Below are 56,519 nucleotides of genomic sequence, written 5' to 3' on the forward strand. Positions count from 1 at the left end.
GTATACTGATGGAAAACATGATTCGAGTGAGGAGTTCTTTCCGGAACTTTTATACCGGGAATCTTCGATAATTCGCTATCATAGTATTTCGCTACTTTATTCCGAGCAGCAATGTATTCATCAAGTTTTTTCAACTTAACAACCAAAACAGCTGCTTGAATTGAATCCAACCGGGAATTACATCCAACAACATCATGATAGTATCTTTCACTCTGGCCATGATTAGCAATCATTCTCATCTTAGCTGCCAACTCATCGTCATTGGTAAAAATAGCTCCCCCGTCTCCATAACACCCTAAGTTCTTTGATGGAAAAAATGAGGTTGCTCCAATATGTCCAATCGCACCTGTTTTTTTTACTGAACCGTCTGAGAATTTGTAATCACATCCGATTGCCTGCGCGTTATCTTCAATGACTTTGACCCCCCTCTCTTCAGCTATCTGCATAATCTCTTCCATATTTGCTGCCTGCCCATACAAATGAACCGGAACAATTGCCTTTGTTTTGGAAGTGATCACCTTTTTTAGATGTTCAACATCCATACAGAAATCATCTTCATTCACATCTACAAAAACCGGCTTCAAGCGTAACAAAGCAATCACCTCTGTAGTAGCTATATAGGTAAATGAAGGTGTAATAACTTCATCCCCCGGCTGAAGATCCAAAGACATGAGAGCAATTTGAAGTGCATCTGTTCCGTTAGCACATGGAATCACGTGCTTCACCCCAAGATACTCCTCCATATCTGACTGGAATTGCTTGACATAAGGTCCATTAATAAATTGTGCTTTTGATAAAATTTCCTGAATAGCAGCATCAACATCCGACTTAATATTCTCGTACTGAGTAATCAAGTCTACCATTTGAATTTTTTTCATACTTTATAACGATTGCAATCGTGCTCTTTTTTTCAAGTTGTAAATATAAGTAAAAACAATCAACCCGACTCCTGACAGACAATCCAATAGTTAAAATCAGGGCTTTTATTTCCTCCCTATGCAGACAATAGTTCTGAGCATTTTTAACCTATGCACCCAATTTATCTACTTTTATGAAAAAGTAGATTTCTAATACAACGACTTTGTTTTTACAACTGTTTCACTTAAAAAAGAACTTTTCAGTAAGTACCACCCTTAAATGAGAGCCGGTATTCAGGTCAATCCATAATACCTCACAGCAAACAATGAAGAATTAGTTGCCTACAGGGTCATTTTAGACAATATTACCATGGCTGATTACACGTTAAACAACACCGTTATAGCTATTATTGAAGACTCGGCATTATTATTAGGAAAAGGCATTCTGGACAAATTCAGTAAATGGGAGATTGACGCCAACAAAAAAGAGTTGATCTTATACCGTTGATACCCCGTATATCATTTCATGAACTCCTAACATAAACGCTATACTTTATTTGCTTTTTCCTGTATATTTGCAGTTAAAAATTAAGTATATTATGATAAAAGTAACTCTGCCTGACGGCTCGGTTCGGGAATACGAATCAGGAGTCTCAGCGTTAGATGTAGCCAAAAGCATCAGCGAAGGTCTTGCCAGAAATGTACTGGCAGCGAAAGTAAACAATGAGGTAATTGACGCAACACGCCCTTTAACGACGGATGTCACACTTCAATTGTTGACCTGGAATGATACGGAAGGTAAGTCTACGATGTGGCACTCATCCGCTCACCTGATGGCAGAAGCTCTTGAATTCTTTTATCCGGGAATAAAATTAGCAATCGGACCACCCATTGCGAATGGTTTTTACTACGACATTGATTTTGAAAACCATCACATCGTAGAGGCAGATCTCGAAAAAATCGAGAAAAAGATGATAGAACTGGCAAAACAAAAGAATCCTTATGTTCGCCAGGAAATCTCAAAGAATGACGCGATTGCCTTTTACAAGGAGAAGCAGGATCCTTACAAACTGGAACTTCTTGAAGATCTTGAGGACGGTAACATAACCTTCTATACACAGGGGAACTTTACCGACCTGTGCCGTGGACCTCATATTCCCAACACAGGGTTTATCAAAGCTGTAAAACTTACTTCCATAGCAGGAGCATACTGGCGGGGAGATGAAAATAACAAACAGTTGACTCGTATTTATGGAATTACATTCCCTAAAAACGCTGAATTAACTGAGTACCTTGAAAAACTAGAGGAAGCGAAAAAGCGAGACCACAGGAAACTAGGGAAGGAATTAGGTTTATTTACCTTTTCTCAACGTGTAGGTCAGGGGCTTCCATTATGGCTACCAAAAGGAGCTGCCTTACGCGAAAGACTGGAACAGTTCCTTCGTGTAGCTCAAAGAAAGGCGGGATATGACCCTGTGGTAACTCCACATATTGGAAATAAGGAGTTATATGTAACGTCAGGACATTATGCGAAATATGGGGAAGACTCGTTCCGTCCAATTCATACACCTGACGTTAATGAGGAATTCCTGTTAAAACCGATGAACTGTCCTCACCACTGTGAGATATTCAAAGCACTGCCGCGTTCTTACAAAGATCTTCCAATTCGATTTGCTGAGTTCGGAACCGTTTACAGATATGAACAAAGTGGAGAGCTTCACGGACTTACACGTGTTCGAGGGTTCACTCAGGATGACGCGCACATTTTCTGCACACAGGAACAGGTGAAAGACGAATTCAAAAAGGTTATTGATCTTGTTCTATACATCTTCAAAACATTGGATTTCCAAAATTTCAAGGCTCAAATTTCCTTGCGTGATCCGGAGAAACCGGAAAAATATATCGGAGAAGAATCAAACTGGGAAAAAGCAGAGCAAGCTATTATTGAGGCTGCCGCGGAGAAAAACCTTGATACCATCGTTGAATACGGTGAAGCTGCTTTCTACGGACCTAAGCTTGACTTTATGGTACAGGATGCCCTCGGACGTGAATGGCAGCTGGGAACAATTCAGGTCGACTACAACCTTCCTGAACGCTTTGAACTTGAATACACAGGAAGTGATAACGAGAAACACCGTCCTGTTATGATTCACCGGGCACCTTTCGGTTCTATGGAACGCTTTATTGCTGTACTACTGGAACATTGTGCCGGAGATTTCCCTTTGTGGCTTACAACGGAACAATTTGCCATACTTCCTATTAGTGAAAAATTCAATGAATATGCGGAAAAAGTTTCGGAAGTCCTTAAAAATTCCGATATTCGCGGTTTCGTTGACAGCCGTAACGAGAAGATAGGCAAGAAAATACGTGAAGCGGAATTGAACAAAATCCCTTTCATGCTGATTGTAGGAGAACAGGAAATGCTTGGAAGCAAAGTTTCTGTACGACGACGAGGCGAAGGTGATTTAGGTTCTATGACCGTGGAGGAATTTACTGCTCTTCTTAATGAAGCTGTAAAGAAAGAATTAGAGAAAAATTAAATTAAACGTTAGAGACTTTTAATGAGAAAAGGATCAAAGAAACGCTTCCAACCCAGACAACAGGAAGAACAACATCGTATTAATGAACGCATCTCAGCTAGAGAAGTACGTTTAGTAGGTGACGGAATGGAACCAGCTGTTATGTCTACTCCTCAGGCGCTGAAACTGGCTCAGGAACAAGAATTGGATTTGGTAGAAATATCTTCAAATGCCAATCCTCCGGTATGTAAAATACTGGATTACAAGAAATTTCTTTACGATCAGAAAAAGAAACAAAAGGAATTAAAAGCCAAGCAATCTAAAGTTACGGTGAAGGAAGTCCGGTTCGGACCTAACACTGACGATCATGATTTTAACTTTAAGTTGAATCATGCCCGTAAGTTCTTAGAGGAAGGTCATAAAGTTAAGGCTTTTGTTTTTTTCCGGGGGAGAACGATTGTGTTCAAGGAGCGTGGAGAAATCCTTCTGCTTAAATTTGCTCAGGAACTTGAAGATGTAGGTTTATTGGAGCAAATGCCTAAGCTAGAAGGAAAGCGAATGACCATTATGATCAATTCCAAGAAGAAATAATAAGAGAATCTGATATAGAGGTAACTTCAAAACAAAGAGAAAATGCCAAAAATGAAAACTAAATCCAGTGCGAAGAAGAGATTCACCGTTACTGGTAGTGGAAAAATTAAAAGAAAACATGCTTTCAAAAGCCACATTCTTACAAAAAAATCCACTAAGCAAAAAAGAAGATTAACACACGCAGGGCTTGTTCACAAGTCAGATGAGTCGAACATCAAAGTTCAGTTGTTAATGTAATAATCCTCTCCGGAGGAGGTTAAATGTTAAACCCGGAGGTGAGTAGCTAAGTTTGTTGAAATAGCACAACACTTTCTTCCAAAAAACAAAAGATTATGCCAAGATCAGTAAATCATGTAGCTTCAAGAGCTCGCCGCAAAAAGGTGATGAAGCTTTCCAAAGGATACTTTGGACGTAGAAAAAATGTTTGGACTGTAGCGAAAAATGCTGTTGAAAAAGGTCTTCAGTACGCTTACGTAGGTCGTAAACAAAAGAAAAGAAATTTCCGTTCTCTTTGGATTATGCGTATTAACGCTGCTGCCAGAATGCACGGAATGTCTTACTCAGAATTTATGGGTAAAGTAAAAGCTAATAATATCGACTTGAACCGTAAGGCGCTAGCTGATTTAGCAATGAACCACCCTGATGCATTCGCGGCAGTTGTAAACGCTGTTAAGAAGTAATACAAACAAAATTTTCTCTCTATATCAGAAAAATCCCGGCAATTGCATTGCCGGGATTTTTTTGTTTAGTTAAAACCAATCCCCTAACCTAAGTTCTCCAGTCCGGGATACAACCAAATTAAACTAAACCAGGCATCCTTCTATTCGTTAATTCTGTCCGGGTATCTCCGCACACCCAATTCGTTTCAGTAACAACACCTCCACCAGTCTGATCAAGCGATTGATCATATTTTCATCCTTAGGTACAAAACCTCTCACTCTGTTACCGAAAAACACAGAAACACGCTCAATATTTACTTCTCCCGAAACAACGATAATATCACATTGCCTCTTTCTCGCCTCTATCTCTCTCAAAATATCAAGCCCTTGAATATTTTTCCCCTTGCCTGTCGGGGGTAAAACCAGATCAATCACCAAAATATCAACGGAAACTGCCACCTCTTCCAACGCCTCATGTCCGGTAGAAAAGCTTTTTATTTCAAATGTGTACCCTTCAAAAACTGGACTATCAATCAGTTTCCGGATACTTTGGTTCATGATTCTGAGAAAGTAAGGATCATCTTCTACAGTTATTATTTTTATGGTTTTCATTCGTCTCTCGCCAATTTCCTTTATAACTGGCAAGTTGTATACCAGAAAACATAAAAAACTCATATACAGAACAATACATAAAAAAGAAGTATTCAACCTGTTTCAAAATGAAACAATCTGTTTCTATTTTGAAGTATTCATTCCGATTCTTTCAACATTCTGTAAATGGTAGTTCTTCCAACATCCAAAAGCCGGGAAACCTTACTGATATCATTATCATGTTTTTCAAGAAAATGTTTTACGATTTCAATTGAATACTCCCGTAATGTTTTATTTGTTCCTAACAAATCTTTTGTCTCGATTGAAGAACGCAGACTCAAATGTTCCGGTTCAATTGTATCACTATCGGTTAAAATACAGGCAAGATCTACTACGGATTTTAACTCCCTGATATTTCCAGGCCATGAATAATCCAACAACTTCTCTCTTGAAGATGCACTTAAACGTTTTATCTCTAACCCGTTCTCCTCTGCAAATGTTTTACAAAAATACTCGGCCAGTAGTATTACATCCTGATCACGTTCCCGAAGTGGAGGTAAAATAACATTTAGACCAAAAAGTCTGTAATACAAATCTTCTCTGAAATTCCCTTTTTTCACTTCTTCATACAAATCCCGATGAGTAGCAGCTATAATCCTGCAATCCACTTTTATCTCCACATTGCTACCTAGCCGTGCAATTTCTTTTTCCTGCAGAACTCTCAACAACTTTGCCTGTACTCCCAGAGGCATTTCACCTATCTCATCCAAAAACAAAGTCCCTCCGTCTGCCTCTTCAAACTTTCCGATTCTCTTATTGGTTGCGTGTGTAAAAGCCCCTTTCTCAAAACCAAAAAGCTCACTTTCGATCAGTTCCGATGGAATTGCAGCCACGTTTACAGCAACAAACCTTCCCTCTTTTCTGGAGGAACCATAATGAATTGCTTTTGCAAGAACTTCTTTACCTGTTCCTGTTTCTCCGTTGATAACAACCGAAATATTTGATGACAAGGCTTTTTCAACCAACTTTAGGGATCTTTGTAAAGCCGAAGAATTTCCAATAATAGAACGAGAGAAATCATGTCTCTTCACTACCTCCGAACGCAAACCTCTGATTTCAGATTTAAGCTGACGGTTTTCAGAAATATGCCGGAGTGAATTCAATAAATTCACCTTCATCTCTCGTGTCTTTACCAGATATTCAGATGCTCCGCTTTTCATCAATTCAATAGCGGTCTGTACATCTTCCTGCTCTGACACAATAAGAATATCTATAGAGGGATCTACCGCCTTTACTTTTTTCATCAACTCTTTTCCGGTCATATCCGGAAGACGATAATCCAGAGACACAATGTCCGGTTTGAAATTATCCAAATCCTTCAAAAAGTCATTTCCCGAAAAATAACTTCGCACTTCATATTCCTGAATCAAGCTGACTATGTGACACAAAAATTTGTTAAACCATTCATTATCCTCAACAACTGCAACTTTTAAGCTCGGGTTCATATTTTACTTTTCAATTCTGTTAATTTCTTCTCAACCATATACCGTACTGCTTTATACTCTTCATCGACTTCAATCATCACTGCACGAAGATCCTTCCAACTTTCTCCCGAGAAAGCCATCCGCTCCAATTCTTTCAAATGATTGTACAAGGTCATTGCCCCAATGTGTTTATTGGGAGAAGCAATCTTATGAGCCGCCTCACGGATTGCTTGTATATCCTGGTTTTTAAATGCCCGATCAAGATTTTCAACTCCCTCTTCTGTTGATGATATGTAAATCTCCAGTAATTCGATCAGAAAACCATTTCCTCCTTCATCCAGCGATTCCAACTCTGTAAAATCCAATCGTTCACCAACCGGTACTCTGAACTTTGACGGAACAAATTTTTGTAAGACATGTATTAATCGTGTTTCTGTAAAAGGCTTTGTAACCATCGCTACCATTCCCGAATCCAGTGCTTCTTTCTTTTCCTCCGGAGAAACAGTAGCAGATACACCTATCACAGGGATTGCTGCAATGCGTTCATCCTGACCAGCTTTTAAATCTCTTGTTGTCTGACTCCCGTCTTTTCCAGGCATACGTAAATCCATCAAAATAATATCGATCGGATTACTCTCCAGATAACTCATTACTTCCGTTCCATCAGAAAGTTCGTGTGTCTCTGTTCCATTACGCTTCAACAAGGTTCGGAGTAGCTTCCGGTTAAACTCATTATCATCAACGATTAGCACTTTCAAACCATTTAGATTTAATTTCTCCTCTACCTCTTCTTTCAGATTATCTGTTGCTGAAATATCATCTACTAAATCAACAGGTATTGTAACTGTAAACACGGTTCCTTTATCCAACTCACTTTCGAGGTGAATTGTCCCTCCAAATAAATCAACCAGGCGTTTTGTAATAGACAGACCTAAACCAGAACCTCCATACTTTCTAAATGTATCTGAACTGGCCTGCGTAAATGTATCAAAAATTCCTTCCAGTTTTTCTTCGGGAATACCGATCCCTGTATCAGCAATCGTAAATACCAACTCACAGTAAGCCGATTGTCTCTCCTGAACATTCACTTCAATTGTTATCAGTCCGTTTTCTGTAAATTTCGTCGCATTTCCAACAAGATTCAACAGTATCTGTCTGAGGCGGGACGGGTCTCCAACTACCCATTCCGGAACATCCTCCGAAAATGTCACTTCAATTTTATTTCCCTTTTCCAGACTTCCCGTTTTCACAATCGTTAAGACATCCTCTACAATTAATGCCGGATCGAACTTTACCGCTTCCAATTTCATTGACCCTTTTTCAAGTGTAGAAAAATCAAGTATTTCATTAATGATTTGTAACAGATGATCCGAACTCTTCTTTATAACCAGTAACGATTCGAAAGTATCCGGCTGTAAATCCGACTTCAGTAATTCATCAGTAAATCCAGCAATAGCATTCATAGGAGTCCGAATCTCATGACTCATATTTGCAAGAAAGTCTTCCCGGGTTTTCGCCAGTTCTTCAGCGTTTCTCTTTGCTCTTTCCGATTGCTCCCTCGATTCCCTTACACTTCTTTGATAACGAATAATAAACCAGATAAGAACAAGCATCAATATGGCAATAATCAATGAAAAAACAAGAATTATAATTTTTGTTTGTTCTGCTTTCTTTTCAGCAATGCTTCCTTTACTCATCGTGATACCGGTCTTCTTCTCCGTGATCATCCTGCTGACCTTTGCTATCCGATTCGTCACATTAATCAGTTCAGCATGAATCCATGCATAATCCTGTTCTCTTATACGAATCGCTTTCTTTAGCTCATTCCTCAAATTAGCAAAAACATTACCTGCCTGAGCTTCGTAACGCTCCCGCATTTTCTTTTGTGCAAGCAATAATCTTTTTTCATTCTGTACTACCGGAATATTAATCAGATCACTCTCCAAACCATCCAGCACCCCTTGAAAATCGGGAAGAAAATCATACCTGAATAACGAATCAAGCACCACCTCCTTCTCTTCCGAAAGCTCAGCCAGTTGCTTCATCAAGTCGGCTATTTCACGATTACTTTCTCCTTTTCGTAATTCATTTCGCAAGGAATCCTGTGCTTCAAGCGCCCTTCTGTAACCAAAATAATAAACAGAGTCATTATACATTTTAAAGGATAGCAGTGCAAGTTCTGCTTCGGCAAACCGCTTTTGCACTTCGCCTACTAGTCGCACCTCCCGATCAGATTTTGCTTCGTGCAAAACCTCTCTCAAAAGTCCGGACAAATAACGATTCGAGATAATTGCCGTTACCAAAACACAAATTACCCCTACTATAACCAGTAAAATTATACGTTTAGTTGTATTCTTTTCTGATAATTCCATAATCCCATTTTTGTCACTTCGTGTTTCAATTTGAATACCAAAAGGTAATTACATCTTTTCCAGCTAAGAGCAGGCATAGCATAAAGCACTACTAAACAACTCCTTATCTAAAAAAGAAAAGCATCCATTCTTCACAACCAAAGATAGCACTAATAGAAACTTGTTCCAAATTCGGAAACTTGTTTCATTTTGAAACAAAAAGATATTACCCTGCGACAACTTAACACACTGCTAATCTTTAATTTACAAAAAACAAGATGAAATGGAACAGTAGTTGAAATTATTCTGGCAAACAAAAACGCATCGTTATGAAAAATTCAAAATCACTCAAAAGAATACTATTAGCTGCGTCATTACTTTTTACAGTATACGCAGAAGCACAAATCGGACGATTTCAGGTAGGACCGCGTTTTGGAATGGGAGCATCAGACATTAGCATAAGTGATGTCAACGGAGAACGTTTAGGCTTTCATACGACAGCCGGGATTTCATCCCGTTTCAATTTCACTAATTTTTTCGCACTTAGTGCGGACTTCTTACTCGATTACAGATCCATGTACCGCGACAGAACCGGGGTTATTGTGGATTGGAATGAATTTGGACCTGCCGATTACGTAACACGAACCAATCTCTTGTATGCATCCGTTCCTTTATTGGCTCACCTCAGTGTTGGTGGAGACAAATTTCGCATAGGTATTATGGCAGGGCCCAGTCTTAATTTCTTCTTATATGGTGATCAACATGACATATACAGAGAAGAAAATCTAAGAGATTACGATGAACGAACCCGTCTCGAAGACATGAACACCTTTAATCCGGGTTTTTTGTACGGAATTGGGTTTTACTCTATGACAAAATCAAATCAGACAGTTTACCTCGACATACGCCACAGTTTTGGATTAGAACGTATTGGTAAGGTAAATGGAAACAATATGTATAACCAGAATTTATCTCTGAGTTTAGGACTTTTATTTTGATCAACTAGTTTAGTGTGTGTAGTAGTAGTTCACAATCGTGCCTGTCAGGTCTTCTGGCGGGCATGATTATTTTTAGACAAAATGAACCTATTCTATTTTCAAGTGTACCGCATTGAAAATAGAACATCATGAAATATTGTTTCACATTCATTCTCACTGCATTTCTGGTCACCAATAAAGTTGGGGCAACTCAGGAAAAACCATTACAATCAACTTTGACAGACGTAAGAGTCTATACACGCGGAGCCATGTTGTACCATAAAACCAACTACTCTGTTTCATCCGGAGTAAACAAGGTAATTATTGAAGGGATATCTCCTAATATCTCTCCCCAAACATTACAATTAACCGTTTCCGGTGATGTTGTTATTCTGGATTCCAAATATGAATTGTATTATCCCGAGCCCGCACCTATAGATAAAAGCGGATTTCCGGCTCACATCACTAAAAGTATTACACTGCTTACCGACTCTATTTCGAATACTAATTATGCCATCACGGATATTAATAATCAGATTTCCGTAATAAAGTCCTCCAAACTCATACTCACAAATAACGGTGCCATTAAAGGACAGGGAAAGGTGAACGATTCCATCCCTATGCTGAAAGAAGCGTTGGAGTACTATTTCAAAAAAATGAATGAATTGAATACTATTCAAATGAAACTGGAACGACAGGAAGTTGAAACTACAAAGAAGTTAAATCGTATGCGGGAACGACTAGAAGCTTTAAAAAATTACGGCAACAGTAATGGGCTACCTACCCCTGTAACGAATCAACCTGTCCCCCGAGTTATAGTAACATTGCAGGCAGGTCAGTATGTATCCGGGAAAATAAATCTTTCTTACCTTATCAACAACGCAGGTTGGTCTCCTCAATATGATTTGAGAAGCTCAGGTGCTCAAAATACAATTGACCTGACCTATAAAGCAAATATTCACCAAAATTCGGGAATCAACTGGAAAAATGTCAAACTAAGTCTTTCCACAAATGACCCGCATCAAAATAGAAACAAGCCGGAACTACATCCCTGGTATATTGATTATCAAATGTACAACCAACAACCTCGAAGCGGCGCCATCCAACAGGATGCCTACAAACGACTTAGCAGACAAGAAGAAATGGCGGAATATAAAACCACCAAAGATAAAGTTGCATCCGAGAGTATGAGTAGCGCTGACTTTACAACAATAGTTCAACATATGATTTCCGCAGAGTTTGTTATTGACCTTAGCTATACGATTCCTTCTGATAATAAATCGCACATGATATTGGTTAATAACGAAAAACTACCGGCAACCTTCAGACATTATGCAGCCCCTAAGCTCAATGAATCTGTATATCTGGTAGCCGAACTTACAAATCTGGAAGATCTTCAGCTTCTTCCAGCACGCGCCAATGTATTTTTTGATGGTGCCTATATGGGCGAAACCTATCTTGACCCCGGATCTATGAATGATACTTTACGCCTGGGGCTTGGTATTGATCAGAATGTGTTAATTAAAAGACGAATGGATAAAAAATCTTTTAAAGAGAAATTATTGGGATCGCAAAAGATGTCTACTTACTACTATGAAATTGAAATTAAAAATCAGAAGTCGTCAACTATTCATCTGGTAATCGAAGATCAGGTTCCTGTCACAAATAATGAGGAAATTGAGATTGAGATTCTCGACAAAGGAAAAGCCCGGTTAAACGAAACAACCGGAATACTGGAGTGGAATATGACACTAAAAGGCAAAGAAAGTAAAACTCTTCGTTTTGGTTATTCCGTAAAATCAGACAAACACAAACAACTTTTTCTCTAATCCAACCATCACAAAAAAAGCAGGTTAATTGATAACCTGCTTTTTTATTATTGTATTTTCGTATCGTTAAACGTGCAAAGGACGACCTTCTGACGCATCCAAAGCAGCTTCCTTAATCGCTTCTGAGAAAGTAGGGTGCGGATGACAGATACGTGCAATATCTTCAGCCGAAGCCCGGTATTCCATTGCTGTTACAGCCTCCATAATAAGATCTGCTGCACGCGGTGCAATCATGTGTACGCCAAGAACCTCATCAGTCGTCTTATCAGCAAGTATTTTAATCAGTCCCATTATATCCATACTTGCACGAGCTCGCCCAAGTGCTTTCATCGGGAAAGACCCTACCTTATATTCAACTCCTGCAGCTTTTAATTCCTCTTCAGTCTTACCAACTGCAGCAACTTCCGGCCAGGTATATACAACTCCCGGAATCAGATTATAATTAAGGTGTGGCTTTTGTCCCGCTAACAATTCAGCAACAAAAACACCTTCTTCCTCTGCTTTATGTGCAAGCATTGCACCTCTTACAACGTCTCCGATTGCGTAGATTCCCGGTACATTTGTCTGAAGGTGCTCATTTACTTCAACCTGACCGCGATCATTCAGTTTTACACCTGCATTCTCAAGGCCCAGCCCTTGCGTGTAAGGTTTTCTTCCCACAGCAACAAGGCAGTAATCTCCTTCAAATGTTACTTCATTATCTTTTTTGTCCAAAGCAACAACCTTAACTCCTTTACCAGTATTTTCTACCTTCTGCACACGGTGTTGAAGATTAAACTTAAAGCCTTCTTTCTTCAAAACCTTCGTCAACTCTTTTCCTAACGTACGATCCATCGTAGGAATAATTGAATCGGCAAACTCGACCACTTCAATCTCCGCTCCCAAACGGGCATAGACAGATCCTAGCTCCAACCCGATAACACCTCCTCCAATGACAATCATTTTCTTAGGTATCTCATCTAATTTCAATGCTTCTGTCGAAGTAATGATTCGCTTTTTATCTGGTTCCATTCCCGGAAAGAAATTTGGTTTCGAACCGGTAGCAATAATCGCATATTTTGTTTCAACAGTAGTTTCTTTTCCTTCAGAATCTGTTACTTTCACATGATTTTTATCTACGAAAGACCCGACTCCCTGAAGAACATCAACTTTATTTTTGTCCATCAAAAACTTGATTCCGCCACTTGTCTGATCAACCACTTCTGATTTACGCTTGATCATTTGTGTCAGGTCAGCTTTAGGTTCTTCAATCACAATTCCGTGTTTTGCAAAATTGTGCTTCGCATTATGAAAATGCTCCGAAGAATCTAATAATGCTTTAGATGGAATACATCCTACATTCAGACATGTACCTCCCAGATTAGCATATTTTTCAATTATCGCCGTTTTCATTCCCAGCTGTGCACAACGGATAGCTGCGACATATCCTCCGGGTCCTGAACCTATTATGGTCACATCATATTTACTCATGTCTCAGTTTATTTGAATACTTACAAAGTTAATTTTTCTTTCGTATCTCAAAGAGATAACTATCACAAGTTAGCACTTTCCAGTAGTTTGTCATCAACCAATTCGGGAAGTGTTACTTTTAGTCGTGGTTCAACTTCCATCGCACGCTTAATAGCAAACATTGCATTTTCGTTTCGGGCCCAGTTACGACGGGCAATTCCGTTGTTCACATCCCAGTGGAGCATCATTTTAAGTCTTCTATCCGCTTCTTTTGAACCATCCAGAAGCATTCCGAAACCTCCGTTAATTACTTCTCCCCAACCTACTCCTCCACCGTTATGGATAGAAACCCATGTTGCACCACGGAAAGAGTCTCCGATAACATTCTGAATCGCCATATCTGCAGTAAATCGTGATCCATCATAGATATTTGATGTTTCGCGATAAGGAGAATCTGTCCCGGAAACATCGTGGTGATCTCTTCCGAGAACAACCGGCCCGATTTCTCCAGCAGCAATCGCATTATTAAACGCTTCTGCAATTTTCATTCTTCCTTCCGCATCAGCATATAAAATACGAGCCTGACTTCCTACAACCAGTTTATTCTCTTGCGCACCTACGATCCATTGGATATTATCGGACATTTGCTGTTGGATTTCTTCCGGTGATTTGGCTTTAATTTCTTCCATTACACGGAGTGCAATCTTATCGGTATTTGCCAGATCTTCCGGTTTCCCTGAAGCACAGACCCAACGGAAAGGTCCAAACCCAAAATCAAAACACATGGGACCTAATATATCCTGTACATAAGAAGGATATTTGAAATCTATTCCATTCTCAGCCATCACATCGCCACCTGCACGAGAGGCCTCCAAAAGAAACGCATTTCCATAGTCAAAGAAATAGGTTCCTTTTGCCGCATGTGCATTTACTGCCTCAGCATGTCTTCTCAGGGACTCCTGTACTTTTTCTTTGAACTTTTCAGGCTCAACTGCCATCATTTCATTTGACTGCTCATAGGTCATTCCAGCAGGATAATACCCACCTGCCCATGGATTATGCAATGAAGTCTGATCCGAACCTAAGTCCACATATATGTTTTCTTTCAGGAACTTTTCCCAAACATCAACGACATTTCCTTTAAAAGCAATAGAAACAATTTCCTTATTCTCTTTCGCTTTTCTCACCCGATCACATAATTCATCCAGGTCACCTATTACTTCATCGACCCAACCTTGCGAGTGTCTGGTAATAGTTGCTTTATCATTGACTTCTGCTGTAACAGAAATACAACCTGCTATATTTCCGGCTTTTGGTTGTGCCCCCGACATCCCGCCCAGACCAGCAGTAAGAAAAAGTTTTCCGGCAAGTCCTTCTCCGTTTTTCGCAATTTTTCTTCCGGCATTTAATACGGTAATCGTCGTCCCATGTACAATTCCCTGTGGACCGATATACATATATGATCCCGCAGTCATTTGTCCATACTGGGTTACTCCTAGTGCATTAAAACGCTCCCAATCATCCGGTTTTGAATAATTCGGGATCATCATTCCATTCGTCACCACAACGCGGGGAGCATCTTTATGTGATGGAAACAATCCCATCGGATGCCCTGAATACATTACCAAAGTTTGCTCATCCGTCATCTCGGACAAGTATTTCATGGTCAACCTGTACTGCGCCCAATTCTGGAAAACAGCTCCATTACCTCCGTAAGTAATCAATTCATCCGGATGTTGTGCGACCGCGTGATCCAGATTATTTTGGATCATTAACATGATCGCTTTTGCCTGCTCAGAATTACCGGGATACTCACTAATGCTTCTCGCATACATTTTGTATTGAGGCCGATAGCGATACATATAGATACGACCATACGTATTCAACTCATCAAGAAAATCATTAATCAACTCTGTATGCTGGTCTTTCGGAAAATAGCGTAATGCGTTACGAACTGCCAGTTTCTTTTCTTCCGGAGTAAGTATGTCTTTTCGTTTCGGAGCATGGTTAACCGTAGGGTCTACAGGTTGTTTTTCCGGGATTATCGTAGGTATTCCCTGTTGTATGTCCTGATGAAATTCTTCTAATGTCATTCTATTCGATTTTGTATCGGTTACAAAGTTAATAATCAAAAAAAGGTTCCCCTAACAGGAACCTTTTTATTTTCATCTATTCAGAAGATTTTAGCGAAGAACATTTAGGTGTCCACTATATTCATATTTCTTATCTGTAGTACGATCCACCGCTTTGATTTTCCAGATATAATTTCCTTCCGGAACCGGTTTTCCTCCATAAGTTCCATCCCATTCCGCCTCCGGGTGATGTGATTCCCACATGATCTCACCCCAGCGGTTATATACAACCAATTCAAATCCCTGATCATCAATCCCGTCGACATGAACTCTCCACTTCTCATTAAACTTATCACCATCCGGCGTGAATGTATTAGGCACATACAGTAATATATCCGGAACAATAGCAATCAAGTTGGCTGTCGAATCGGTACAACCGTCCTCCGAAGTGATTTTCAAGGTTACAAGGTATTCTCCCGGTTTCTCCTCCGGAAATTTCACTTCCGGATTTTCTTCCATTGAAACAGCCGGCTCTCCGTCTTCAAATGTCCACTCATATTCATTGCCTAAATAAGACTGATTCGTAAAAACAGCTTCGGGTAATGTTACCTTTGGATTGAAAGGAGACCATGCAAATTTTGCTATCGGGTCTTCAAAAACAGTAAAGAATTTTTCTTTTTTCAATGTGTCTCGGCATCCTTCAGGTGAAACGACAATCAACCTTACATTATATGATCCCGGTCTGTCTTCTTCCATGTGAATTACCGACTCATTCTCATAATATGGTCCGTTTCCAAATTGCCAAAATAATTGATCAGATAGACTTGGATCTGTTTCATTCTTAAACACAAAAGTTGCAGGAGGACATTGTTCCGTATTATCTACAGAAAAATCTACACCCGGTACTTCCGCTGCTGCAATACGTCCCGTTAATTCAACCTCAGGTGTAGTGCAACCGTCTGAAATGGTTACTGTGTAATCCGAAGTCTCTCTAATCTCAATTGATAATACTTGTGATGTTCCAACTACCATTCCGTCAGAATCTTTCCACTCATACGAATACGGTCCTCCATTTCCCCCTGAAACATTTAGTACCCTTAGTGTTCCTATCTGTGTAGGGCAAACCGTATCGTTAGGCGAAATTGTAGCAGAAAGCAGAGGATAAAGATCAATCAATACCGTATCCCGTTCCGAAATACAATTAAATTCATTTTCTGCATAAACGGTATATTCTCCCGGTGTTATTGGTGAAATAGATTGATTACTTCCTAAATCAGAGGTGTGCCCCCAATGAAATTCAAAAACCGATCCTCCAGTTGCTGATGCAGAAATAGTAGTTGTTCCATCAATACATATAATTTCGTCTGGACTTAACGAAACAACAGGAGTAGGAGATATATTAACTGTAACTGTCTCTGTAACCGAGCATCCATCACTGTTCGTTGCCGTAACGGTATATACTGTTGTAGACATTGGGGATACCGTATGTGAACTTCCTGCTCCCAATCCATTGTCCCAAACATACGTTGATGCTCCGGAAGCAGAGATAATAGCTGTTTCTCCCTGGCAAATAGTTGTTTCACCTCCCTGTCCATCTACATCAACTGCAACAATAGCTTCCGGAAGCACTGTTATGGTTGTCTGATCAGAATCTGTACAGGGAACTACACCAATTGTATAATTTATTGTATGCGTCCCTGGTCCTGCCGCTGCCGGATTAAACGTACCATCTGAAGAAACTCCCGGTCCACTCCAATTTCCTCCCATATTATTAGCAACAAGCTGAAAAGGAGAATCACTTGTACATATAGGCCCTGAAACCGGACTTATTGTTGCATCAGGTATTCCTGACTGCGCCCCGGGCAAAGGACCTAACTCCAACGTAAAAGAGTTACTACCCGGAGTTGAAAAATTTTGTACAATGATCATGATTTCCTGTCCGGCGGTAACATTCGGAGCAGGAACACTGGATCCACAAGGAAATGCTGTACCGAACTGTACACATCCTCCTGAGTTAGAAGCGTAATTACAACCAATGGCATTCGCCGGATTCAGAATTGCATCACATGGTGACACTCCTGGGGGTATATTAAAAATTGCAACATCCACAAAGCCGGAATTAGAACTCCCGTCTACCAAAAGGTTTAGTGGCCCTCCGGAAGTAATGTTCAATGTTATAAATCCGTAATCATGATTTCCGGCCATTCCTGTTGCGCATCCTGCATCAGCAAAACTCCCCCCGGCATACGGACCTGTCGTCGGCAAGAAATCAAATGGTTGAGACTGCCCCTGCTGACAAACCGACGTTTCAACATTACACTGAGCATTCAGTAGTGTTGAGCAAAATAAAAGCGATAACGCGACACTTATTTTCTTCATCATAACTATTCCTCCAAATCATATCTTTTGAAACTCATCCCATTGACTAGAAAAAGAAACGTCTCTTCCTTTTCTTCCTGTGTCACATCCTCACCGAATGAAAAAATGCAAACACCCCCTGCGATTGATAAGTCTGTAATTAGTAAGCGATCACGGTTAGAATAGTCGATTAATCGTTGTTCCAACTCTGGAACATATTCTATAGTATGTTCAAACTGATAGGTTTGTTCTGAAACCTTTGTAATAACAGCCTTTGCCTCATGACTAAAAGAATCCTGAGAAAAAGAATGAGATGACATTAGCACAAAACAGGCTGTAATAATAAAGTAGTTTTTCATAGTTCATTTGAAATAGATATTTCATAAACGTTATGAAACAGTAAAGGTTGCTTTATTATTTTATATTTCCGTATATCTTGTTAATTATTAAACACTACTCGTCTTTTTTCGGGCAGGAATAACTTTTTTAAAGATAAATACCGGCAAAAGAGCAGCCAGCAAACCGACTAATGTGCCAACAAACACATCTGAAGGATAATGAACTCCCAGATACATTCTGCTATAAATAACAAGAACATGAGCTACCAGCAGTCCGATAATGAGTGGTTTATTTTTCTTCAAAACCAGAAGAGCGAATGTCACCATCATCCCAAAATTAGCTGCATGTGATGATACAAAACCAAATTGTCCTCCTTTGTAGAAACTTCCGTCTGGAAATTTATGTAAGTGTAAGTAGTGTTGCAAGTCAAGATTATGTGAAGGTCTGTATCGTTCAAACACGTTTTTAAAAAGGTGCACACTGGTTTGGTCAGCAATTGCCACTCCCAGTATTGCGCAGACTAAAAACAGCGCAGCTCCCTTCCCTCCATATTGTCTATACGCAAGATAAATAAGAAACAGATACAATGGAATCCATGTAAACTTCCCACTAATCACCCACATACATGTATCCAAAAATGGTGTATGCCCGCTATTAATAAGTAATAGTAGTTGTTGGTCAATATGTTCCAACCACTCCATCACTATTTATGAAGTTCCTGCCAGATACAATCTTTTAACTCTTCCAATCCCTGTTGAGCTACTGACGAGATAAAGACATAAGGTATATTTTCGGGGATATCTGACTTCATTTGTTCCTTCATGATATCATCCAGCATATCAGCTTTTGAAATTGCAAGGATTCTTTGCTTATCCAATAACTCCGGATTATACATCCGTAGCTCATTTTCAAGAACCTCATACTCCTTTCGAATACTGTCCGCATCAACCGGAACAAGGAAAAGTAACAGTGAGTTACGTTCTATATGACGCAAGAACCGATGCCCCAATCCTTTTCCTTCATGAGCTCCCTCTATAATCCCCGGAATATCAGCCATAATAAACGACTGGTGTCCTCTGTATGCCACAATACCCAGATTAGGTGTCAACGTGGTAAACGGATAGTCGGCAATTTCCGGCTTTGCAGCCGATAACACAGACAACAAAGTACTTTTCCCTGCATTTGGAAAACCGACAAGGCCAACATCGGCAAGTACTTTTAGCTCAAGAATGACCCACCCCTCTCTGTGATCCTCTCCCGGCTGAGCGTACTCAGGAGTACGATTCGTAGATGTTTTGAAGTGGTTATTTCCTAATCCACCTCGTCCTCCACTCATTACGATCTTTTCCTCTCCTTCTTCGGTAATCTCAAATAAGACTTCTCCTGTCTCACCGTCTTTTACGACAGTACCCAGAGGAACATCCAAATACACATCTTCTCCTTGTGCTCCGGTTTTCAGATTTCCTGATCCGGCATCACCATGACCTGCCTTGATGTGTTTACGGTACTTAAGATGCAACAAGGTCCACATTTGCTTGTTTCCTTTCAGAATAACGTGTCCCCCACGCCCCCCATCTCCTCCATCAGGACCTCCTTTTGGAATATATTTCTCCCGTCTCATGTGACGAGAGCCTGCTCCTCCTTTACCGGATTTACAGTGAATCCTGACGTAATCTACGAAATTGGTTGCCATCTCTACTATTCTCTATTTTGCAGCCTTATCTATTGCTGTATACAAACGCTCTGAAATCTCATCAATAGAACCAACTCCGTCAATACTAACAAACTTATCCTGAGCGGCATAAAAATCAGCAACAACAGCAGTTTGATCATTGTACACTTTGATTCGGTTTCTAATGATCGTTTCATCCTGATCATCCGCACGCCCACTATCTTTTCCTCGTAAAAGCAGTCGCTTAACCAATTCATCTTCCGGAACAGCAAGTGCTACCATCAAATGAACTTCTGTTGATTTCTCTTTCAAAAAAGCTGACAAAGCTTCGGCCTGTGCTGTAGTTCTTGGAAAACCATCAAAAATAAACCCTTTTGCTTCCGGGTATTTTTCTACTTCACTTTCCAACATTCCAATCGTTACCTCATCCGGAACCAACTGCCCCTTATCGATGTAGCTTTTGGCCAGGGTACCCAATTCTGTTCCCCCTTTAATATTTGCTCTGAAAATATCTCCGGTCGACAAGTGAACCAATTCATATTTGTTTACCAGTCTTTCTGATTGTGTTCCTTTCCCTGCTCCCGGAGGGCCAAATAATACTATATTCAACATATATTTGCTATTTTCTCAAAGTTAATCATTTATAACGTACAACTCAGGGAGCTCTCGCCCCAGGTTGTTGTAATCCAATCCATATCCGACCACAAAATCATTAGGGATTTCCAATCCTGTATAATCCGGTTTTTGACTTCCCCGGAAAGCGTCCGGTTTGAATAATAAAGTGGCAACCGCTACAGAAGCTGGCTCCATTGCCGCCAATTCCTTCCGCAGTACATCCACTGTCAAACCTGTGTCTACAATATCCTCTACAAGAATAACATGTCTGTCTTTAAGCTCTGCTGAAATTCCTATCAGACGTGATAAATTTCCCGAAGAGGCAGTTCCTTCATAAGAGGATACTTTCACAAAGTGAATCTCCGGTCCGCAAGTTAGTGTTTTGACCAAATCAGAACAGAACATAAAAGCTCCATTCAACACGCCAAGTACAATCGGTTGTTTTCCATTATACTTTTCATTCAAAACTTCAGAAACATGTGAGACAGCCCGAGCAATCTCTTCTGTAGAAAGATAAGGTCTGAATTTTTTATCACCTATTTGAATAATCAAAACCTGCAATTTTAGCCACAAATGTACGATTTTCAATGGTAAGAAAGTACGCTTCTGTCAATTTAGAAGGATTTTCGAACGATCTGCTCTCCGGAAAGGAAGGTATTCATTTTTATTCTTCTCTTCCTCCGTATGGGGTTTTTGTCCCGAATTTTCTAAGATAACGAACGACAGTAAGAATCATGACCAACATCGTAACAAACCAGGAAACGCGTCCCAGAATATCACCATACGTTGCGTAAATGGTTTGTTCAGCATTCAGGTTCAATGTTTGTCTCAATGCAATTTGTTCGTCCCAACCAGATTGTTGGATCACATCTCCGCGCTGATTAATAAAACCGGAAATCCCTGTATTGGCGCTTCTGGCAATAGATCTTCTTGTTTCTATCGCTCGTAAACGCGAAAAATCAAAATGTTGTTTATAGCCCGGAGTATCTTTCCACCACCCATCATTTGTTATTACAAACAAGATCTCTGCTCCTTCATTTACAAACTGTGATACAAAATCTCCGTAAACTGATTCATAGCACACCAAAGAAGCAAATTCAACGCCTTTTCCTTCTAATGTTACCGCTTTTTCTTCCACGCCCAGACTTCCACTGGCACCACCTAAATCCAGAGCAAAATTTTCAAGAAACGGAAACATGGATGCAAAAGGAATTTTCTCAACTCCCAATACCAGTTTAGATTTATGTACAAACCGCAGCGGATGATTTCTCCCCATGTGGACAGAAGTATTATAGGACTCATAAAATCTACCGTCTTTCATTAAGCGGGAAACATATGAATTTTTAGCATCAAAGATCCTTACAGTTGAGGCACCTATTAACAGATCAGGACCATTCCAGGATTGTAGTACACTATCCAAATATTCGTATATAATGGTTCTCGAAAAAGTAGCCTCATCCAGTTCAAAAGGTATCGCTGTCTCAGGGGCCAAAACAAAATCAACTGAACTGTCTATTACTTTGTTTGCACTGATTGTTATTCGATCCAATTGTTCCTGCCAACTTAGCATTTGCGGACCAAATTTCTCTACATAGGGATCTATATTCGGCTGAGTCACCACTATGTCCACTGGATTCTTTTTCTCATCATACGTAACATATCTGATGATGGAACCAACAATCGGAAGTAAAATAACCAGCGAAATTAATCCTACCAGCTTTTTTAAAGCACTCCATTCCTGCCTGTGTACGTACTTGTTACGAAGCAATTTATAGATCAGAAGATTAACAAGCAGCACCCACAACGTTCCACCGGTGACACCTGTCCACTCATACCACTGTACCAGAATCGGTGCATTAGCAAAAACATTTCCAAAACTCAACCAGGGCCAGGATAACTCCCAGTTAAAATGCTGGTATTCAAAAGCCATCCAAATAAATACAAAAGCAATATACCCCTGATTTCTTCCTATATTTTTTTTTGCAAAATGAAATACCCAAAATGCCAGTGCCATCAGCAAAGAGTTTGCTAAAACAGCCATTATAGCTCCAATCGGATCTGCGAAATAAATCCACCAGGTTGTCAACAGATTGTATACGAAAAATGACACATAACCTACTCCCAGCATCTTCCAACCACTGTGTTTCTTTTCTGATAATCGATCTTCAGCAAGAAAAAGAGGAATCAATGCCACCAAAGCTACCAGATTCATTCCCCCGATGTGTGGAAACGAAAGAGCCAGAAGCAGTCCGCTAAGAATTGCCAACCGAAAGTTTGAAGAAATTATTTTCGTTATCATGTAGCAAATGTAAGGAAAGCCACACAATAAAACCTCACTTTAACAACAAGTGATTATAAAGCCTTTTACAGCCTGTTTGTGATAATCGCTGTTTTTCAGAAGTTATAATTCCTGAACAAGAGGAAGTAATCGTTCAGTCGTTACATGCTCCATAATCACAATCTTATACCAATTCGGATTGTGATGATTATCCGGAACCAACCCAAACCGATGTGCCGTCTCAGGCTTTACATACTCTGCACGAATTGTAACAATATTACTATATGGATTTCTGTAATATGCAATCCCCAGATCATCCAATCTTTTGCACAACCAGTCCGTACGGTTCTGTAAGATTAAAATCTTTTCATTATATCCAAACGGACCGTACGTCATCAGGATCATCCAGATGGCTACAGCATTAGCTCCTGACCGGCTTCCGATCAGTGTATAATCCTCACCTTCCACATAACTGGCTTCTTTTGTATTTGTAAACTGAATCAAGCCTTTGCGACAAATGAATATTCCTGTACCATAAGGAGCCTGTAGCATCTTATGAGCATCCAATGTAACGGATGATACTTTAGGGTTTGAAAATGACAGTTTCGTACCCTTGTTTGTAAACGGATAATAAAATCCACCATAGGCTCCATCTACATGCAACTTATAGGAAACCTTCATCTCATCTAACACCTCTGTATAAGTATCTACCGAATCGACACTTCCAAACATGGTTGTCATCATATTCGCAACGACAATGAAGTGTGTTACTCCTTTTGTTTTAAGACACTCAATAGCTGATCTAACAGATACTGCAGAAATACTCCTGTCATCCTCCTGTACTTCTACTTTTTCGATATGAATAGAGAACACGTTTGCGGCTTTGTCCATCGAGTAATGGCTATCCGTACTGCAAATTATCCCGATATTCTCGTTGGCTACTCCCGCTTCTTGTTTAAAATAATTCCGGTAAATCCAGATTGCCTGCATATTTGCTTCTGTCCCACCCGAAGCTACGTAACCATCCGAAGTATTTGGTTCTGCTTTCAGAATATCAACAGCACAAACCTCGATTAATTCTTTTTCAATTTCCTGAGTTCCCTTAAAAAAACTCTCTGATTTACCCAATGTATGACACCCGATATGATTTGGATTTCGCACCAGAGTTGAAATAAAGGGAGCCTCTTTCAGGAAGGAAGCTCCCTGATAAAAAACCTGACTATCAAGATGAGATGCCGGAACTCCTAAAACAGATTGTTCATAATAGTTTACTGTGTTTTCCAGCGCTCCAAATACTCTGTTCTTTATTTCATCTGATGTCAATTTTTTCCACATAATTTAATTTTTCAGGCAAAGTTGGCGTTTTTACCGGGAGAAAAAATGTGTTTTATCAGTTTTCTCGCTAAACACATATTAGTTGTTGTCAACCTAAGTTTTTACCTCTGATACCCGAAGCGCATCCAAAGAAGTACTCAACATATTCAACTTCCAGTCCGCTTTCTTTAAAAATACGAAGTACCTGCTCTGCATTTCCGAATTTCTCCGTATAAATCCCCAACATCTTATATTCATCGGAATTGTTCAGCAGCCATTTTCCGATAAAAGGAATGACTCGTTTCAGATATAACATATAAAAGAATCGTAGGACCTCTGACCCGGGTACGGATACATCAATAAAAGAAAACTCCCCTTCTTCCTTAAGTATACGTTTCACCTCACTTGCTAAATCACACAGTTGTTGTTCGGAGAATGTTTTCAAACCAAATCCGGAAATTACATGTGAAGCAGAATTGTCAGGAATACTGTTCTCAAAAAGATTCTCTCTTAGTAAGCAAATATTCTTCTCACTAAATTGCTTTTTATTTCTTTCGGCTAACCTTATCATTCCCTCAGAGAAATCGAGTCCGACAATTTTTGTCTCATGAGGTGCTGTTTTATAAATATACTTCCAACACTCACCCATCCCACACATTAAATCAACTACAACGTCTGCATTCGATAAATCAATCTCTTTTAAAAATTGTCTTCTCCAGCGATTACTAAAACCAAACGACGTTACCGTATTCATTCCTGAATACGTCTTACTCATCTTATCAAACAGATTTTGTACAAAAACCGTCTCGTATATATCATCCGGAACAATCATATTTGTTTTTTCTTTACAAGAGTAGAAAAATTCCTTTCTAAAAACTAAAAAATAGTTTTTAATCAATCTTTACATATTGGCAAAGATTTTGCGCGAGAATAAAAAAGCAACTTATGAATCATACACTCCTCCTCTTACTATTTCTTCTGTTCCTTATTACTTCTTGTCTACCCGAAAAAGAACCCATAAATTGCTCCTTACCACAGCAGAAAGTAAGCTTAGAGCAGCAATTAACCGGTGTTGGAAAGATCGGGCTTCATCCCGATTCTTTAGGAGACATATTTTACTACTTCCCTATTCCTGAAAGCGAAAAAAATTCTAACTCATTTTTTGCAAAAAGAATACACCCTCTTCTTTCTGGTGATACATTACTGTTTTCTTCACTGTTTTTATTCAACCTCATACCTGATAGTTCCCAAACCATCCAACAAGATACAGTAGCCTACAGAATAAAACGGTTGTCCTCTCATCTTTTTCAACTAGAAAAAGTTTCGACATCAGCTATATTTCCTACCCGATTATACTTTCAACACTACCCTACTCAACTTCCTGAATCCTTTCGCTACTTTCGATTAGACATTACTTTCAGAAGGAAAAAGATAGATATTGAACTTACCGATACTAATTTTATCAAAATCCTTACCTCTTCTAATAGGGACTCTTCGCTACTCATAACAATAAGTTTACGTGATAAACTATTTATTCATCAATATATCAATGCGTTGATTGATGTGCGAAACAGTGCTACTAAATCTGTGTTCACCTCTATACATGGGCATCGAGAGAGCCAAACTCTCGTATATCAAGATACAATTTTCGAATATAATCACTTACAATTCCTGAAATTATCCAGTTCTGTCCTACGTGATTATTTCTTCTACTCTATACCTGATCATAAGTCAGTACCGTTTCGTTCAAAATATCCGTCGTATTCTACCCGATTTACTCCTTACCGGAATCTTCCTCAGGGGAATGCATTATCCATTGAATTTCCTCCTCCTGATTAAAAAACCACACCTTATTCATCACTTTTTCCTATTTTAGATGTTTGTTAGATAGACTGTTATTTTTATGGTACTACACTATTTTTTTATTTGTCTTTTCTTCATGCTGGGTACTTCTATTTCAGGAAGTAGTCAGGAAAGTTGGTCACAGGAAAAAACGATTGATAATATCCGTGCTTATTCCCGCATGAAAAGTGGAAAAGATTATTATGAATACAGAACTGTGTTTACCGTTAAGTCTTCTTTCCGGGAAGCAGTCGATCTCGTCTTTGACATTGCAAACTTTAAAAACTGGCTTCCCAACTGTGTTGAATCAAAAGTAGTTCGCAAAGTCAGCGGCACTGTATTACTCGGCTATACAGTAACCGAAGCTCCCTGGCCGGCTTCTGACAGAGATGCTGCATTCACTGTAACAAAACGCAAAGAAAAAGAGAATTGTTATTCGATTACAATGGAAGGGAAAGCTAACGACTACCCTTTACAAAAGGGAAAGGTACGTGTTCATGATTACCATGCTGTTTGGAAGATCACGGAATTAGCTCCGGGTAATCTGGAAATAGAATATATCGCTTCTTTCAACCCGGGAAAAGGTGCTCCCAATTGGATAATCAAAAATTCGGTTATCGAAGCCCGGATTAAATCTTCTCAAAATTTGATAAAGGAGCTAAAAAAGAGAGAAGATTCGTAAATAAATCTCACCTATCCATCAAAAACAAACAATGTTACAACTTCAAACAAAACGGCTTCTACTCAGACCTGTGCAGTTGAAAGACAAAGATGCTATTTTCGCTTATCGCTCCGATAAAGTTATTAACCAATACCAGGGGTGGATTCCCAAAACACCGGATGAAGTAGAAACCTTTATCCTTAAAAGTCAAAAAGAGATTAATCAACCTGAAACCTGGTATCAGCTGGTGATCATCAACATTGACACACTTAAGTTGATTGGTGATTTAGGACTTCATTTTTTCGGAAAAGAAAATAAACAGGTCGAAATAGGCTGCACATTACACAACGACTTTCAGCATAATGGTTTTGCAACAGAGGCTTTACAAACAATACTTAATTACCTTTTTATAACACTTGACAAACACAGAGTGATTGCTTCAATAGATCCGGAAAATAAAAAAGCAGAACAGTTAGTAAAGCGCTTCGGATTTCGAAAGGAAGCACACTTCAGACAAAGTTTATTGTTACACGGAAAATGGGTGGATGACGCTATATACGCCCTACTTCATCAGGACTGGAAAGTAACTCATCAAAGTAATCTTTGAGGCACCAATCAGCACTATACTAACACCTTATTATCAAGATACAAACCTGTTTTTCAAATAAAAAAAGTATATTGGCACTCGAAAATTTAACTGAAAAACAAACACAACAATAAGTTTTAATTATCAACTCTGTTTATTACTATTGTTCTAATACTAATTACAAAATGAAAAAGAATCTGGCACTGATTTTCGCAATAGCAATAGGACCTATTTTTACTTCTTGTATTAATGGAGATTCCGGTAATCCAACAAGTGAAAACGTAAAAGAAGCTCAAGAGGAAATATCGTTTAATCCGGTATCCATCAATAATGAATACGAAGTCAGCGTTCCTGATTACATGACCCCCGCCAAAGATCTGAACGCAGAAGCATCTTTACAGTATCAGAATATCTATAAAGAAACCTATGTCATTATCATTGATGAATCGAAAGAAGACTTTGTGAACGCTTTTCAGGAATTGGGTGAATATGATAATTCAATGTCAACAATAGAAAATTATCGCAAAACTCAGCTTTTATTTCTCATGGAAGGAATTAACCTGAAGAAACAGACAAAACCCAAAAGTTTAACGATTAACGGATTGGATGCTGAATATGTTGAGTTAGACGGCATACCTGAAGGTTTGGATCTGGATATTGCCTATTTCTTCACCTTTATTGAAGGACAGGATAAGTTATATATGGTGATGGCCTGGACACTTGGCGACAGAAAAATGAAATACAAATCGATGTTTGAACAACTATCTCAATCCTTCAAACTGTTGGATTAAAGAACGATTGTTTTCTTCTGTTATACAGAGAATATCTTGATTTATAAAATTATCTGTTTCATTATTTTTCTTTCCAGTAAGGATTATCCATGAGAGATAAAAAAATCAACTGAACCTGTATATGAAGCTATTCCGCTCTTAAGGTAATTTTATACAGTTATTCAACAACTTATTATAGAAACAATCTATATATTTGTAGCCACTTTTATACATTTACCTTTAACTAACATTAAATGATTATTATGAAGTTATTAACTACTACCAGTAGAGCACTTTTTTTACTGTTTTTTTTAATTCCCGGTATTTCGCTGCATGCCCAGTTGAGCGGGTTTCACATCGCAAATTTTGAAGAAGAGCAATTTCCTCCTGCCGGATGGACAAGTCAAAGTATTATTGGAGACGCTGTTTGGGAGAGGTCAACTGATGAAAGTTACGACGGAACAGCAAGTGCCTATATATCGTATGATGATCCTGACGGAGAAGATTGGTTAATTTCACCACAGTTCAGCGTGAACACGAACGACTCTCTTATTTTCTATTTAGCTACTGATTTTTCGGGATATGCTCCTGATTCGTTAGTGATTCGTGTCTCTAATACAGACGCACTAATTCCTTCATTTACGCAGAGTATCTTGAAATATGAAGAAGGTGTTAATTATCCTGCTTCCTCTGGAGAATGGCAAAGATGTGCGGTTTCGTTAACCCCGTTTGCAGGACAGGATATATACATTGCATTCAGTCATTATAACGAAGATGGTGATGGGATCTATATTGACCAGATAACTATTGGTCAACTTCCTCTATTGGATGCACGAGCCAATGCACTTACCTCGCCATCCAGGTTTGTTATCGGAACAAACTATAATCCTTCAGCAACTGTAACCAATATGAGTCAGACCTCTCAAGACTTTAATGTAACGATGGAAATTGAAGGTGGATATATTTCTACTATTCCTAGTGGAAGTCTTACTTCTCTTGAAATTGCGGATATTACGTTTACGGCATTTACTCCAACAACATCAGGTATCACTCAGGGTAAAGTCTACACTCAATTAGCTGGAGATGAAAACAACCTTAATGACACACTCTATTTTACGATTAACGTTTTAGATACTTTCCCCAATTATGGTTGGCAGACACAAACATCACTTCCTACTTCAATTTGGGGTGGAGCCTCTGCTTTTCTGAAGTCTTGCGAAGGAGATACTGACACAGGATATCTATATTCTATTGCCGGTAATGATGGTGCAGGAACAACTATTTCAACCGTATACAGATACAACACTATAACTGATACCTGGACATCTGTAAGTAACCTACCAACAGTAAAACAGCAATTGAGTGCTGCCGTTATACAGAATAAAATATACGTTCCAGGTGGGTATATTTCATCATTTTCACCAAGTGCAAGTAGTTATGTATACGACCCTGCGACTGATACATGGAGTCCAATTGCAGACTTACTTCAGGCAACCGGAGACTATGCCATTGGCACTTATGCAGACAGCTTACTCTACGTAGTAGGAGGTTACAACGGTTCTGTAGATATTGCAGATGTACAAATTTATAATGTAAATACAGATAGCTGGGCTACTGGAACACCTTTCCCTGGTACATTAACCGCTGGTTTACGCATGGGTATTGCAGATGGAACAATAGTTTTGGTCGGTGGTTACAATCAAAATTTGGGGCAGCAAGATCAGGTATGGATTGGAGAGATTGACAATAATGATCCTTATTCCATTACATGGACTCAACTTTCAGATGGTTACCCAGCAGGAACTACAGGGCGTTTTGCCGCCGGTACATCTACAATGAATGACGGAAAAGTATACTTTACCTCAGGAGACCCTGATGGAAACGGATCAACCCCCCTTTCTTCTACTTATGCTTACAATGTAAGAACTCAGCAATGGGAAGGTGGTCCTGCAAAATTAACCGGAGCAAGTAACGTTTCCAACTTCACTCCTTACATACAAAATGATAGTTTATATATGGCTGTGTTGGGTGGATATGACGGCGTAAACTTTGCCTCCGCATTCGAAAGCATCAGTCTTGGTCAATATACAACGGCGACCGATGAAGCCCTGATTGTTACAAGTGAAACAACAATATGCGAAGGTGAAAGTATTAATTTATCCATTTCAACTCAAAACATGGATGGTTTAGACTGGTCTCCATCTTTCCTATTTACAGATCCTACAGTAGGTAACCCTACAATTACACCAAGTGAAGATGTAAGAATCAAATTAAATCAGGTTCCTTATTATGGATGTCCACTTCTAGATAGTATTGACATAACTGTACTTCCAATTCCGGACGTTACCTTAACCGCATTTGAAACAATCTGCGACTATAATGCTCCGATTACACTTACAGAGGGAACACCTTCAGGAGGAGTCTATAGCGGTCCTGGAATTAGCGGTGACAGTTTTGATCCATCTTCATCTGGAGTAGGAACCCATACAATCGTCTACACGTATACAGATGGAAATGGATGTTCCAATTCTACTGATGCTCCTATTACCGTTTCAGAATGTCTAGGTATCAATGATCCGGAATTAGCAGGTATCAACGTATATCCGAATCCGGCTTCTGATTTTATTATGATAAATGCTGATATGACAATAGAAAAGATAGAAATCTATCAGATGAATGGAAGCATTGTTATGCGTACAGACTCTGATTCGCTTTCTACGAAAGTAAATCTTGACACGTTGTCTCCGGGACTTTACATGTTACACATTTATGTTGAGGGAGAAATATACCCTTACAAAATCAGTAAACAATAACGAGTACAAATACAACAAAAAAGCAGTGGTTTTTAAATCACTGCTTTTTTGTTTTCTATCAATTATTTGATGTACTAATAATATCCAACCCCAGTTTCGTAATCCATTTAACGTTGGCTTGCTTCTTCTTACGAACACCCTCCACAACCAGCACAAACGCTACAACTATTGCATCCGCTATCAGCTTCGGTATCACTACTACACAGTGAATCAAAAATTGTATTGAACAGTATTTCATAAGATTCAAAAGCAAACCAGGGCATAAAATCGTAATTCCCTACCGATCGCTGAAGATCTTCTTTCAATTGGTAACTGATCTTTTGTAAAACTTTTGATCTCGCCTTCTTTAAAAGGAAAATATTTCCCCCAATTGTTGACACATCTGACCTTCCTTTTCCTGTGACATTCAAAATACTATCTACCAAAGAAACATCAACTCTGCCTAAAGCTTGTAATAACCTCTCTTTTTCGGCTTTTCCTCTATCTGATAGGTTTAGTCGGGTGAAAAATATAGCAAACCTACTGCTTACAAAGAAATGCTTCATTTCCTCCCTCTTAAGGAAATTGTTCTGAATATACTTTTTTTCAGCGCCAGCATTTTGAATCCCCATTGAAATCAAATGTTGGAATAAAATTCTTATTGACTTACTTTTATAATAGGGGCTTAAATAGATCATTTCATGAGGCAAGGGTTTGTAATGAGAAAACTCTCTACCAACACGAACATAGTTATATACTTTCGCTTTTTTTCCCTTACTCTCGTTTTTATGTTCGGTATTCATTTCTAATACACGTTTAAATAGTAAATCCATTAAAGTGTATTTCATTAATTCCCGGAGTTCTACATCTGCTTCTTTCAGAATAAAGTATGTTTCTGCCGGTGTATATTTTGAGAGCGTTTCTATCATAGTCTTTTACGCTTCAGCTTTGGTATTATCCAATTGCGATGGAGATTAATTCGAGCAAACCTAATTTCACTAAACCTAATTTCCTCCGGAGGCCAAATATCTTCCGGAGGAGGCTCAGCAAACACTTCTTGATACTTCTTTTTAGTTTGAGTATAATAATCTCTGTACTTCTCTTTCTCTTCTTTTCCTCCTTTTGTAGGTCCGTGATGAATATCTTTACCAAGGGTTTCTTTACAAAAGCGAATCCAATACGATTGGGTATACAACAGATGTAAATGCCATGCCTGATCAACCTGATCTGAAGGTGTCATGGGTTGATCTGAAATACAAATAAGGTAAATGAATCGTTTATACTCAAATAGTACCCGCAGGGTAAACTCCAGAGTCCAGTTATTTTCCCTTGCCAATCTCTGACTAAAAGTAAACTCCGAATCAAGATCATCAAACTCAAACTGGCTGATTCTTTCCCAAAGCTCCTTTTCTGATTCTATGTGTTTTGAAAGAGTCATTTAAAAGTCATCAGGGAACTTTCCTCCACTCTTATTCCAGGCATAATAAAAATGACTTCAGAGTAGTGATTTTTTATCCAGGTAGAATTCAAATCAATTCGTATGCTTTCTTTCTCAACAACTTCAAAATCATCCACATTTATCTCAAGACTCTCCGATTCCTCGTTTATTTTATCTGCAAGAAACTCTTTATCATACAGTAACTCTGTATAAATAAGCATATCATCTCCTTTTTCTTCTGAACTTATCACCATCACTGCGGGGAAATCAGTATCTCCAAAACTCCCCATTGCATTGAGATCATTGACCATCATATCCTGCCTGTACTCGCCCTCAATCGGAAAGGAATACGAATATGCCTGTAGTAAATAGTTTACTCCATTCAATGCTGTTTGAATCATAGCAGAAGTCTGTTCTTTCATAAAAGGCTCCATCATTTCTTTCATCATTGAAAAATCCTCTTCACTCTTTCCCATTTGCTCCCCAATCAAACGAAGTGTTTGCAGCATAGTCTCCTCAATAAACTCCAGAAACGCTTTTTCATTCTGTACTTCATATGCCTCACCTGTCTCTTTATCAACAGAAACAACATATTCATAATTCTCAATACTGCTCTGAATTTCTTCCAGAATTGTCATTACTATATTCTCAACTGTTGAATTATCTTCTGACAAGTCCACATCGAAATCACTAAATAATTGTGAATACTTCAATGAAAAATAATCTTCTGTCCCTATTACTTCCATTTTATACTTTACTTCCGTATTTGTTCGAGAAAAGACAGTATCCCCTACATATACTACAGACTCTGATTTCACATGGACAATTCGACTATCCCCAACCGACCAATCCGGCAGAATCTGATACAATTCGGCTTCCTGACCAAAGGATAAAAATGAAATCAGCAAAGAAATCTGAAAGATGAAATTAATTTTCATGGGTATAATAAAAGATAATGGTATCCGGTTTTGTTTTATATCAATTCGAATTTGCCTGCAAAAATAGCAATTAGTTATTCCCTAAATCAAAAAATTAATGAGTAACCAATTTCAACCCGACAATAGAAGCTATTAGCGTTACAATAAAAAAGACTCTCCAGAAGTCAGCCGGCTCATTGAAAAAGAAAATTCCGGCTAGGACTGTTCCTACGGCACCTATCCCTGTCCAAACAGCATATGCTGTACCTATCGGAAGTGTTTGTGTTGCTTTTATAAGCAAAAGCATACTTGCGATCAGAAATATAAAGAACCCCATATACCACTTCCAGTGATCAGCAGAATCCGAAACTTTAATTTTCCCCAGACAAAAAGCAAACGCAACTTCAAAAAATCCTGCCAGTACTAATAGTATCCAATTCATATTTTCTTTTTTTGTTATGGAACTACTTCAATGGTTTGATTAGTTTAAGACGATCAAAATGACGAATAATTAACAACATGATGACAATTAATGCAGATGTTTCTATCTGCGAAAACATAGTAGCTACATCTGAAAAGCTATTAACGCGTCCGATAAGCATCTTCGTTTCTTCCAATTGAATTTCACTCATTTCCCGAATGAGTATTGATGCCTCGTCCAGAGAAACGAGAATCGCTTTTTCATCTCCCGACTGACAAGCATTTAACAATCTTACCTGAACAAAGGTTAGTTCTTCTAAAAATTCACGCTCTTCAACAGTCATTTCTGTTGTCGAATAGCGTTTACTAATCATTTTCATTTCATTTACAGCTTCCGATATTAGAAGCTGTTTCTCTGATTCAGAAACCGAAGGAATTAAAATTACTTTTGAGACATCCAGTAATAATAGGCTATAATAAGTCAGGTCAACACCTACATTCAAACGATCTTTATATATTTCTGAGGAAATTTCTGAGATCTGTTCATTCCGGTATTGCTCGTACAGATTGCTTAATAAAGTTTGTGAAATCAGTACGACAATCAGCACGTAGTATACTTTTACCGGAATCTTATTCAGAATATTCATGACCAGTCTTTATTAACCCGCTCTGCCTGTTTTACCTCCAAAATAGTAATTTGTTTCTCTCCTCCCGGAAAAACCCAATTAATTTCGGATCCGACCCGATAACCAATAACAGCTACTCCCAATGGAGAAAGAATCGATATCTTCTTTGCTTTAAGATCCGCCTCCTTAGGCAAAACCAATTGATAGCTTACCTGAAGAGATGAAGATTTCTCTTTCATCATGAAAGTGGATTGCAGCTGAATAACCGAGTCATCTATCACTTCGTCATCGACTATATCTGCTTTACCCAGTTCCGCTTTCAATTTCTGAATATGAATTGTATTCGACTCGGGAGTCAATCGTTCCAGAATATCCGTTATTATTTCTAAATCAGCTTTTTTTATTACAAGTATTTTTTCCATGATTACCTTTTTAGTAGAACTACTGTTGTCCCATTTTTTCCACCCGGCTTCGTAATTTATGATCCGGATAGTAGATGTCTTTAAAACTACGGTTCGAGTTGTGCGACAGTCTGCGGAAGAAAGAACGAGCGTCGATATCAGACAGACTTCGATACCCACATGCACCAACAAATTCTGCCAATGCTTTCATTGTATTCGTATGGAAATTAGCTACTCTGACACTTTTATCTGTAATATCCAAGCCCTTATAGAACGATTTATCCTGAGTTGCCACACCAACAGGACATTTTCCGCTATCACACTGTAATGCCTGAATACATCCCAGAGCAAACATCATTCCTCTGGCACTGTACACAGCATCTGCACCGAGTGCAATATTTCTTGCAATATCAAATGCCGTAATAACCTTCCCCGAAGCAATGATCTTCACTTTTCTTCGTAAACCATGATCTATCAGAACCTGGTTTACAAATACAAGTGCGTCGGAAAGAGCCATTCCCATATAGTCGATAAACTCAAGTGGTGCTGCTCCGGTTCCACCTTCTGCTCCGTCAATAACAATAAAATCCGGTATAATTCCAGTTACATTCATTGCTGCAACAATCTCTTCAAACTCTTCTTTTCTTCCTATACAGATTTTAAATCCGACAGGTTTACCCTCAGAAAGCTGACGTAGCTTATTAATAAACCGCATCATTTCTGTTGCGTTGGAAAACGCTGAGTGACCAGCAGGAGAATGTACCGTGGTATACGGTTCTATATTTCTTATTTTAGCAATTTCCTCCGTATTCTTATGCGCCGGCAGAAGTCCTCCGTGACCTGGTTTTGCTCCTTGCGAAAGCTTGATCTCGATCATCTTCACACTCTCAAGTAGTGCTTTCTCTCGGAATAGATCTTCGTCAAAATGTCCATTTTTATCCCGACATCCGAAGTATCCGGTTCCGATCTGCCAGATAAGATCACCTCCCAACAAATGAAATTCACTAATTCCACCTTCACCTGTGTTATGCGCAAAGCCAGCGAGAGCCGCACCTTTATTCAGGGCACTGACAGCTGATTTGCTGAGAGCTCCGTAACTCATTGCACTAATATTCATAATACTTGCACTATAGGGATACTTACACTGATCGTTTCCTATAGTAATTCGAAAAGAGGAAAAATCAGCCTGTTTGGGATAAACACTGTGTGCTGCCCATTCGTACCCTATTCGCTGCGGGTCATCCTGCATTCCAAATGAAATTGTCTGCTTTTCATTCTTGGCCCGCTGATAGACAATAGACCGTTGGCGTCTGTTAAATGGCTTACCATCTAACTCTCCTTCGAAAAAGTACTGTCTGAATTCCGGACGAAAAGCTTCAAACATATATCTGGCATGTCCAATCAGCGGAAAGTTTTTCAAAAGCGTATGCCTTGACTGTACTGAGTCATATACTGCAAGCATAGCTGGCAAAGCCGTCAGTAATACCCACCAATAACTTATCATGCCTAATACTGCAAGACTTAGCAGAAGCGTGTTTACAGACAAAATGATAGCCCATATCAATACAAACGGTTTTACCGCTACAATCAACTTTTTACGTTTCATTTTATACTAAAAAAAGATTAATACCCCAATCAGAAATAACCGGGTAGTTTATGGTTACCCTCCTAACTCTTCAATAAAGTCAGGAGGACAGGTTTACAAAAGCTTTGTTGTGGGTAATCAATAACATAGCAGAAACAAAACCCGCTCGGTTTCGTCCTGAAAATACTGTGCTATTTTGGTCTAACCCCATTTTAAAATTACCAATTGAATACAAAGATAGGTCTTATTTTAATACGTCACCTTTTTCCAAGGAATAATGCTCTTTTTTTTGCGAAGTTTAACATGTTCTTAAAAGAAGAATAATGAAATCGGAGTTAAAACTTCAACCTATAAAAAGAGCCGGAAAATTCCGGCTCTTTTCTATCATTTCTTACTCTATTTTATTTAAGATATCTAAAATCCATTCCCGGATAGACAGCTGTATCTCCCAGTTCTGCCTCGATACGAAGTAACTGATTGTATTTTGCGATACGATCACTTCTGGACGCTGAACCTGTTTTTATTTGTCCTGTATTTAAAGCTACTGCCAAATCAGCAATGGTTGTGTCTTCCGTTTCTCCACTTCTATGACTCATTACAGAAGTATACTGATTAGCTGTAGCCATCTGAACGGCTTCAATTGTTTCAGTAAGTGATCCAATCTGGTTTACTTTTACAAGAATTGAATTAGCTGTTCCTGTTTCAATTCCTCTTTTCAGACGTTTTGTATTAGTAACAAATAAATCATCTCCGACAAGCTGAACTTTCTTCCCTAATACATCTGTCAGTTCTTTCCATCCATCCCAATCATCTTCATCCAATCCATCCTCTATCGAAACAATAGGGTATTTAGAGGACCAGTCTTTCCAGAAAGTTACCATCTCCGAAGAAGTGCGTTCATCTCCTGTAGATTCAAAAACATATTTCTTCTTTTCCTTATTATAGAATTCAGAAGAAGCTGCATCCAGTGCTATAAACATATCTTTTCCCGGAGAATAACCTGCCGATTCGATTGCCTGAAGAACAACTTCAATCGCCTCTTCATTTGATCCCAGATTAGGAGCAAAACCACCTTCGTCTCCTACATTTGTACTCATTCCTTTTGACTTAAGGACATTCTTCAAATGGTGAAACACTTCCGTTCCCATACGCAATCCTTCTGAAAACGAAGTTGCTCCAAAAGGCATAACCATAAATTCCTGAATGTCGATACGATTATCAGCATGAGAACCCCCATTAAGAATGTTCATCATTGGAACTGGCATCGTAACGGCTCCTACGCCTCCAATATAACGATACAAAGACATATTCGTTTCATTTGCAGCAGCACGTGCAACCGCCAAAGAAACTCCTAAAATTGCATTTGCACCAAGATTTCCTTTATTCTCGGTTGCATCCATCTTTATCAGTAAGGTATCAATTGCTTTCTGGTCTAAAACATATTGTCCCTGAAGAGCTTCATTAATTACTGTATTTATATTATTTACAGCATTAAGAACTCCCTTTCCCATGTAGCGTCCCTTATCGCCATCACGAAGTTCTACCGCCTCATGAATTCCGGTTGAGGCACCTGAAGGAACTGCTGCTCGTCCAAAACCACCGTTAGTTGTAAATACATCTACTTCAACTGTTGGATTTCCCCGGGAATCCAGAATTTGTCTTCCAATTACTTTGGCTATGTAAGTCATGATTTGAATGTTTTCATGTTAGAGATAAAGTCATCAAACAGATAACGTGAATCGTGTGGACCTGCCGATGCTTCCGGATGGTACTGTACTGTAAATACCGGTTTTCCTTTCAATCGGATACCGGCAACTGTATTATCATTAAGATGAATATGTGTCAACTCGATGGCACTATGTGCTTCAAGACTTTCATGCGTCACGACAAACCCATGATTTTGTGATGTTATTTCACTTTTTCCGGTAATCAGGTTCTTTATCGGGTGATTCAATCCACGGTGTCCATTGTGCATTTTTGCCGTTACCAGCCCCTGACTTAGTGCAAAAATCTGGTGTCCCAGACAAATTCCGAAAACAGGAATGTCCCAATTGATAATTTCTTTAACAAGATTAATTTGTTCCGGCATCGCTGATGGATCCCCGGGTCCATTAGACAACATAACTCCATCCGGACTGAATGCTTTTAACTCCTCTATGGAGACCGTCATCGGAAAAACCTTTACAAAACATCCTCGTTCTGCAAGACAGCGAACAATATTCTTCTTTACACCAAAATCAACCAAAGCAACTCTAAACTCACTTTCCTTACTACCAATCTCATAGCTTTCTTTCGTTGCAACGAAGGAAGACAACTCAAGACCTTCCATAGAAGGAACATCCTGCAATTTATTCATGAGTTCTTTTTCATCCAAAATCTCACTCGAAATAATTGCATTCATAGCACCTTTACTTCTGATATGGCGAACCAAAGCACGCGTATCTATATCAGAAATACCAACACGCTCCTCGGTTTCCATATAGTCTCCCAAAGAGGATACTCCTGCTGTACGTGAATATATATCAGAAAACTTTTTCGTAACTAATCCTGCTATTTTCATCCCTTCCGATTCTACTTCCTCAGGATGTACTCCGTAATTCCCAATATGAGCAGTCGTCATAACAAGGATTTGTCCATAATATGAAGGATCTGTAAAAACCTCCTGATAACCGGTCATTCCGGTGTTAAACGCTATTTCTCCTGTGGTTGTTCCGATTTTTCCACATGCAAAACCATCAAATCGGGTTCCGTCTTCCAACAATAAAACTGCGGGTTGTTTTTCGTGCATAAACAGAATTTTTGGCAAAAATAAAACTTAATAATGAGGTAACAAGCAATAACAGACCATAAAAAAAGGCGATACATTCCTGTATCGCCTTTTCCTATTTCAAGAATAGTATCATTATTCTTTTGTTTCTTCAGTAGCATCTGCTGAATTCTCATCCTCTTTTGCTTCAGGCTGAGTTGCTTCCGTTTCTTCAGTAGCTTTTGCTTCTGCTGCAGGAGCGTCATCTTCAGTTTTTGCTTTTTTAGAACGTGAACGACGTGTAGTTTTCTTCTCCGGCTTGTTGTCTCCTAACAACAATTCATTGAAGTCAACCAATTCAATCATACACATTTCAGCGTTATCCCCCAATCGGTATCCGGTACGGATAATACGAGTATATCCTCCAGAACGATCAGCAATTTTAGGAGCAACCTCTCTGAATAATTCAGTAACTGTTTCCTTATTCTGCAGATAGCTGAATACCACACGACGTGAATGTGTTGAATCCGTCTTCGCTTTTGTCAAAATTGGCTCAATATATGTACGCAATGCTTTTGCTTTCGCCAATGTAGTATTAATTCTCTTGTGCTCTATAAGTGAGCTCGCCATATTAGACAACATTGCTTTTCTGTGAGAAGCTGTTCTGCCTAAATGGTTATTTTTCTTTCCGTGTCTCATGTCAAATCAACTTATTAGGTTGTTAATCTTTATCCAACTTGTATTTAGCTACATTCATACCGAAAGAAAGTCCTTTTGAATCAACCAAATCTTCCAACTCAGTTAATGATTTCTTTCCGAAGTTTCTAAATTTCAAGAGGTCATTTTTATTGTATGAAACCAAATCACCTAAGGTCTCAACATCTGCAGCTTTCAAACAGTTCAATGCACGTACAGACAAGTCCATATCAACCAATTTGGTTTTCAAAAGTTGGCGCATGTGCAATGATGTTTCGTCAAACTCTTCCGTTTCTGACTTCACTTCACTATCCAAAGTAATTTTCTCATCCGAGAACAGCATGAAGTGGTGAATAAGGATTTTCGCTGATTCTTTCAAAGCATCCTTTGGATGAATCGATCCGTCAGTTCTGATCTCTAACACCAGTTTTTCGTAATCCGTTTTCTGCTCAACACGGTAGTTCTCTACGTTGAATTTAACATTTTTGATCGGAGTAAAAATCGAATCGATAAAAATCGTTCCGAAAGGAGCTCCGTTCACTTTGTTCTCTTCAGCAGGAACATAACCACGACCTTTAATGATCGTAATCTCCATATCCAGTTTAACAGAAGGCTCCATGTTACAAATAACCAGATCAGGATTCAGTACCTGGAAAGCAGAAGTAAACTTACCGATATCACCGGCTGTAAATTTGTCCTGTCCTGAAACAGAAATAACTACAGTTTCGTTATCAGTATCTTCAATTTGCTGCTTGAAACGCACCTGCTTCAAGTTAAGCACAATCTCAGTCATGTCTTCCACTACTCCCTTAACAGTAGAGAATTCATGATCCACTCCTTCGATACGAACTGAAGAAATCGCAAAACCTTCCAAAGAAGAAAGTAAAATTCTTCTAAGTGCGTTTCCTACTGTAATACCATATCCCGGTTCTAGTGGACGGAATTCAAACTGACCTTCGTGTTCATCAGATTGAATCATGATTACCTTATCAGGTCTTTGGAAGTCTAGAATAGCCATTTTAATGCTTTAATTATTATTTAGAATACAATTCGACGATAAGCTGTTCTTTGATGTTCTCAGAGATCATCTCTCTGTTTGGAACATTAACAACAGTACCTGACATTTGAGATGGGTTCCATGTCAACCAGTCATTCGATCTGTTACCTGCAGAAGACAACGAATCAGAAATAGCTTCAAGTGACTTAGACTTTTCTCTAACTTCAACAACATCGCCTGGTTTAAGTGAATAGGAAGGTATATTTACCACCTGTCCGTTCACTACAATATGTTTGTGTGTTACCAACTGACGAGCAGCTCTTCTTGATGGTGCTACTCCTAGACGGAAAATAACGTTATCAAGACGTAATTCACACAATTGCAACAAGTTTTCACCTGTAATACCTTTCATTCGGGTTGCTTTCTTGAACATGTTTGAAAACTGACGCTCAAGAATTCCGTACGTATACTTAGCTTTTTGCTTTTCCGCAAGCTGAATTGCGTACTCAGACTGCTTACCTCTTCTCTTGTTAGGACCATGTTGTCCAGGAGGGTAATTTCGTCTTTCCAGTGCCTTGTCAGGACCGAAGATCGGTTCTCTGAACTTACGGGCAATCTTAGATTTTGGACCTGTATATCTTGCCATTTTAAAAAAATTAAGGGGCGGTGTGAATTAAGGTCAACTATCCTTCGACAACCGGGGTCCCCATTGTTACTATATAAATTATACTCTTCTTCGTTTTGGTGGACGACATCCGTTGTGCGGCATTGGAGTTACATCAATAATTTCAGTAACTTCAATTCCCGAATTGTGAAGTGAGCGAATTGCTGACTCACGTCCAGCTCCAGGACCTTTTACATATACACGCACTTTGCGAAGACCATTGTCGAAAGCTTCTTTCGCGCAATCTTCAGCTGCAATCTGAGCAGCGTACGGAGTGTTTTTCTTAGATCCTCTGAAGCCCATTTTCCCTGCTGATGACCAGGAAATTACCTGACCAGAGTTATTTGTAAGGGAAATGATGATGTTGTTGAAGGTAGCTTGGATGTGTGCCTCTCCATGCGCTTCAACCTTAACATTCTTTTTCTTCTTCTGATTTGACTTTGCCATAACTAAGCATTAATTATTTAGTTGCCTTCTTCTTGTTAGCAACAGTTTTTCTTCTACCTTTTCTAGTTCTTGAGTTGTTCTTCGTACGCTGACCACGTAATGGAAGCCCTGCACGGTGACGCACTCCTCTGTAACAACCGATATCCATCAATCGCTTGATGTTCAATTGTACTTCCGAACGCAATGCACCTTCTACTTTGATTTCAGCCATTTGAGTACGGATTGCTGCAAGATGTTCATCATTCCAGTCCTGTACTTTAATGTTTTCATCAACTCCGGCGTCTTTCAACACCTTCTTTGCTGTGCTCAACCCGATTCCGTAGATATACGTTAATCCGATAACACCTCTTTTGTTCTTTGGTAGATCTATACCTGCAATTCTAGCCATAATTTAAACTAATTAGCTTTATCCTTGTCTTTGTTTAAGTTTAGGATTCTTCTTGTTAATCACGTAAACTCTTCCCTTTCTCTTAACGATCTTGCAATCAGCAGAACGTTTTTTAACAGATGCTCTTACTTTCATCTCTTTTAATTTTACGATACTTTATTTGTATCTGAACGTTATTCTTCCTTTTGTTAAATCATAGGGAGACATTTCAACTTTCACCCTATCCCCTGGAAGAATTTTAATGTAATACATTCTCATCTTTCCGGAGATATGTGCAGTGATAACATGTCCATTCTCAAGTTCCACACGGAACATTGCATTAGACAATGCCTCCTTAATTACTCCATCTTGTTCTATCGACGCTTGTTTTGCCATAACTAAATACCGGACATTTCTCCTTGTGTTCTTCTACCTCTAACTCTGGTTCCTTCCATCAAACCGTCATAATGACGATTCAACAGATAACTTTCAATTTGTTGCAATGTATCTAATACTACTGCAACCATAATCAAGAGTGAAGTACCACCGTAGAACATTGCAAATCCATCTGTCACACCCGCTACTTTAGCGAAAGCAGGAATAATTGCAATCAGTCCGAGAAATATCGAACCTGGCAAAGTAATACGCGATACTAGCTGATCCAAATACTCAGCGGTTGCTTCTCCGGGTTTAACACCAGGAATAAAACTCCCGTTTCGTTTCATATCATCAGCCATTTTCTTTGGGTTAATCATAATTGCCGTATAGAAATACGTAAATATGATAATAAGGAAGAATAGTATCAAATTGTATGTGAAACCATACATATCTCCCAAACCAAAGAATGTTGACGTACCGTCAGAACTTTGCAGTAACATAAGTGGTACAGTCATAATTGCCTGAGCAAAAATGATAGGCATTACCCCTGAAGCATTTACCTTAATAGGCAAATACTGACGTGCACCCTGCTCTGCAACGTTGGTTCTTCCTCCCGCCATTCGTTTAGCAACGTTCATAGGCACTTTTCTGACTCCCTGCACAATCAATACAGTAGCCATAACAATTACCATAAACATTACCAACTCTACAATGATCATAATCGGATTGTCACTCTTTGTTGTCACCTCCTGAATGAAGCTAAGTGGGAAATTAGCAAGGATACCTACAGTAATCAATAACGAAATACCGTTACCAACTCCTTTATCCGTAATCCTTTCACCCAACCACATAGCAAACATAGTTCCGGCGATAAGCAAAATAACACTTTGAACCCACCATAGAGGTGTCTCGTTGACAATCGAACCATTGATACTCTTCACATATAAACCAATGTACGAAGGTGCCTGAAAAGCACAAATGATAATCGTCAGAATTCGTGTGAAATTATTAATCTTATTTCGTCCGCTCTCTCCCTCGTTTTGCATCTTCTGAACAGCAGGAACTGCCATCCCAAGGAGCTGCATAATAATTGATGCGGAGATATAGGGCATAATTCCTAAAGCTAAAATAGAAGCATTAGAGAATGCACCACCGGAAAGTAACGAGAGTAGTCCCGCCAGACCTCCCTGGTCAGCATTCTGGGCAGCTTCTGCTAAAACAGCGGCATTAACACCCGGCAAAACGATAAACGAACCTATACGAAAAATAAGGATTAGACCCAGCGTCACAAGGATGCGGGATCTAAGTTCCTCTACTTTCCAAATATTCTGTAATGTTTGAAAAAACTTCTTCATTGGATTAAAATAGTTGGCAAAGATAATTAAAGTTCTGTTACATTTCCACCTTGAGCTTCAATAACTGATTTTGCTGAAGCTGAAAATTTGTGTGCGGAAATCTTCACAGCTGCTTTCAATTCTCCTCTACCCAAAATTTTTACTAGGTCATTTCCGGATGCCAAACCGTTAGCTTTGAATACTTCAGGAGTAAATTCAGTGATATTTTTCTTTTCTACAAGACTCTGAATTACGTCCAAATTGATTGCTTTGTATTCAACTCTGTTGATGTTCTTAAATCCGAACTTAGGTACACGACGCTGTAATGGCATCTGTCCTCCTTCGAATCCAATCTTCGATTTGTATCCTGAACGAGATTTAGCACCTTTGTGCCCACGTGTCGAAGTCCCTCCGTGTCCGGATCCCTGACCTCTCGCAATTCTCTTCTTTGATTTTACAGAACCACTTGCGGGCTTTAAATTATTCAAATTCATTATTTCTAAACTTTACAGGTTCTACTCTACTACTTCAACTAGGTGTTGAACTTTCTTAATCATTCCAAGTATTTGAGGAGTTGATTCTTTCTCCACAACCTGGTTTATTTTCTTCAGACCAAGCGCCTGTACGGTAGCCTTTTGGTTTTTTGGACGCTTGATGGTACTTCTTACCAATTTAACTTTTACTGTTGCCATAATAACCTTTATTAACCGTTAAACACTTTATCCAAAGTCACCCCTCTTTGCTTAGCAACTGTTACTGCATCTCTCATTTGAGAAAGCGCATCAAATGTTGCCTTTACAACGTTGTGAGGGTTAGATGAACCTTGTGATTTTGCCAATACATTGTGAACTCCAACGCTCTCCAATACAGCACGCATCGCACCACCTGCGATAACCCCTGTACCATCTGAAGCTGGCTTCAACAATACGCGTGCTCCAGCGTATTTTCCTTTTTGAGTATGAGGAACAGTACCTTTACGGATAGGAACAGAGATAAGGTTTTTCTTTGCATCATCAATTCCTTTCTGAATCGCTTCAGTTACCTCTTTTGCTTTTCCAAGACCATGACCTACCATTCCATTCTCGTTTCCAACTACCACGATTGCAGAGAAACTGAAGGTACGCCCACCTTTTGTTACTTTTGTAACACGGTTGATAGCTACAAGTTTATCTTTTAACTCGACATCAACCGCTTTCAAATTATTTACTTTTTCTGCCATGATAATTAGAATTTAAGACCTCCCTCACGAGCGGAGTCAGCCAATGATTTTACACGTCCGTGATACAAGTAACCATTACGGTCAAATACCACTTTCTCAATTCCTGCCTTCAAAGCTTTCTCTGCCAATTGCTTTCCAACAACTTTAGCCTGCTCAATTTTCGGAAGCTTTACAAGCTCCTCATTTTTGTATGATGATGCTGCTACAAGAGTTACTCCGTTAACATCGTCAATAATCTGAGCGTAGATTTGCTTATTACTACGGAAGACACTCAAACGAGGCACATCAGAAGTCCCAGAAATATTCTTTCTGATTCTTCTTTTGATCTTCGCTCTTCTGATTTCTTTACTGAATGCCATGATTTTTATCTATTATTTTTTACCTGCAGATTTACCAGCTTTTCTTCTGATCTGCTCACCTTTAAACTTAATACCTTTACCTTTATATGGTTCTGGCTTACGGAAAGAGCGGATCTTCGCTGCTACTTGTCCGATCAATTGCTTATCGTATGATTCCAATGTAATCAACGGAGCCTGACCTTTGACAGTTTCTGTAGATACTTTAATTTCAGAGGGAAGTTCTATTACGATTGGATGTGAGAATCCTAACGCAAGTTCAAGTCTTTGTCCTGCTGCATTAGCACGATATCCGACTCCAACAACTTCCAACTCCTTTTTAAACCCTTCCGATACACCAACAATCATATTGTTGATTAACGCTCTATACAAACCGTGCTTTGCACGGTGAGACGGCGATTCCGATTCGCGGGTGAACGTGATTGTTCCGTCCTCAACTGCTAATTCAACACAAGTATCAACTTCTTGCGTCAATTCACCTTTAGAACCTTTAACAGTTACAGTTGTACCGTTAACTTTCACTTCAACTCCACTCGGGATTGTGATTGGATTTTTTCCTATCCTTGACATTTCTTATTCCTCCAAATTAATATACGTAGCAAACAACTTCTCCACCTACATTCTCTTTACGAGCTTCCTTGTCTGTAATAAGACCTTTAGAAGTGGAAATCATAGCGATTCCCAATCCGTTAAGAACGCGTGGCAAACTTGATGCATCGCAATACTTTCTTAAACCTGGTTTACTTACGCGATCCAAACGTGTGATCGCATTTTTCTTCGTTACGGGATTGTAACGCAAAGCGATTTTAATAACACCTTGCTTTCCATCCTCTTCGAAACGGAAGTTATCAATATACCCTTTGTCGAAAAGAATTTTTGTCATCTCTCTTTTCATGTTTGAACCAGGGATTTCAACAACTTTATGATTCGCTCTGACCGCATTACGAATACGTGTCAAATAATCTGCTATAGGATCAGTATACATAATTTTCCTATTAATTCAATTACCAACTTGATTTCTTAACTCCCGGGATCTTTCCATTCAAAGCCATTTCACGGAATGTTACCCTTGAAATACCGAATTGTCTCATATATCCACGAGGACGACCCGTAAGTTTACATCTATTATGCAATCTTACTTTTGAAGAGTTAGCAGGCAACTTCTGTAATTTCATCATCGCCTCCCACTTCGCTTGCTGCATTTCTTCTGAATCATCGCTAGATTTCAAAATCTTTGTCAATTCTTCACGTGTATTTGCATAGCGAGCAGCTAACCTTTCTCTTTTGCGCTCACGCGCTTTCATTGATTCTTTTGCCATTTTCTTCTATTTTTTTGTGAATGGGAATCCAAAAGCATCAAGCAGCGCCTTTGCTTCTTCGTCGCTATCAGCTGATGTAACAAAAGTAATATCCATACCCATAATACGGTTCACCTTATCGATATCGATTTCCGGGAAAATAATGTGTTCTTTAACACCCATATTAAAGTTTCCGCGTCCGTCAAATCCTTTCGCATTAACTCCACGGAAGTCACGTGTACGAGGCAATGCAACAGAGATCAAACGATCAAGGAATTCGTACATTTGATCACCTCTAAGAGTAACCTTTGTACCAATTGGCATTCCTTTTCTCAATTTAAAGTTTGAGATATCCTTTTTAGATATTGTAGCTACAGCCTTCTGACCAGCAATCATTGAAAGGTCACTAACAGCAGAGTCAACCAATTTCTTGTCACCTACTGCGTCACCAATACCCTGGCTGATCACAATTTTCTCAATATGCGGAACAGACATTGGTGTCTTGTATCCGAATTTTTCAGTCAAAGAAGCGATAATTTCGCTCTTATACTTTCCTTTAAGTCTTGGTTGGTAACTCATTACTTAATCTCCTCCCCAGTCTTTTTAGAATAACGTACTAATTTTCCATTTGCGTCTGCACGACGACCAATACGTGTAGGCTGGCCGTTAACAACAAGTAGCAAATTAGAAATATGAATTCCTGCTTCTTGTTCAACAATACCACCCTGAGGGTTAGCCGCACTTGGCTTCACGTGTTTCTTAATCACGTTCACACCTTCTACAAGCGCACGGTCCTTCTTTCTGTCAATAGCGATAACCTTACCGCTCTGACCTTTTGATTCACCACTCATTACCTGAACAGTGTCTCCTACTTTAATGTGTAACTTCTTTTGCATGACGTTTTACATTTTTTTAGAGCACCTCAGGTGCAAGTGAAACAATTTTCATGTAGTTATTCTCACGAAGTTCTCTCGCGACTGGCCCGAATATACGAGTACCACGCATTTCTCCCGCTTGATTCAAAATAACCACGGCGTTGTCATCGAAACGAATATAAGAACCGTCAGGACGACGTACTTCTTTTTTCGTTCTAACTACTACGGCCTTAGCAACGCTTCCTTTTTTCACGTTCCCAGAGGGCACTGCACTCTTGACAGCTACAACAATTTTATCACCAACCGAAGCGTATCTTCTTTTCGTTCCACCTAGAACGCGAATACAAAGTACTTCTTTGGCACCGCTATTGTCTGCTACTGCAAGTCTTGATTCCTGTTGTATCATTACTACAAACTATTTAGCTCTTTCAACAATTTCTACTAATCTCCAGTTCTTTGTTTTTGACAAAGGACGAGTTTCCATGATTCTCACAGTATCACCGATACCTGATTCATTTTTTTCATCGTGGGCGACAAATTTAGTAGTTTTTTTTACGAACTTACCATATTTTGGGTGTTTTACTTTTCTTTCTACTGCAACAACTATGGATTTTTCCATTTTATCGCTAGTAACAACACCGATTCGCTCTTTTCTTAAATTACGCTTCTCCATTATCAAGCTTATTTAATTACTAGGCCTTATGCCTGTTTTTGTCTTTTTGTCAACTCAGTATTTAAACGAGCTACGGTTTTGCGAATTTCACGGATCTGCATTGGGTTTTCCAATGGAGAAACTACGTGTGTCAACTCTAGTTTCTGCAACTGATCTTTAAAGTCCGCGATTCTTTCCTGTAGATCGCCATCTGATAGTTGTACGATTTCTTGCTGTTTCATAACTCGTTATTATTTAGCAGTTGGAATAACATAATCGTTTCTAACTACAAACTTACATTTAACGGGAAGTTTCTGAGCTGCCAAGCGCATTGCTTCTTTGGCAGTTTCATAAGGTACACCGTCTGCTTCAAACATAATACGTCCAGGTTTCACAACTGCTACCCAATGACTAGGAGCACCTTTACCTTTACCCATACGTACCTCTGCTGGTTTTGCAGTAACCGGTTTGTCCGGGAAAATACGAATCCAGACTTTACCTTCCCTTTTCATATAACGTGTAACGGCGATACGTGACGCTTCAATCTGACGAGAAGTGATCCATCCCGGTTCAAGCGCTTTCAAACCGAAGGAACCGAAAGCGATTTGTCCTCCACGATGTGCAAGACCTCTATTTCGTCCTTTCTGTGCTTTTCTAAACTTCGTTCTTTTTGGCTGTAACATTTTACCAAGTTTTTACAGGTTGTAAAACCTAATTACTTTTTCTTTCTTCTCCCACCTTTTGGTGCCTGACGACCAGAAGTTCCGGCTCCTGACCCTTTAGCATTTTGTCCGATGTTCGGAGAAAGATCTCTTTTACCATAGACTTCACCTTTACAGATCCAAACCTTAATTCCGATTCGGCCGTAAGTTGTGTGAGCCTCCGACAATGCGTAATCGATATCTGCACGGAATGTATGCAATGGTGTTCTACCATCTTTGTACATTTCATCACGCGCCATCTCAGCACCATTAAGACGTCCGGAAATTTTCACCTTAATCCCTTCAGCACCCATACGCATTGTTGATGCGATAGCCATTTTAATCGCACGACGGAAAGAAATACGAGCTTCGATCTGACGGGCAATACCATCTGCCACTAATCGTGCATCCAATTCAGGACGTTTGATTTCAAAGATATTAATCTGAATATCTTTTTTTGTCAGCTTCTTAAGCTCTTCTTTCAGTTTGTCAACCTCTTGACCACCTTTACCAATGATTACACCCGGACGAGCCGTGTTGATAGTAACGGTTACCAACTTAAGTGTACGCTCAATAATTATCTTAGAGATACTCGCTCTGGATAAACGAGCCTGAAGATAACGACGGATCTTGTGATCCTCAAGCAATTTATCGCCATAGTTATCTCCACCATACCAATTAGACTCCCATCCGTGGATGAAACCTAGTCTATTTCCGATTGGATTCGTTTTTTGTCCCATGCTTTCTCCTAATTATTTACGCCATCAACGATGATGGTTACGTGGTTTGACCTTTTTCTAATTCGATGTGCTCTACCCTGAGGAGCAGCCTGAATTCTCTTCAGCATTCCTGCCGGACCTACTTCAATAGATTTTACTACCAATACCTCTTCTTCAAGAGATTTATCCTCATTCTTCTGCTCCCAGTTAGCGATAGCTGAACGCAAAAGTTTTTCAAGGTAAACGGAAGCATCCTTTGGATTATGTTGCAATACATTTAGAGCCTTATTTACTTCAACTCCCCTTACAAGATCTGCAACTAATCTCATCTTTCTCGGAGAAATCGGACAGTTACGAAGTTTAGCTATCGCCAAATTCTTTTTGTCCTCTTTTAACTTCTCGGCTCTTAGTCTTTTTCTAGCGCCCATAGTCACTACAATTTTTTACTATCTTCTTTTATCTTTCTTATTACCACCGTGACCTCGGAAGTTTCTGGTTGGAGCAAACTCACCAAGTTTGTGTCCTACCATGTTTTCCGTCACGAAAACAGGAATAAACTTATTCCCATTGTGAACTGCAAATGTCATCCCAACAAAATCGGGGGTAATGGTTGAAGCTCTTGACCATGTCTTGATCACGCTCTTCTTTCCTGACTCTTGTGCCTCTTCCACACGTTTTGCCAACTTATAGTGAACGAAAGGCGGTTTTTTTAACGAACGGCTCATAAGCTACTTATTTCTTTCTTTTTTCAATGATAAACTTATTCGAATACTTGGTTTTCGAACGCGTCTTGTATCCTTTAGCTGGCATACCATTACGCGAACGAGGGTGTCCTCCTGATGAACGACCTTCACCACCACCCATCGGGTGATCAACCGGGTTCATCACAACTCCACGAACTCGTGGACGACGACCTAACCATCTGCTTCGACCTGCTTTACCAGAAACAATAAGGTTATGCTCTGAGTTCGATACAGCTCCAATTGTAGCCATACACTCAACCAACACCATTCTAGTTTCCCCTGAAGGAAGCTTAACAATTGCATACTTACCGTCACGCGCATTAAGCTGAGCGTAAGTTCCGGCACCACGTGCAATAGCACCACCTTTTCCAGGCTTCAATTCAATGTTGTGGATAACAGTACCCAACGGAATTTCAGAAAGTAACAATGCGTTTCCTACTTCAGGTGTTGCACCTTTTCCGGAAACTACTGTATCCCCTGCTTTTAATCCTTCGGGAGCGATAATGTAGCGTTTCTCACCATCAGCATAATACAACAATGCAATTCTTGCTGTTCTGTTCGGATCGTATTCAATTGACTTTACTGTAGCCGGTACACCTTGTTTGTCACGTTTGAAATCGATAACACGATAACGTTGTTTGTGACCACCACCGATGTAACGCATAGTCATACGACCATCATTGTTACGACCACCAGACTTTTTCTTGGCAGCCAGCAAGCTTTTTTCAGGAGCCCCCTTGGTTACTTCCGAAAAATCGCTGATGATTTTGTGTCTTTGCCCTGGAGTTGTAGGCTTTAATTTTCTAAGACCCATTTCAAATTTTCTTAAATGTTACTATACAAATCAATCGTCTCTCCTTCAGCAACAGTAACTACAGCTTTTTTCCAAACGCTGTTACGCTGCTCAACGATACCTCTGTTTGTGTACTTCACAGAAGGCTTTCCACCACCATAGGTTAATGTACGAACTGACTCTACAGTCACTCCGTACATCTTTTCGATGGCTTTTTTAATTTCAATCTTATTTGCCTTTCTATCCACAACGAAAGTGAAACGGTTGTTCAACTCACTGTCCAACGTAGCTTTCTCTGTGATAATAGGCTTTTTAATAATCGTGCTCATTTCGAATTAGTTTAATACCTTTTCAATTACTTCAATTGAGCTTTCTGCTAAAACTAGCTTACCGGCATTCATGATATCGTAAGTGTTCAACGAATCAGCTGTTACGACCTTAGCACGCTGAAGGTTACGTGAAGACAAAAATACATTGTCATTCTTAGCTCCAATTACTAACAATACTTTCTGATCGTTCAATTTCAAATTCCCCATCAAAGCAACAAAATCCTTTGTTTTAGGAGTATCAAAGTTGAAATCTTCCAACACCATGATATTTTCCCCCTGTGCTTTGTAGCTCAATGCCGACTTACGTGCCAAACGCTTCAATTTTGTGTTCAATTTGAAGCTGTAGTTACGCGGACGGGGTCCGAAGATACGTCCACCACCAACACGAGTTCCGGACTTAATACTACCTGCACGAGCTCCACCGGTACCTTTTTGTTTCTTGATCTTACGTGTACTTCCGACGATTTCACTTCTTTCTTTCGCCTTGTGTGTTCCTTGACGACGGCTAGCCAGGTAATGCTTCACGTCCATGTAAATTGCATGATCGTTTGGCTCAATTCCAAAAACCTCGTCAGAAAGTGTTACACTTTTGGAAGTAGCTTTTCCTTTGGTATCTACAATCTTTAATTCCATTTCTCAATAATTACTGTTGAACCTTTTGGTCCGGGAATCGAACCTTTAACTACTAACAAATTCTTATCAGTCAACACTTTCAGAACTTGTAAGTTCTCGATCATTACTCGCTTGTTACCAGTCTGACCAGCCATGCGCATTCCTTTGAATACACGTGCAGGGTACGAAGCAGCTCCAATCGATCCAGGTGCTCTCATTCGGTTGTGCTGACCGTGAGTTGACTGACCAACTCCACCGAAACCATGACGTTTCACAACCCCCTGGAACCCTTTTCCTTTAGATGTCCCTGTTACGTCAACGAATTCTCCTTCTTCGAAAATATCTACTGTAACAACATCGCCAAGGTTTAATCCCTCGAACTCTTCAAACTCTACTAATTTTTGTTTAGGCGTGGTGTTTGCTTTTTTGAAGTGTCCTTTCAAAGAACCTGGCGTGTTTTTTTCTTTACGCTCACCAAATCCTAACTGAACAGCCTCATAACCATCCTTATCTTGTGTCTTAACTTGCGTTACTACACAAGGACCAGCTTCTATCACTGTGCATGGTGTTGCCTTACCCTCGGCACTGTAGATACTAGTCATCCCGATTTTTCTACCAATTATTCCAGGCATCCTTTATTATTTAAATTATCAAACTTTAATTTCTACATCCACTCCACTTGGAAGCTCTAAACGCATCAATGCATCAACTGTTTTTGATGACGAACTGTAAATGTCCATCAGTCTGTTGTACGAACACAATTCAAACTGTTCACGCGCTTTTTTGTTTACGTGTGGAGACTTCAGTACAGTATAAATACGCTTGTGCGTCGGAAGTGGAATTGGACCACTAACTACAGCTCCTGTAGCTTTTACTGTCTTTACGATTTTCTCAGCTGATTTGTCAACTAAATTGTGATCGTATGACTTTAACTTAATTCTGATCTTTTGACTCATGCTACCTTTATATTAAGCAGTAATTTTTCCTTTAACTTTAGCAATAACATCCTCTGCAACACTCTTCGGACATTCTTCATAGTGAGAAAATTCCATTGATGAATTCGCACGACCTGAAGTAATTGTACGCAATTGAGTTACATATCCGAACATTTCAGAAAGTGGAACATCCGCTTTAACTACTTTCGCTCCATTTCTATCGTCCATCCCTTTAATCAAACCACGACGGCGGTTAAGGTCAGCAACAACATCTCCCATGTTCTCCTCAGGAGTAACTACTTCAAGCTTCATGATAGGCTCCATAATTACTGGTCTTGCTTTAGGCAATGCATTACGGTATGCCATTTTCGCACAGACTTCGAAAGACAATGAATCTGAATCGACAGCGTGGAAAGACCCATCCTTCAATTCAACTTTCAATGAATCAACAGGATATCCTGCCAATACACCATTAGACATTGCATCTTTGAATCCTTTCTCAACAGAAGGGATAAATTCTCTAGGAACGTTACCACCTTTAATGCTATTGACGAACTCAAGTCCTGACTTCGTTGGATCTTCCAATGGAGAAATTTCCACAACGATATCCGCGAATTTACCACGTCCACCAGACTGCTTTTTGTAAACTTCACGATGATCAACAGACCCTGTGATTTTCTCACGGTAAGATACCTGAGGAGCTCCCTGGTTAACTTCTACTTTAAACTCACGCTTCAAACGGTCAACAATGATATCAAGGTGAAGCTCACCCATACCACTAATAACTGTTTGTCCGCTTTCTTCATCTGTATGTACTCGGAAAGTAGGATCTTCTTCTGCAAGTTTCTGAAGACCTGTAGATAATCTATCCGTATCCGCTTGTGTCTTAGGCTCAATTGCCAATCCAATTACAGGATCAGGGAAATCCATAGATTCCAATACGATTGGTGCATTCTCAGCACACAATGTATCTCCCGTACGAATATCTTTAAATCCTACAACTGCACCGATGTCTCCTGCTCCAAGTTCATCAATCTGAATTTGCTTGTTAGCATGCATCTGGAAGATACGTGAAATACGTTCTTTGTTTCCTGAACGCGTATTTAAAACGTATGATCCTGCAGGTAGTTTACCTGAATAGGCACGTACAAAACATAGTCTTCCTACGTATGGGTCTGTAGCAATTTTAAACGCCAAAGCTGCGAACGGCTCATCATAAGAAGGCTTACGCTCTGCAGGCTCATCTGTTTTAGGGTTAGTACCCTGAATCGCTTCCTGATCCATTGGTGATGGCAATAGAGCCATAACGTAATCCAACATTGTCTGAACTCCTTTGTTCTTGAAAGAAGACCCACATACCATAGGAATGATTTTCCCTGAGATAGTAGCCTGACGTAATGCCGTCAACATTTCTTCTTCCGTAATAGAGTTTGAATCCTCAAAGAATTTCTCCATCAATGTATCGTCGAATTCAGCAACCTGCTCCAAAAGCATCTCACGGTACATTGTTGCTTCTTCAACCAAATCATCGGGAATTGGAACTTCAGTAAAGGTCATTCCTTTATCTTCCTCGTTCCAAACGATACCTCTCCAGTTTACAAGATCGACAACTCCTTTGAAGTCATCCTCTGCACCAATAGGTAGCTGAAGTGGAACTGCATTACTTCCCAACATTTCCTTAACCTGCTTAACAACATTAAGGAAATCTGCTCCTGAACGGTCCATTTTATTAACGAACCCGATACGCGGAACATTATAGTTATCTGCCAATCGCCAGTTTGTTTCTGACTGAGGCTCTACACCGTCAACTGCTGAAAACAAGAAAACCAGACCGTCCAATACACGAAGTGATCGATTCACCTCTACTGTAAAGTCAACGTGCCCGGGAGTATCAATAATGTTAACGTGGTATTCGTTGTTTTTGTAAGGCCACTTTACTGTAACAGCTGCCGAAGTAATGGTAATACCACGCTCCTGCTCCTGCTGCATCCAGTCGGTTGTTGCTCCACCATCGTGAACCTCTCCGATCTTGTGACTCAACCCTGAGTAATAAAGGATACGCTCTGTTGTGGTTGTTTTACCCGCATCAATGTGGGCAGCAATACCAATGTTTCTCGTAAATTTAAGATCTCTTGCCATTTCTTTTCTTTTTTTTAGAATCTGAAGTGAGAGAACGCTTTGTTCGCTTCAGCCATTCTATGCGTATCTTCTTTCTTCTTGAATGCAGCACCTTCTTCTTTTGAAGCAGCAATAATCTCTGCAGCAAGTTTAGCACTCATCGATTTCTCATTTCTCTTTCGAGAAAAACTTATCAACCACTTCATTGCAAGTGACTGCTTACGGCTATCTCGAACAGGAGTAGGGATCTGGAAAGTAGCTCCACCAACTCGACGGCTACGAACCTCAACGTTTGGAGTCACATTATCCAATGCTCTTTTCCATACTTCCAAACCACTTTCACCTTCAAGCTTTGATTCAATAACGTCAATTGCGTCATAAAATATTTTGAAGGCCAATCCTTTTTTCCCTGAATACATCAAGTTATTCACAAACTTTGTTACTACCACCTCGTTAAAACGCGGATCCGGCAGAATGGGAATTTTTTTCGCTTTTCTTCTTCTCATCTCTTAGAAAGCTTTAAATTATTTTTGTTTAGGTCTCTTTGTTCCATACTTAGAACGACGCTGTGATCTACCTTCCACTCCGGCAGTATCCTCAGCTCCTCGAACGATGTGATAACGCACACCAGGAAGGTCTTTTACCCTTCCTCCGCGAACCAACACCAATGAGTGTTCCTGTAAGTTATGACCTTCACCACCAATATAAGCGTTCACCTCTTTACCATTAGTGAGACGCACCCTAGCTACTTTACGCATAGCTGAGTTTGGCTTCTTAGGAGTAGTGGTGTAAACCCTTACACATACCCCTTTGCGCTGCGGACACGAATCCAAAGCAGCAGACTTGCTCTTCTTCACCGGTGCCGTGCGACCTTTGCGAACTAATTGTTGAATAGTTGGCATATTACCTCTTAACTTTTAATAATTACTATTTGCCCCAAAAACACATTTTGAGGGGTGCAAAGATAGAGAATTTTCGCTAGTACGCAATTAATCAGTTGATTTTCTTTTGGTTTTTTCACAAGTGTTTGTGAAAAAACTTTCCTCTTTTTCAGACAAGGCGACCATAACAACACCTAAAACCACTAATTAACAACAACTTACATGATATTTGTTAAGTATTAAACAAATAAAAACAAATACGTTTTTTATTTAACACTTAATCTTCGAGCTCTCAGCTACAAATATAATTAACTTTGTATTTATGGATTTTCTGAATGAGTTAAACCCAAACCAGTTTGAAGCTGCTACACATGTTGACGGCCCTATGATGGTTATCGCCGGAGCCGGATCCGGGAAAACAAAGGTTCTTACTTACCGTATTGCTTATCTGATGGAAAAAGGTGTTGACCCTTTTAACATTCTAGCTCTAACCTTTACCAACAAGGCTGCGCGGGAAATGAAAGAACGGATTGCTAATGTTGTAGGTGAGAGCGAAGCCCGAAATGTTACAATGGGAACATTCCACTCAGTATTTGCTAAGATTCTTCGTTATCATTCAGACAAAATCGGTTACCCGAACAATTTTACAATATACGATAGTCAGGA

At 39.5% G+C, this 56,519-nt stretch carries 69 protein-coding genes (1 of these 69 running past the window's edge); 13 read left to right on the forward strand and 56 right to left on the reverse strand.

Annotation, left to right across the window (positions count from 1 at the left end; genetic code table 11):
• Positions 1-878, reverse strand: an 878-nt coding sequence (locus AC4PL9_RS05835) for a DegT/DnrJ/EryC1/StrS family aminotransferase (RefSeq protein ID WP_491603834.1), incomplete at its 3' end; no start/stop codon positions are given.
• 349 nt (positions 879-1,227) lie between these two features.
• On the opposite strand from AC4PL9_RS05835, the gene AC4PL9_RS05840 reads away from it, so the two are divergent.
• The 5 genes from AC4PL9_RS05840 (at position 1,228) to rplT (ending at position 4,647) form a co-directional block, all read left to right on the forward strand.
• On the forward strand, positions 1,228-1,365 hold the full coding sequence (locus tag AC4PL9_RS05840) for a hypothetical protein (protein WP_491603835.1): 138 nt from the start codon (positions 1,228-1,230) through the stop codon (positions 1,363-1,365).
• 91 nt (positions 1,366-1,456) lie between these two features.
• On the forward strand, positions 1,457-3,397 hold the full coding sequence (gene thrS / locus AC4PL9_RS05845; RefSeq protein ID WP_491603836.1) for a threonine--tRNA ligase: 1,941 nt from the start codon (positions 1,457-1,459) through the stop codon (positions 3,395-3,397).
• Positions 3,398-3,418: 21 nt separating this feature from the next.
• Positions 3,419-3,967, forward strand: a complete 549-nt coding sequence (gene infC, locus AC4PL9_RS05850) for a translation initiation factor IF-3 (RefSeq protein ID WP_491603837.1) — start codon at positions 3,419-3,421, stop codon at positions 3,965-3,967.
• 42 nt (positions 3,968-4,009) lie between these two features.
• On the forward strand, positions 4,010-4,204 hold the full coding sequence (rpmI, locus tag AC4PL9_RS05855; protein WP_343789586.1) for a 50S ribosomal protein L35: 195 nt from the start codon (positions 4,010-4,012) through the stop codon (positions 4,202-4,204).
• 95 nt (positions 4,205-4,299) lie between these two features.
• The gene (gene rplT / locus AC4PL9_RS05860; protein WP_343789589.1) at positions 4,300-4,647 is read left to right on the forward strand and encodes a 50S ribosomal protein L20; all 348 of its coding nucleotides are present in this window, start codon (positions 4,300-4,302) and stop codon (positions 4,645-4,647) included.
• Between the two features lie 147 nt (positions 4,648-4,794).
• Here the strand turns inward: rplT and AC4PL9_RS05865 are convergent, their stop codons facing one another.
• From AC4PL9_RS05865 to AC4PL9_RS05875, 3 genes are all read right to left on the reverse strand, one after another.
• Positions 4,795-5,238: a response regulator gene (locus AC4PL9_RS05865; RefSeq protein ID WP_491603838.1), complete on the reverse strand. Its 444-nt coding sequence runs from the start codon at positions 5,236-5,238 to the stop codon at positions 4,795-4,797.
• 137 nt (positions 5,239-5,375) lie between these two features.
• Complete coding sequence (locus AC4PL9_RS05870; protein ID WP_491603839.1) at positions 5,376-6,722, reverse strand: sigma-54-dependent transcriptional regulator; 1,347 nt, start codon at positions 6,720-6,722, stop codon at positions 5,376-5,378.
• Positions 6,719-9,073 (reverse strand): hybrid sensor histidine kinase/response regulator, encoded by a 2,355-nt coding sequence (locus AC4PL9_RS05875; RefSeq protein WP_491603840.1) that lies wholly within the window; start codon positions 9,071-9,073, stop codon positions 6,719-6,721. The genes AC4PL9_RS05870 and AC4PL9_RS05875 overlap by 4 nt, the downstream gene beginning before the upstream one ends.
• Before the next feature lie 308 nt (positions 9,074-9,381).
• Here AC4PL9_RS05875 and AC4PL9_RS05880 point away from each other — a divergent pair, with 308 nt between their 5' ends.
• A complete protein-coding gene (locus AC4PL9_RS05880) occupies positions 9,382-10,050 on the forward strand; it encodes a porin family protein (RefSeq protein ID WP_491603841.1) in 669 nt (222 codons plus the stop codon).
• Between the two features lie 128 nt (positions 10,051-10,178).
• Complete coding sequence (locus tag AC4PL9_RS05885) at positions 10,179-11,858, forward strand: DUF4139 domain-containing protein (RefSeq protein ID WP_491603842.1); 1,680 nt, start codon at positions 10,179-10,181, stop codon at positions 11,856-11,858.
• A gap of 66 nt (positions 11,859-11,924) precedes the next feature.
• On the opposite strand, the gene lpdA is transcribed toward AC4PL9_RS05885, so the two are convergent.
• From lpdA to AC4PL9_RS05940, 11 genes are all read right to left on the reverse strand, one after another.
• Positions 11,925-13,328 (reverse strand): dihydrolipoyl dehydrogenase, encoded by a 1,404-nt coding sequence (gene lpdA / locus AC4PL9_RS05890; RefSeq protein ID WP_491603843.1) that lies wholly within the window; start codon positions 13,326-13,328, stop codon positions 11,925-11,927.
• Between the two features lie 62 nt (positions 13,329-13,390).
• The gene (hutU, locus tag AC4PL9_RS05895) at positions 13,391-15,400 is read right to left on the reverse strand and encodes a urocanate hydratase (RefSeq protein WP_491603844.1); all 2,010 of its coding nucleotides are present in this window, start codon (positions 15,398-15,400) and stop codon (positions 13,391-13,393) included.
• 90 nt (positions 15,401-15,490) lie between these two features.
• Positions 15,491-17,761, reverse strand: a complete 2,271-nt coding sequence (locus AC4PL9_RS05900; RefSeq protein WP_491603845.1) for a PKD domain-containing protein — start codon at positions 17,759-17,761, stop codon at positions 15,491-15,493.
• A 2-nt stretch (positions 17,762-17,763) separates the two neighbouring features.
• Entirely contained in the window at positions 17,764-18,096 is a 333-nt protein-coding gene (locus AC4PL9_RS05905) for a hypothetical protein (RefSeq protein WP_491603846.1), read from the reverse strand.
• A gap of 87 nt (positions 18,097-18,183) precedes the next feature.
• Positions 18,184-18,777 (reverse strand): phosphatase PAP2 family protein, encoded by a 594-nt coding sequence (locus tag AC4PL9_RS05910; protein WP_491603847.1) that lies wholly within the window; start codon positions 18,775-18,777, stop codon positions 18,184-18,186.
• 2 nt (positions 18,778-18,779) lie between these two features.
• Complete coding sequence (obgE, locus tag AC4PL9_RS05915) at positions 18,780-19,769, reverse strand: GTPase ObgE (protein ID WP_491603848.1); 990 nt, start codon at positions 19,767-19,769, stop codon at positions 18,780-18,782.
• A 12-nt stretch (positions 19,770-19,781) separates the two neighbouring features.
• Entirely contained in the window at positions 19,782-20,360 is a 579-nt protein-coding gene (locus AC4PL9_RS05920) for an adenylate kinase (RefSeq protein WP_491603849.1), read from the reverse strand.
• Positions 20,361-20,381: 21 nt separating this feature from the next.
• Positions 20,382-20,915: a hypoxanthine phosphoribosyltransferase gene (gene hpt / locus AC4PL9_RS05925; RefSeq protein ID WP_491603850.1), complete on the reverse strand. Its 534-nt coding sequence runs from the start codon at positions 20,913-20,915 to the stop codon at positions 20,382-20,384.
• 112 nt (positions 20,916-21,027) lie between these two features.
• Positions 21,028-22,662 (reverse strand): apolipoprotein N-acyltransferase, encoded by a 1,635-nt coding sequence (lnt, locus tag AC4PL9_RS05930; RefSeq protein ID WP_491603851.1) that lies wholly within the window; start codon positions 22,660-22,662, stop codon positions 21,028-21,030.
• A gap of 102 nt (positions 22,663-22,764) precedes the next feature.
• Positions 22,765-23,976, reverse strand: coding sequence for a pyridoxal phosphate-dependent decarboxylase family protein (locus tag AC4PL9_RS05935; protein ID WP_491603852.1), 1,212 nt, complete (start codon positions 23,974-23,976; stop codon positions 22,765-22,767).
• Positions 23,977-24,064: 88 nt separating this feature from the next.
• A complete protein-coding gene (locus AC4PL9_RS05940) occupies positions 24,065-24,787 on the reverse strand; it encodes a class I SAM-dependent methyltransferase (RefSeq protein ID WP_491603853.1) in 723 nt (240 codons plus the stop codon).
• 113 nt (positions 24,788-24,900) lie between these two features.
• Between AC4PL9_RS05940 and AC4PL9_RS05945 the strand changes: the two genes are divergently transcribed.
• The 5 genes from AC4PL9_RS05945 (at position 24,901) to AC4PL9_RS05965 (ending at position 30,627) form a co-directional block, all read left to right on the forward strand.
• A complete protein-coding gene (locus AC4PL9_RS05945) occupies positions 24,901-25,794 on the forward strand; it encodes a hypothetical protein (RefSeq protein WP_491603854.1) in 894 nt (297 codons plus the stop codon).
• A 64-nt stretch (positions 25,795-25,858) separates the two neighbouring features.
• Positions 25,859-26,479: an START domain-containing protein gene (locus tag AC4PL9_RS05950; protein WP_491603855.1), complete on the forward strand. Its 621-nt coding sequence runs from the start codon at positions 25,859-25,861 to the stop codon at positions 26,477-26,479.
• 31 nt (positions 26,480-26,510) lie between these two features.
• Positions 26,511-27,065: a GNAT family N-acetyltransferase gene (locus tag AC4PL9_RS05955; protein ID WP_491603856.1), complete on the forward strand. Its 555-nt coding sequence runs from the start codon at positions 26,511-26,513 to the stop codon at positions 27,063-27,065.
• Positions 27,066-27,229: 164 nt separating this feature from the next.
• The gene (locus AC4PL9_RS05960) at positions 27,230-27,835 is read left to right on the forward strand and encodes a hypothetical protein (RefSeq protein ID WP_491603857.1); all 606 of its coding nucleotides are present in this window, start codon (positions 27,230-27,232) and stop codon (positions 27,833-27,835) included.
• A 242-nt stretch (positions 27,836-28,077) separates the two neighbouring features.
• Positions 28,078-30,627, forward strand: coding sequence for a choice-of-anchor J domain-containing protein (locus tag AC4PL9_RS05965; protein WP_491603858.1), 2,550 nt, complete (start codon positions 28,078-28,080; stop codon positions 30,625-30,627).
• 128 nt (positions 30,628-30,755) lie between these two features.
• On the opposite strand, the gene AC4PL9_RS05970 is transcribed toward AC4PL9_RS05965, so the two are convergent.
• The 41 genes from AC4PL9_RS05970 to rpsL all read right to left on the reverse strand — a co-directional run bounded on the left by AC4PL9_RS05970 (position 30,756) and on the right by rpsL (position 55,874).
• Positions 30,756-31,439, reverse strand: a complete 684-nt coding sequence (locus tag AC4PL9_RS05970; protein WP_491603859.1) for a hypothetical protein — start codon at positions 31,437-31,439, stop codon at positions 30,756-30,758.
• A gap of 92 nt (positions 31,440-31,531) precedes the next feature.
• Positions 31,532-32,044, reverse strand: a complete 513-nt coding sequence (locus AC4PL9_RS05975; RefSeq protein ID WP_491603860.1) for a glycine-rich domain-containing protein — start codon at positions 32,042-32,044, stop codon at positions 31,532-31,534.
• Positions 32,041-32,982, reverse strand: coding sequence for a hypothetical protein (locus AC4PL9_RS05980; RefSeq protein WP_491603861.1), 942 nt, complete (start codon positions 32,980-32,982; stop codon positions 32,041-32,043). Before AC4PL9_RS05980 ends, AC4PL9_RS05975 begins: the two co-directional genes overlap by 4 nt.
• Positions 32,983-33,076: 94 nt before the next feature.
• Positions 33,077-33,403 carry a DMT family transporter gene (locus tag AC4PL9_RS05985; protein ID WP_491603862.1) on the reverse strand — a complete coding sequence of 109 codons (327 nt, stop codon included), beginning with the start codon at positions 33,401-33,403 and terminating at the stop codon, positions 33,077-33,079.
• 22 nt (positions 33,404-33,425) lie between these two features.
• Entirely contained in the window at positions 33,426-34,028 is a 603-nt protein-coding gene (locus AC4PL9_RS05990) for a hypothetical protein (RefSeq protein ID WP_491603863.1), read from the reverse strand.
• Positions 34,025-34,429, reverse strand: a complete 405-nt coding sequence (locus tag AC4PL9_RS05995; protein WP_491603864.1) for a GreA/GreB family elongation factor — start codon at positions 34,427-34,429, stop codon at positions 34,025-34,027. The genes AC4PL9_RS05990 and AC4PL9_RS05995 overlap by 4 nt, the downstream gene beginning before the upstream one ends.
• A gap of 19 nt (positions 34,430-34,448) precedes the next feature.
• Complete coding sequence (locus AC4PL9_RS06000; protein WP_491603865.1) at positions 34,449-36,014, reverse strand: FMN-binding glutamate synthase family protein; 1,566 nt, start codon at positions 36,012-36,014, stop codon at positions 34,449-34,451.
• A 380-nt stretch (positions 36,015-36,394) separates the two neighbouring features.
• Positions 36,395-37,681: a phosphopyruvate hydratase gene (gene eno, locus AC4PL9_RS06005; RefSeq protein ID WP_491603866.1), complete on the reverse strand. Its 1,287-nt coding sequence runs from the start codon at positions 37,679-37,681 to the stop codon at positions 36,395-36,397.
• Positions 37,678-38,781 carry a glutamine-hydrolyzing carbamoyl-phosphate synthase small subunit gene (carA, locus tag AC4PL9_RS06010; RefSeq protein WP_491603867.1) on the reverse strand — a complete coding sequence of 368 codons (1,104 nt, stop codon included), beginning with the start codon at positions 38,779-38,781 and terminating at the stop codon, positions 37,678-37,680. The genes eno and carA overlap by 4 nt, the downstream gene beginning before the upstream one ends.
• A gap of 114 nt (positions 38,782-38,895) precedes the next feature.
• Complete coding sequence (gene rplQ, locus AC4PL9_RS06015; protein ID WP_491603868.1) at positions 38,896-39,438, reverse strand: 50S ribosomal protein L17; 543 nt, start codon at positions 39,436-39,438, stop codon at positions 38,896-38,898.
• A gap of 22 nt (positions 39,439-39,460) precedes the next feature.
• The gene (locus AC4PL9_RS06020) at positions 39,461-40,453 is read right to left on the reverse strand and encodes a DNA-directed RNA polymerase subunit alpha (RefSeq protein WP_491603869.1); all 993 of its coding nucleotides are present in this window, start codon (positions 40,451-40,453) and stop codon (positions 39,461-39,463) included.
• A gap of 16 nt (positions 40,454-40,469) precedes the next feature.
• On the reverse strand, positions 40,470-41,078 hold the full coding sequence (gene rpsD / locus AC4PL9_RS06025; protein ID WP_491603870.1) for a 30S ribosomal protein S4: 609 nt from the start codon (positions 41,076-41,078) through the stop codon (positions 40,470-40,472).
• Between the two features lie 78 nt (positions 41,079-41,156).
• Positions 41,157-41,543: a 30S ribosomal protein S11 gene (rpsK, locus tag AC4PL9_RS06030; RefSeq protein ID WP_491603871.1), complete on the reverse strand. Its 387-nt coding sequence runs from the start codon at positions 41,541-41,543 to the stop codon at positions 41,157-41,159.
• Between the two features lie 13 nt (positions 41,544-41,556).
• A complete protein-coding gene (rpsM, locus tag AC4PL9_RS06035; protein ID WP_343789701.1) occupies positions 41,557-41,931 on the reverse strand; it encodes a 30S ribosomal protein S13 in 375 nt (124 codons plus the stop codon).
• 18 nt (positions 41,932-41,949) lie between these two features.
• A complete protein-coding gene (rpmJ, locus tag AC4PL9_RS06040; RefSeq protein WP_090248872.1) occupies positions 41,950-42,066 on the reverse strand; it encodes a 50S ribosomal protein L36 in 117 nt (38 codons plus the stop codon).
• A 21-nt stretch (positions 42,067-42,087) separates the two neighbouring features.
• Positions 42,088-42,306: a translation initiation factor IF-1 gene (infA, locus tag AC4PL9_RS06045; protein WP_343789708.1), complete on the reverse strand. Its 219-nt coding sequence runs from the start codon at positions 42,304-42,306 to the stop codon at positions 42,088-42,090.
• A 2-nt stretch (positions 42,307-42,308) separates the two neighbouring features.
• Complete coding sequence (gene secY / locus AC4PL9_RS06050) at positions 42,309-43,643, reverse strand: preprotein translocase subunit SecY (RefSeq protein WP_491603872.1); 1,335 nt, start codon at positions 43,641-43,643, stop codon at positions 42,309-42,311.
• A gap of 26 nt (positions 43,644-43,669) precedes the next feature.
• Positions 43,670-44,116 carry a 50S ribosomal protein L15 gene (gene rplO / locus AC4PL9_RS06055; protein ID WP_343789715.1) on the reverse strand — a complete coding sequence of 149 codons (447 nt, stop codon included), beginning with the start codon at positions 44,114-44,116 and terminating at the stop codon, positions 43,670-43,672.
• Between the two features lie 21 nt (positions 44,117-44,137).
• Complete coding sequence (rpmD, locus tag AC4PL9_RS06060) at positions 44,138-44,314, reverse strand: 50S ribosomal protein L30 (RefSeq protein ID WP_343789718.1); 177 nt, start codon at positions 44,312-44,314, stop codon at positions 44,138-44,140.
• 11 nt (positions 44,315-44,325) lie between these two features.
• Positions 44,326-44,841 carry a 30S ribosomal protein S5 gene (gene rpsE / locus AC4PL9_RS06065; RefSeq protein WP_491603873.1) on the reverse strand — a complete coding sequence of 172 codons (516 nt, stop codon included), beginning with the start codon at positions 44,839-44,841 and terminating at the stop codon, positions 44,326-44,328.
• 5 nt (positions 44,842-44,846) lie between these two features.
• Positions 44,847-45,200, reverse strand: a complete 354-nt coding sequence (gene rplR / locus AC4PL9_RS06070; protein ID WP_343789724.1) for a 50S ribosomal protein L18 — start codon at positions 45,198-45,200, stop codon at positions 44,847-44,849.
• Positions 45,201-45,212: 12 nt separating this feature from the next.
• Complete coding sequence (gene rplF, locus AC4PL9_RS06075; protein ID WP_491603874.1) at positions 45,213-45,767, reverse strand: 50S ribosomal protein L6; 555 nt, start codon at positions 45,765-45,767, stop codon at positions 45,213-45,215.
• 16 nt (positions 45,768-45,783) lie between these two features.
• Positions 45,784-46,182, reverse strand: a complete 399-nt coding sequence (gene rpsH / locus AC4PL9_RS06080; RefSeq protein ID WP_343789730.1) for a 30S ribosomal protein S8 — start codon at positions 46,180-46,182, stop codon at positions 45,784-45,786.
• Between the two features lie 19 nt (positions 46,183-46,201).
• A complete protein-coding gene (gene rpsN, locus AC4PL9_RS06085) occupies positions 46,202-46,516 on the reverse strand; it encodes a 30S ribosomal protein S14 (protein ID WP_343789733.1) in 315 nt (104 codons plus the stop codon).
• A 6-nt stretch (positions 46,517-46,522) separates the two neighbouring features.
• Positions 46,523-47,074, reverse strand: coding sequence for a 50S ribosomal protein L5 (rplE, locus tag AC4PL9_RS06090; protein WP_491603875.1), 552 nt, complete (start codon positions 47,072-47,074; stop codon positions 46,523-46,525).
• Complete coding sequence (gene rplX / locus AC4PL9_RS06095) at positions 47,074-47,391, reverse strand: 50S ribosomal protein L24 (protein ID WP_491603876.1); 318 nt, start codon at positions 47,389-47,391, stop codon at positions 47,074-47,076. The genes rplE and rplX overlap by 1 nt, the downstream gene beginning before the upstream one ends.
• A 16-nt stretch (positions 47,392-47,407) precedes the next feature.
• Positions 47,408-47,776, reverse strand: a complete 369-nt coding sequence (gene rplN / locus AC4PL9_RS06100; protein WP_491603877.1) for a 50S ribosomal protein L14 — start codon at positions 47,774-47,776, stop codon at positions 47,408-47,410.
• A 9-nt stretch (positions 47,777-47,785) separates the two neighbouring features.
• The gene (rpsQ, locus tag AC4PL9_RS06105; RefSeq protein WP_491603878.1) at positions 47,786-48,043 is read right to left on the reverse strand and encodes a 30S ribosomal protein S17; all 258 of its coding nucleotides are present in this window, start codon (positions 48,041-48,043) and stop codon (positions 47,786-47,788) included.
• A 26-nt stretch (positions 48,044-48,069) separates the two neighbouring features.
• A complete protein-coding gene (gene rpmC, locus AC4PL9_RS06110) occupies positions 48,070-48,264 on the reverse strand; it encodes a 50S ribosomal protein L29 (protein ID WP_343789748.1) in 195 nt (64 codons plus the stop codon).
• A gap of 9 nt (positions 48,265-48,273) precedes the next feature.
• The gene (rplP, locus tag AC4PL9_RS06115) at positions 48,274-48,705 is read right to left on the reverse strand and encodes a 50S ribosomal protein L16 (RefSeq protein ID WP_343789751.1); all 432 of its coding nucleotides are present in this window, start codon (positions 48,703-48,705) and stop codon (positions 48,274-48,276) included.
• Between the two features lie 32 nt (positions 48,706-48,737).
• Positions 48,738-49,463 (reverse strand): 30S ribosomal protein S3, encoded by a 726-nt coding sequence (gene rpsC, locus AC4PL9_RS06120; protein ID WP_343789754.1) that lies wholly within the window; start codon positions 49,461-49,463, stop codon positions 48,738-48,740.
• Positions 49,464-49,471: 8 nt separating this feature from the next.
• Complete coding sequence (gene rplV / locus AC4PL9_RS06125; protein WP_491603879.1) at positions 49,472-49,870, reverse strand: 50S ribosomal protein L22; 399 nt, start codon at positions 49,868-49,870, stop codon at positions 49,472-49,474.
• Positions 49,871-49,888: 18 nt separating this feature from the next.
• On the reverse strand, positions 49,889-50,167 hold the full coding sequence (rpsS, locus tag AC4PL9_RS06130; protein ID WP_343789760.1) for a 30S ribosomal protein S19: 279 nt from the start codon (positions 50,165-50,167) through the stop codon (positions 49,889-49,891).
• A gap of 7 nt (positions 50,168-50,174) precedes the next feature.
• Positions 50,175-50,999, reverse strand: a complete 825-nt coding sequence (gene rplB, locus AC4PL9_RS06135) for a 50S ribosomal protein L2 (RefSeq protein ID WP_491603880.1) — start codon at positions 50,997-50,999, stop codon at positions 50,175-50,177.
• Positions 51,000-51,010: 11 nt separating this feature from the next.
• Positions 51,011-51,307, reverse strand: coding sequence for a 50S ribosomal protein L23 (gene rplW, locus AC4PL9_RS06140; RefSeq protein WP_491603881.1), 297 nt, complete (start codon positions 51,305-51,307; stop codon positions 51,011-51,013).
• Between the two features lie 6 nt (positions 51,308-51,313).
• On the reverse strand, positions 51,314-51,940 hold the full coding sequence (gene rplD / locus AC4PL9_RS06145; RefSeq protein ID WP_491603882.1) for a 50S ribosomal protein L4: 627 nt from the start codon (positions 51,938-51,940) through the stop codon (positions 51,314-51,316).
• Complete coding sequence (gene rplC, locus AC4PL9_RS06150) at positions 51,931-52,551, reverse strand: 50S ribosomal protein L3 (RefSeq protein ID WP_343789772.1); 621 nt, start codon at positions 52,549-52,551, stop codon at positions 51,931-51,933. The genes rplD and rplC overlap by 10 nt, the downstream gene beginning before the upstream one ends.
• Before the next feature lie 18 nt (positions 52,552-52,569).
• Positions 52,570-52,875: a 30S ribosomal protein S10 gene (gene rpsJ / locus AC4PL9_RS06155; RefSeq protein WP_343789776.1), complete on the reverse strand. Its 306-nt coding sequence runs from the start codon at positions 52,873-52,875 to the stop codon at positions 52,570-52,572.
• A gap of 12 nt (positions 52,876-52,887) precedes the next feature.
• A complete protein-coding gene (gene fusA / locus AC4PL9_RS06160; protein ID WP_491603883.1) occupies positions 52,888-54,993 on the reverse strand; it encodes an elongation factor G in 2,106 nt (701 codons plus the stop codon).
• A 14-nt stretch (positions 54,994-55,007) separates the two neighbouring features.
• Entirely contained in the window at positions 55,008-55,478 is a 471-nt protein-coding gene (gene rpsG / locus AC4PL9_RS06165; RefSeq protein WP_343789781.1) for a 30S ribosomal protein S7, read from the reverse strand.
• An 18-nt stretch (positions 55,479-55,496) separates the two neighbouring features.
• Positions 55,497-55,874 carry a 30S ribosomal protein S12 gene (gene rpsL / locus AC4PL9_RS06170; protein WP_343789784.1) on the reverse strand — a complete coding sequence of 126 codons (378 nt, stop codon included), beginning with the start codon at positions 55,872-55,874 and terminating at the stop codon, positions 55,497-55,499.
• Between the two features lie 301 nt (positions 55,875-56,175).
• On the opposite strand from rpsL, the gene AC4PL9_RS06175 reads away from it, so the two are divergent.
• On the forward strand, positions 56,176-56,519 hold the 5' portion of the coding sequence (locus AC4PL9_RS06175; protein WP_491603884.1) for an ATP-dependent helicase. It continues 1,933 nt past the right edge of the window; the window shows 344 of its 2,277 coding nt (coding positions 1-344); it begins with the start codon at positions 56,176-56,178; the stop codon falls past the right edge of the window.

The organism is Wandonia sp. (assembly GCF_984588085.1).

Bases quoted from the DNA above. Each gene is read 5' to 3' on its own strand.
- rplF (WP_491603874.1), bottom strand. From the start codon at position 45,767: ATGTCAAGGATAGGAAAAAATCCAATCACAATCCCGAGTGGAGTTGAA.
- hutU (WP_491603844.1), bottom strand. From the start codon at position 15,400: ATGACATTAGAAGAATTTCATCAGGACATACAACAGGGAATACCTACG.
- AC4PL9_RS05920 (WP_491603849.1), bottom strand. From the start codon at position 20,360: ATGTTGAATATAGTATTATTTGGCCCTCCGGGAGCAGGGAAAGGAACA.
- AC4PL9_RS05985 (WP_491603862.1), bottom strand. From the start codon at position 33,403: ATGAATTGGATACTATTAGTACTGGCAGGATTTTTTGAAGTTGCGTTT.
- rpsL (WP_343789784.1), bottom strand. From the start codon at position 55,874: ATGCCAACTATTCAACAATTAGTTCGCAAAGGTCGCACGGCACCGGTG.
- rplN (WP_491603877.1), bottom strand. From the start codon at position 47,776: ATGATACAACAGGAATCAAGACTTGCAGTAGCAGACAATAGCGGTGCC.
- rpsK (WP_491603871.1), bottom strand. From the start codon at position 41,543: ATGGCAAAGTCAAATCAGAAGAAGAAAAAGAATGTTAAGGTTGAAGCG.
- rplC (WP_343789772.1), bottom strand. From the start codon at position 52,551: ATGCCTGGAATAATTGGTAGAAAAATCGGGATGACTAGTATCTACAGT.
- AC4PL9_RS05910 (WP_491603847.1), bottom strand. From the start codon at position 18,777: ATGGAGTGGTTGGAACATATTGACCAACAACTACTATTACTTATTAAT.
- AC4PL9_RS05940 (WP_491603853.1), bottom strand. From the start codon at position 24,787: ATGATTGTTCCGGATGATATATACGAGACGGTTTTTGTACAAAATCTG.
- AC4PL9_RS05980 (WP_491603861.1), bottom strand. From the start codon at position 32,982: ATGAAAATTAATTTCATCTTTCAGATTTCTTTGCTGATTTCATTTTTA.
- AC4PL9_RS05935 (WP_491603852.1), bottom strand. From the start codon at position 23,976: ATGTGGAAAAAATTGACATCAGATGAAATAAAGAACAGAGTATTTGGA.
- AC4PL9_RS05840 (WP_491603835.1), top strand. From the start codon at position 1,228: ATGGCTGATTACACGTTAAACAACACCGTTATAGCTATTATTGAAGAC.
- rpsH (WP_343789730.1), bottom strand. From the start codon at position 46,182: ATGTATACTGATCCTATAGCAGATTATTTGACACGTATTCGTAATGCG.
- AC4PL9_RS05885 (WP_491603842.1), top strand. From the start codon at position 10,179: ATGAAATATTGTTTCACATTCATTCTCACTGCATTTCTGGTCACCAAT.
- AC4PL9_RS05995 (WP_491603864.1), bottom strand. From the start codon at position 34,429: ATGGAAAAAATACTTGTAATAAAAAAAGCTGATTTAGAAATAATAACG.
- thrS (WP_491603836.1), top strand. From the start codon at position 1,457: ATGATAAAAGTAACTCTGCCTGACGGCTCGGTTCGGGAATACGAATCA.
- AC4PL9_RS05955 (WP_491603856.1), top strand. From the start codon at position 26,511: ATGTTACAACTTCAAACAAAACGGCTTCTACTCAGACCTGTGCAGTTG.
- rpsE (WP_491603873.1), bottom strand. From the start codon at position 44,841: ATGGCAGAAAAAGTAAATAATTTGAAAGCGGTTGATGTCGAGTTAAAA.
- AC4PL9_RS05975 (WP_491603860.1), bottom strand. From the start codon at position 32,044: ATGACTCTTTCAAAACACATAGAATCAGAAAAGGAGCTTTGGGAAAGA.
- AC4PL9_RS05945 (WP_491603854.1), top strand. From the start codon at position 24,901: ATGAATCATACACTCCTCCTCTTACTATTTCTTCTGTTCCTTATTACT.
- rplD (WP_491603882.1), bottom strand. From the start codon at position 51,940: ATGGAATTAAAGATTGTAGATACCAAAGGAAAAGCTACTTCCAAAAGT.
- rpsS (WP_343789760.1), bottom strand. From the start codon at position 50,167: ATGAGCCGTTCGTTAAAAAAACCGCCTTTCGTTCACTATAAGTTGGCA.
- infA (WP_343789708.1), bottom strand. From the start codon at position 42,306: ATGGCAAAACAAGCGTCGATAGAACAAGATGGAGTAATTAAGGAGGCA.
- AC4PL9_RS05990 (WP_491603863.1), bottom strand. From the start codon at position 34,028: ATGAATATTCTGAATAAGATTCCGGTAAAAGTATACTACGTGCTGATT.
- AC4PL9_RS05880 (WP_491603841.1), top strand. From the start codon at position 9,382: ATGAAAAATTCAAAATCACTCAAAAGAATACTATTAGCTGCGTCATTA.
- rplB (WP_491603880.1), bottom strand. From the start codon at position 50,999: ATGGGTCTTAGAAAATTAAAGCCTACAACTCCAGGGCAAAGACACAAA.
- AC4PL9_RS05875 (WP_491603840.1), bottom strand. From the start codon at position 9,073: ATGGAATTATCAGAAAAGAATACAACTAAACGTATAATTTTACTGGTT.
- AC4PL9_RS06000 (WP_491603865.1), bottom strand. From the start codon at position 36,014: ATGAAACGTAAAAAGTTGATTGTAGCGGTAAAACCGTTTGTATTGATA.
- rplX (WP_491603876.1), bottom strand. From the start codon at position 47,391: ATGCAAAAGAAGTTACACATTAAAGTAGGAGACACTGTTCAGGTAATG.
- rpsG (WP_343789781.1), bottom strand. From the start codon at position 55,478: ATGAGAAGAAGAAAAGCGAAAAAAATTCCCATTCTGCCGGATCCGCGT.
- rpsC (WP_343789754.1), bottom strand. From the start codon at position 49,463: ATGGGACAAAAAACGAATCCAATCGGAAATAGACTAGGTTTCATCCAC.
- secY (WP_491603872.1), bottom strand. From the start codon at position 43,643: ATGAAGAAGTTTTTTCAAACATTACAGAATATTTGGAAAGTAGAGGAA.
- AC4PL9_RS05900 (WP_491603845.1), bottom strand. From the start codon at position 17,761: ATGATGAAGAAAATAAGTGTCGCGTTATCGCTTTTATTTTGCTCAACA.
- rpmD (WP_343789718.1), bottom strand. From the start codon at position 44,314: ATGGCAACAGTAAAAGTTAAATTGGTAAGAAGTACCATCAAGCGTCCA.
- rpsN (WP_343789733.1), bottom strand. From the start codon at position 46,516: ATGGCAAAAGAATCAATGAAAGCGCGTGAGCGCAAAAGAGAAAGGTTA.
- AC4PL9_RS05970 (WP_491603859.1), bottom strand. From the start codon at position 31,439: ATGGATTTACTATTTAAACGTGTATTAGAAATGAATACCGAACATAAA.
- AC4PL9_RS05965 (WP_491603858.1), top strand. From the start codon at position 28,078: ATGAAGTTATTAACTACTACCAGTAGAGCACTTTTTTTACTGTTTTTT.
- AC4PL9_RS06020 (WP_491603869.1), bottom strand. From the start codon at position 40,453: ATGGCTATTCTAGACTTCCAAAGACCTGATAAGGTAATCATGATTCAA.
- rpsJ (WP_343789776.1), bottom strand. From the start codon at position 52,875: ATGAGTCAAAAGATCAGAATTAAGTTAAAGTCATACGATCACAATTTA.
- rplQ (WP_491603868.1), bottom strand. From the start codon at position 39,438: ATGAGACACGGAAAGAAAAATAACCATTTAGGCAGAACAGCTTCTCAC.
- AC4PL9_RS05950 (WP_491603855.1), top strand. From the start codon at position 25,859: ATGGTACTACACTATTTTTTTATTTGTCTTTTCTTCATGCTGGGTACT.
- AC4PL9_RS05865 (WP_491603838.1), bottom strand. From the start codon at position 5,238: ATGAAAACCATAAAAATAATAACTGTAGAAGATGATCCTTACTTTCTC.
- fusA (WP_491603883.1), bottom strand. From the start codon at position 54,993: ATGGCAAGAGATCTTAAATTTACGAGAAACATTGGTATTGCTGCCCAC.
- rplT (WP_343789589.1), top strand. From the start codon at position 4,300: ATGCCAAGATCAGTAAATCATGTAGCTTCAAGAGCTCGCCGCAAAAAG.
- lpdA (WP_491603843.1), bottom strand. From the start codon at position 13,328: ATGAGTAAATATGATGTGACCATAATAGGTTCAGGACCCGGAGGATAT.
- rpsD (WP_491603870.1), bottom strand. From the start codon at position 41,078: ATGGCAAGATATACAGGTCCAAAATCTAAGATTGCCCGTAAGTTCAGA.
- lnt (WP_491603851.1), bottom strand. From the start codon at position 22,662: ATGATAACGAAAATAATTTCTTCAAACTTTCGGTTGGCAATTCTTAGC.
- rpsM (WP_343789701.1), bottom strand. From the start codon at position 41,931: ATGGCTAGAATTGCAGGTATAGATCTACCAAAGAACAAAAGAGGTGTT.
- rplR (WP_343789724.1), bottom strand. From the start codon at position 45,200: ATGGCATTCAGTAAAGAAATCAGAAGAGCGAAGATCAAAAGAAGAATC.
- AC4PL9_RS05905 (WP_491603846.1), bottom strand. From the start codon at position 18,096: ATGAAAAACTACTTTATTATTACAGCCTGTTTTGTGCTAATGTCATCT.
- rplO (WP_343789715.1), bottom strand. From the start codon at position 44,116: ATGAATTTGAATAATTTAAAGCCCGCAAGTGGTTCTGTAAAATCAAAG.
- infC (WP_491603837.1), top strand. From the start codon at position 3,419: ATGAGAAAAGGATCAAAGAAACGCTTCCAACCCAGACAACAGGAAGAA.
- rplE (WP_491603875.1), bottom strand. From the start codon at position 47,074: ATGAGTTACCAACCAAGACTTAAAGGAAAGTATAAGAGCGAAATTATC.
- carA (WP_491603867.1), bottom strand. From the start codon at position 38,781: ATGCACGAAAAACAACCCGCAGTTTTATTGTTGGAAGACGGAACCCGA.
- rpmI (WP_343789586.1), top strand. From the start codon at position 4,010: ATGCCAAAAATGAAAACTAAATCCAGTGCGAAGAAGAGATTCACCGTT.
- rplW (WP_491603881.1), bottom strand. From the start codon at position 51,307: ATGAGCACGATTATTAAAAAGCCTATTATCACAGAGAAAGCTACGTTG.
- rpsQ (WP_491603878.1), bottom strand. From the start codon at position 48,043: ATGGAGAAGCGTAATTTAAGAAAAGAGCGAATCGGTGTTGTTACTAGC.
- AC4PL9_RS05870 (WP_491603839.1), bottom strand. From the start codon at position 6,722: ATGAACCCGAGCTTAAAAGTTGCAGTTGTTGAGGATAATGAATGGTTT.
- AC4PL9_RS05960 (WP_491603857.1), top strand. From the start codon at position 27,230: ATGAAAAAGAATCTGGCACTGATTTTCGCAATAGCAATAGGACCTATT.
- obgE (WP_491603848.1), bottom strand. From the start codon at position 19,769: ATGGCAACCAATTTCGTAGATTACGTCAGGATTCACTGTAAATCCGGT.
- rplP (WP_343789751.1), bottom strand. From the start codon at position 48,705: ATGTTACAGCCAAAAAGAACGAAGTTTAGAAAAGCACAGAAAGGACGA.
- rplV (WP_491603879.1), bottom strand. From the start codon at position 49,870: ATGGGCGCTAGAAAAAGACTAAGAGCCGAGAAGTTAAAAGAGGACAAA.
- eno (WP_491603866.1), bottom strand. From the start codon at position 37,681: ATGACTTACATAGCCAAAGTAATTGGAAGACAAATTCTGGATTCCCGG.
- rpmJ (WP_090248872.1), bottom strand. From the start codon at position 42,066: ATGAAAGTAAGAGCATCTGTTAAAAAACGTTCTGCTGATTGCAAGATC.
- rpmC (WP_343789748.1), bottom strand. From the start codon at position 48,264: ATGAAACAGCAAGAAATCGTACAACTATCAGATGGCGATCTACAGGAA.